Below are 57671 nucleotides of genomic sequence, written 5' to 3' on the forward strand. Positions count from 1 at the left end.
ATTGAAGACACCATACAAATTCTGGATTTTCTATCGGTTGCCTTAGGTAAAACCACCGCTAAAGTGCGCCAGTCCTTTATTCTTTATTATATTGAAGGCTATAGCCAAACTGAGATTGCTGAATTAACAGGAAAATCACTGCGTAGCATACAAGGCTATTTAGCCGATGGACTCAGTCTCTGTTATGAGCTACGCCATAAAATGCACGCAGAATGCGAAGAATGAAAGACGCTCGGCATATTCGTAAAGAAATTGCCCTTTGGGTGATTCGACTCAACTGTGACAACCCAACTGAGCGTGCACAAGTTCAGCAAGAGTTTCAGGCTTGGCAAAAAAATCATCCGCAATATCTGCCCTATTTTGAAGAATTTCGAGACTTTGATCTTGAAATGCAGAACCTATCACGCCAGCAAAACCTACATGGTGAAACTGTCGAACAAACCTTTCAAGCCATTGAGCATGAACAACAAAAAGTTATCTCATTGTTTAATCAGGCTGTTTTCTCACTGATGGCCATCAGTTGTCTTGGTTATTTGAGTTTTACTTATATTCCCTTTTCTTATTATTTTGCAGACTATAAAACTGCAACCAGTGAAGTGAAGAATATTGTACTCGATGATGGCTCAATGCTGACCCTCGCGCCTAAATCAGCGATAAAAGTGGATTACACCACTGGGCAAAGAAGAATCGAATTGATCCAAGGTGATATCTATGTTGATGTCGCTAAGAACCCTGCTCGCCCTTTTATCGTCCATACAAAACAAGCTGACTATCAAGCACTTGGTACACGTTTTATTGTCAACCAATATACCGATACAAGTGCACTGAATATGTTGCATTCACGTGTTCAAGCCCGTGCTAATCTGACTGCTCAGGCTAAGCCTTTAATTGTTTCAGAAGGTCAACGGATACAAGTTGACGCTCATGGCCTTGGAAAAATTGAAGTCTTTGATACACAAATGTTCAAAACTTCATGGCAAATGCAACAAATTCAGGCCAATGAACTGGCTTTACCTGATCTTCTCAATCGCTTAAATGCTTACCATAGTGGCTACATGATTTTTAATGAAAAAGAACTCAGCCAAATTAAAGTGACGGGGATTATTAACCCTCAACAAGACTTGCTTGGAACACTGCAATTGATCCAGTTACAGTACCCTCAGCTTGAGTTTTTTCAAATCGGAAACTATGTGACCTACGTCAAAATGAAAGCCTCTTAATTTAAAATTTGTACTCAAACTTTAAGCTTAAACTTTGCTTATCGTTGCTATATAGCCAGTCTACATTACTTTTATTTTGGTTATAGTTGTAGGTTAAATTGGGGGTCAGACCATATAGTGTGAATTTGGGCATTTGCAGTACCGCTGTATAATTCTGTTCAAAATCATGACGTCGGGTATCAAAGCCAAAACCATTGACATATTGATCGTACTGTCTCCAACGTAAAGAGCTAAACACAGTCAAGTTAACGCCTTCTGTAATTGGTTTACTCAACCCAAAGCGAACACCTTGTTGTTCATAAGCTGCAAAATACTGTTCCTCGGTATTGTGATCGACATAGTCTAATCCTGAAAACAACGTCCACTGCTGTGGTAGAACTTTCCAAAAGGTCAGAAATATCGACTTTTCAATGCCACTCTGTTTTTCATATAAGATATGATCGACATCTTCAATTTCTGCTTCCAGTTTTAAGGCCTTATCCTGTCCGATAAAACGCATCCATTCTGCCCGCATACCATAAGCATTTGACAAAGTATCATTGGCATAGCGCCGATGTTCAAACACTGGTGCAACTAAAATTTGATTACGTGGGTTTTGAAAACTATAGCCTGCATTAAAATTGAGCGTGGTTTCATTATAGTCACTTTGCTTTTGATAACTTTTTCCATAACCCAACGCCTTGAATGCAAATCCATGCTGCCCTACAAGTGACCAGCGTTTACTGATGACTGTTTCATAGTCGAATGCACTTGCATCAATCGGATCTGGAGTACCTTGCTTTAAGTCCCGAATAATATATTCACCATTTGCATCTACCCCGACAATGGTGGGCACCAGTGTATAACGCTCGGAAGAATTATTAATATTGGTTGCATGACGTATCCCCAAAGCTACATTGCCTTGCCATGTATCACGTTGATCTAAAGTTTTTAAATACGCGTCGATGCTGTGATTAATATTGTGACTAATTTGATCATTCGCCCCCGCTAAATGCTGTTTCACCTGTTCAAATAACTGTTTGGCTTCTTTATTTTTTTGTTGTTCTGTCCATAATCTTGCCAATTCCAAACGAATCATCATATTTTCAGGCTGCAATTCTAAGGCCTGCTGAAATAGGTGCTCAGCTTGTTGCGCCTGACCTTGTACTCTTGCCAGTGAGGCTTGCGCAAAATAAGCCAAAGACAGGTCATGATCTTTAAAATTTAAATAGCGATTTAAATAAATCTGAGCAGCCTGCCACTGTTTTTGCATGACTGCAATGTATAAAGCACGTCCAACCTCCTCCACATTTGGCTGAACTTGGACGGCCTCCCCATCAATCACCATCGTCGGTAATGGATGAACATCTATGTTTTGTTGCTGTTTGAACTGTTGTTCTATTTGTAATTGCTGTTGTTGTAATTCTTGGTTCAAACGCAACTGAGTGTCGTCATCTGCTGCATATATATGTTGTTGACTTAAAAAGAATATGCCAATTAACCATTTTTTTTTCATTACTCACACTCAAAAGATAAAACATAGAAATATGAAAGACCTACCGAAGTAAGTCTTTCACGCCTTTCAATTAGGGAGTATATGAAGTCTGAACACCACCAAAGGCCGTATCTAAATTACGGTCATCAAACTGGGCAATACCTGCTAAAGAACCAGTATTGGTCGCTTGGTTACCAAAGAAGTGACCCGATGCATCACCTGCGATTGAACCGTTTGCAGTCGCAGTTCCATAGAAGCTTGCTGAGCTTGCGTCAATATCAGCATTCACTTGTAGGCTGCTTACCGTTCCTGTACCAGTTAATTGACCCGTCAAAGTTGCATTATTGAAGTTTGCTGTAAAGGTATTGGCACCTGTGGCAGTCAAGTTGTTTCCATTGTTAATGCCACTCACGCTATAAGTTGCAGTACCTGCATTCGGTACTGATGCGCCAGTATTGTTGCCAATATAGAAAACTGTACGGGTTGCTGCATCAGCAGCACCTGTATAGTTTCCAGCACTGTCTTTCACCTCTTTGGCCCATTCGCCAAACCAAACATCATTGCTTGCAGCGGGGCTTACATTCTTGAACTTCCAAACACCGAGACCTGTATGTGGAAATGGAATACTGGCCAAATCAATCCCTGCAGCCAACCCATAGATGCCTGTTGCAGGATCATAAGTACCGCCATAATTTGGATTATTAATAAAGCTAACCAGATGATCTTCAAATGATGCTTTTAAGTTCAATAACTGACCTTGGACACCCCCTGCTGCTGTGCCAGAAAGGTTATACGCTGAGCCCAATAACAAATTGGTCGTGTCCGATTGCCCATAAACCAAGGCTGCTTGTGCAGAACCCATTACGCCCAATGAAGCAATCATTGCCAGTGTAAGTTGCTTAAATTTCATTTGTTCATTTCCTTTTATTTAGAATTTAAGATCATCAATAATTAAATGATAATCTTAATGATTATTATTTACATATTTGGATTGTATTTATGCTTGATTCAATTCTCTAGATGTAAAGCATAAAAAAGATCGGGCTATGTAAATTGTCAATTAAACTGTACGAATACAGTTTTGTTATTTTCCGTATATCCACATGTGAATACATGGACTTGCTACTGAAGGTTCAGCCGATATAGAGTGCCCAACCTTCGGTATTACTTTGAATATTTCAAAACATTCAGCTTTAAAATATTCATATATTAATCAAGCTAATAACCTTCTATTTCAAGTTAAAACTTATAGCTCAATGCTAATTTAAAGGCACGACCTGGAGCCGCAACCGCAGAACGGGTTAAAGGATCCAAGTAGTATTGATTGGTTAAGTTGGTACCAATTAGATCCAGACCTAAATGCTCACTGTGTTGGTAGTGTGCATAGGCATCGACGGTTAGCGTGTCATCCCATTGCAAAGGTGCGTTAAACCAAGCCACCAATTCAGTTCCAATATAAGGATGGTCATAGCCTTCAAAATAATTCAGACGTGTGCCTAGCTCTAATTTGTTATCCAATAACCGTGTGCCGAGGGTTAGGTTCGCTTGGTATTCTGGTAAGGCCATATTGACCAAATAACCTGTTGGGAAACCATAATTGATACAGGTTTTTGCTACACCCGACATAGTCATGGCGTCTAGACTTGCAAGCAGACCTGAACTTTCATCGCAGACTTCATTTTTTGAGTTATAAACCAAGGATAAATCGGTAAAGTATTTACCATTGTCAAAACGCCCTGAAAACTCATAGCCTTCGACTGTCTGTTTATCAATATTGCTAAATTTCAGTTGGTTATTACGTTCAATCACATCTTCTGTTTTGTTGTGGAAGTACGCCAGTTTGATGTCTGCATGCCCTTTTTGTAAGTTAAACAAATCCTTCATGTTATATACATAAGCCAGTTCAAAATTGTGGGCATGCTCGGGTTTTAGATCATAACCTGACTGTGATGCCGAAAACCCTAAAGTCGTTTCAAACATGCTCGGCATGCGATAGGCTTCAGTATAGTTAATATAAAAACGGTTGTTCGGATTCAATGTAATGGCTGCCGAAACAGCAGGTGCCCAATTTTTATGGTCTTTTTTCTTTTTCACCACAGTTGAGTTAGTCTCTGTGACTTCAGAAGAACTGACATCAGGCTGACCATTGGTATTGAGCGCCAAGTCTTTTTGACTTAAGTCGACTGTTCCATTTAAGAATGGATTGTTCTCTGCATGAAACTTGCCATCTGCGTCGGCATACCAGTAATGTACCCCTTTAAATTGATAGGCTTTTCCAATGGCACGTTTAGCGCGGTTGCGTAGCGCAAGATTAACGCCCCCCCAATCATAAGCAAAAGCTCCATTTTGATCCATTTCATCAAACATTTCTTGGGTATAGACATCAACGTTTTCCGTATAAGACAGTTTCTGCCCAATGGTCCGTGTGGTTTCCGATAAACCCGCAATGCTGTCTTTATTGCCATTTAAAAAGTCATCAAAAGAACTATACGAAACCGAGCGGGCGCCTGCCGTTAAGTTCAGCCATGACGTCGCCTGCCAATCAAAGTTAAACCAATATTGATTTTCTGAACGATGTCCTGCTCGTGGCAACATACGAAAAGCAGAGGTGCCCTGACTATCGTTGATATATTCATCTTTGGTGGTCAGTTTTTCACGCGTTAAATCCGCTCCAACAGTTAAACTTAAGGCATCCATAAAGTTAAACTTGTTGCTGAGACTCACGCCCTTATGAGTGGTTTTGGCATCGGTAAATGCGGTATCAAGAATGGTAAAACCATCACCCGGGCTACGGTCGCGGACACCATCTCCATCACGGTCAACATTGGCTTCCCAAACATAATCACGTTTTGAAATCCAGTTCACGAAACCACCTGCCGAATAGGTTTGTGATTCCGTATCGGTCTGAAATAGATTTGCACTGAAATCAAGCCAACGGCTATTTTCAGGGTTAAATCTATATTTTAAACTATAAGCTTTTGTACTTACTTCGCTGACAGGCCACTGTGGAACATTATCCTGCGTCTGCCACATAATTCGCGAAGGCATAATTTCGCCATAAATGGTGTTGGTATCTCGATAAGTCAGTTGTAGCGCATGGTCGTCGTTTGGTCGCCAGTTCCCCTTTAACAGCCAAGATTCCATACGATTAGAAGTATTGGTGACTTCATTGCCCGGTTGCCAGACCGTTGCCATATAAGGTACCAGCCCTGTATTGTAATCAATGTTGCTACGGTCGCCCTGCTTAAAAAAGTCACTATTATGCTTTCCTGCAAAGTAGTTGCCACGGTCTCGATAGGCATAAGCTGCAAGCAAATCAAATTGATCTTGTTTGGTCGCCACCGCAATACGCAGTGCCTGATCTTCTAAATGTGTGAGTTTATTGTCACTGCTGGTTTTTGGAGTCACTTGACCCAATGGGTCTTCACCATTATAGCTACCGAGCTTATCCCAACCTTTAGATTCTGCGACATCCCGATAATCTTGCCCATGATAAGAATGCATTTTTTGGGCTTTGGTGGTATTCGTCGCGCCTTCTACTTTAATTTCAGCACCATAGCGCTGTCCTTCACGTACAACATCATCCGCTTCTAAAGTCTTAACCGATACCCCACCCGCAATGCCTGTTTTCACATCACGATCTAAAACTGAACCTTTCACTACTTGAATCGAGCTGAGCAAATTCGGATCAATATAACTTCGACTATTGGCACCGTTGTAGCCACGCCAGACCGTCATCGACTGTTCTGTTCCATCAATCGTGACGGGTACACGTCCCTGCCCTTGCATACCACGGATATTCGGATCTAAAGCCCCACTATTACGAGCATCGCCACTATACACATTCGACATTCCTTTCAGTAAATCTGAAGGCGTCGTCCCTTTAAAACGCTCAATCGCTTCTTTGCCTGCATAGACGGTCGAAATATTTTTATCATAGACATCATCATAGCCTTGCTCATCTCGTTCTTTTTCGCCACTAAAACTGAGGGCTTCGAGCTGTACATGAACAGAGTTTGGGTTTTCCACGTCGAGAGCCTGTGTACTTTGCGACTCAGGCAATGCTTGTGCAATGACCTTATTTTGTGCTGTATCTGACTTTGATGTAGTCGGAGCTTCTTTTAACAAATAACCTGTCGCATTTTTTTGCAAACTAAAAGGCGTATCTTTTAATAAATGCTGGAAAGCTTCATCGGCTGTGTATTTTCCGTTTAAAGCAGGTGCTTGGAACAGATTGGTCTTTTTCGGGTCGAGTAACAAAGTCACATTGGCTTTCTGCGCAACCAAATTCAACGCACTGGTCAAATTACCCTGTGGAATGTGGTAATTCATTTCAGCAACTTGTGGTGCCGCTGAAACAGACTGCATAGCCAATGTCGATGAAATGGCTAGTGATATACAGAGACTTAAATATGTCACCTGCTGTTTAAATTGTTTTGATGAATGCCCCATGCCCCGACCCAAAATAAGTAAATGATAATCATTAACCAAGCAAGCGTATATAAATCCCTTGTTTGTATGTATAGAGACGAGTGGCGGATAAAAAACATGCAAAAAAAATTAATTTAATTTTTCCCAAAAGGAAATAAGCAGAAAAAAATAACGGTTTCTTTCAATCCTCGTAAAAATAAAATAACAAGATTGTGATAGAAAATGAGGTCTTAAGTCTCATGTTCTATATCTGGAAACAGCATGAAATGTAGAATGCAAACGCTCTAGTTTGGGCATTTGTAGTTTTCGTCTTCATTTCACGATGTATAAATAGTCATGTATGGGAAACAAGGCATTTTGATTGGTCAAGTATTCCATCAAAAAAAGAAGCTTTGTCTCAAGCTTCTTAGCATCATGGCGTATCAAATATATGCTGTACAACGCTTCCAGCCCATTCTTAAAAGAAATGTATGGCTATATTTCTCACAAAATATAAGTCCCAAAACATTCGGTTTAACCTGAGATGCGATATTGGAAGGTATTTTTAACATTCGACACACTGGTCGGTTTGCCATCGACGAGACGAGGCTGATATTTAAAAGTGAGAGCAGCCTGAATCGAAGGTCGTACAAACATCGGATGGCAGTCGCCTTGTGCCTTTGGATTTTCTACCCGTCCTTTTTCGTTCACGCTATACACCACCGTACAATCCCCCTCTAGCTTACGATCCAAAGCTTGTTCAGGGTAAGCTGGTGCTATTTTTGTAACAGGTTGATAATTTTTAACATCAAATGATTCAGGATGAGTTTGTGCTTTAGGTTCTACTGATTTCTGGGTCTTCGTCTGAGTTGGTATATCCGCTTGAGACTGCGTATCTACTGTTTTCTGAGATTCCGCTGCTGCCGTTTGCTTTTCCGTCACGACTTGCTGTGTCGGTTTAGCCGCTGTAGGTACAATTTTGTTGCTCTGTGACTCTACAAACTTCTTGGTGGTTTTCGGTTGGACTTCAGTAGGTTTCTCAAGCTGTTTTTTGACAGGCTCATGTAAGGGTTTTTCTTCGACTATCGGCTCAGGCTTTTTAGGTTCAGGTTGTTGTTTGATTGGAGGGGGTATTTGCACAAATTGTAATTGAATGGTTTTCGGCTTGGGTTCCGCCAATGTTTCATGCATCTCAACCGTACATAACCATGCAATTAGCGCAATATGCAATCCAGCCGTGACCGACAGAGCTAGGCCTTGATCACGAAACCTAATTTTGGAAACGGTTGCCATCATGATTGTGGTTCCTCTGTCACTAGCCCCAAGTTCGTTACCCCACTTTTTTGCAAGGATGCTATGGCCTGTGCAACCAGTTGATAATCAGCATCCTGATCGGCACGTACATAAAACTGTAAGCTTTTATCTTTTTGAATAATCGGAACGAGCTTTTGTTGCATAGTGGCTAAATCAATGGCCTGATCCGTAACTTTCTCGGTATTCACTTCTGATCCAATATTCCAGTAATACTGGCCATTGGCTTGAATAGATAAGGTTACAATACGCTGCTGTTGTGACGCGGGCATGACATTGGCATCCACTTTAGGCAAATCAATTTGAATGCCTTGCGTCAACATTGGTGCAGTCACCATAAAAATTACCAACAACACCAACATGACATCAATATAAGGAACCACATTCATTTCAGCATTGGGTTTTAATTTTTGAGGACGCTTAATCATGGTTCTTGCTCCTTAACGCGAAGTGCGCTCAGTGTGCCCCAACAAACGATAAATACGCGTTTGCAACTCATTGGCAAAACCGTAATAACGACTGGAAAGCTTGTCAGCACGTGCCGAAAAGCGGTTATACGCCACGACCGCAGGAATAGCGGCAAATAAACCAATAGCTGTCGCAATCAGCGCTTCTGCAATCCCTGGTGCAACTGTATTGAGGGTTGCCTGTTCAACGGCAGACAGTCCAATAAACGCATTCATAATGCCCCAGACCGTTCCAAATAAGCCTATATAAGGGCTGACTGAACCAACTGTTGCGAGAAAGGTTAGATTCTGCTGAAGCTTTTCTTCTTCTTCACTGATACTACTGAGTAAACGACGTTCTACCCCATCAATCACATCACTTGTGGTGAGTTGCTCATCTTTGATCAATTGATGGTATTCATCCACCCCATGTTGAAAAATGCTGACAACGCCTTTTTGTTGTTCAGGCTGTTGGTAATCTTGCTGTAAAAGATTGAGATCTTTTTGCTGTCTAAAATTCTTTAAAAAACGGTTCCAAAGCTGCTCTTGTCCACGAAGTAACATGCCGTGACGCACGATTAAATACCAACTTACGACTGAGGATAAAACCAAAATCAACATCACTACTTTTACCAACACACTGGCATGGCTAATCAACATCCAAACTGACATTTGATCCATCGTTGCTTGCATAACGCACTCCAATTTTTTTACTGCATGGTGCAGTACATATATATTTTTAAAATGGGCTGTGATTCTTTAGCAGCCCATGTACTCACTCAGGTACTAAACTACTAAAGAGTTATTTAGTCCAAATGCAGCGCTTGGGCGATTTTTTCCCACGGCACATATTTAAAGTTCTGATTGGTTTCAGGCATACGTTTACGTCCGTCTTGCACCACCAACATGCCTCGCTTCCATTTGCCACCAAAATTTAGGGAACTCACATCTAGTCCATCTGTTTCAGACACAGCGTCAATGCCTTTGTCGGTATTGATGCCGATACGAAATGCGCCACGAACCGTGTAAGGTGCAGCGGCATCAAGTACCACAAAGCTGTCATTGCCTTGGCTTGAAACCACCAAATAACTTTGGTTTTTGCCGTGATAAAGTCCCATCCCCTCAATGTCATCATGCATCACCTCTCCTACACCTATCACCTGCTGCATAGGAAGCTGAGTTTTTGGGTTGAGATCTTTTACCCACACCGCGACATCCTCTTCACCCAAGAAAATACGCCCTGTGGCATCGTCTACGACACAGCCTTCAGGTTGAGTTTTCACTGAAAAACGTTGTACTTCTTCAGCTCTTAATTTTTGCTGTGCAGCCGTGATGTGGTATTGAACAAAAGTCCCGTTTTTATCGTTGGGAATGGCATAAATTTCCCCTTGAGCATCGCGGTACATGCAAATGCCATAAATATCATCCAATGTGGTTGCTAACTCGCCAAGCACAGAAACCTTGCCCGTTTTGGGTTGAATCGCAAAGAGATGCAGGCTGTTATGATCTCGGTTTGATGCGACAGCCAAATCGACTGTCTGATTGCCCCATTTAAAACCGTGGCGTACATCGACATTATTCAATCGCCCTACAGGCAAGTACTGTACCGTTTTGCCCTGTAAGTCGTTAACCTGTAGACCACCTTGTTTATCTGTCGCTAAAATACGGGACTGACTCGGCTGTGCAGCGTTATGCCAAATTGCAGGATCATCAGCCGCATCCCCTGTACTTGGCACGCCCTCCGTCTGCACTTCTGCTGGAATAGTGATGATATTTTGGGCTTTGGTCTGGGTCTGCGTTTCCCATTCCACATCTGTCACTTTCACGGTTTTATCATCTAAAATCAGCAAGGATTTATCAGTTAAATTACCTTGAACACTCAAAGTCTCTGCTTCTTTCACCGTGTCTAGTTGTAAAGGCGGCTGTGCTTTCCATTGCTTATCTTGCTTTTGATAACGATAAAGCAAAGGTTTTTCTGCATCGAGTACCGCGACATGATCATCTACAATCGCAATTGCAGAAGGTGAACCTTGAATCGAACCAAAGGGTTGCACGAGATCCACCGCCTGACGCACCATGTCTGCTTCAGAATGAGCTGGATATGCCCAAATGCCAACATTCGCTTCATTAATAAACAACTCTGCTGTGGCATCATTCACTTTGCATACACTACTAGCAGGTGGAAAACTGAGACGGCGTACCAACTGTGGTTGAACCAAAGCCTTCTCATGCTGAGCCACCAACCATTGTTCACCAAGCCCCTCTTCACCTACTAAAAAAGCAAAACTCAGCCCTTGAGCATCGGTATATAGGCAAACATCTTCAGACTTAAATGAACGCTTTGGAATAAAACTAGGCTTGTCCCATGCTTTATTTTTTAAGTTCATGCTCATCAGTTGAATTTGCTGTTGTTGCAAATTCGACGCAGCAATCAATAAACGCTCCGAACCAATCCGATAATCAAAACGCCCAAACTGACCTTGAATTTGATGTAGTACATTTTGTTGATCATCTAAAATTTGTAGCCCTTTATTTTTACTGCTCAACAGTGCGGCAACTTCAGGCCATGCACTCAAGGTTAACCATTGCACATCCTCAGTTTTCGCCCCATTCATGTCGACTTCACGTAATTGCAACTTCGCTGCCATAGGCTGATCTATTGGTATTTCAACCGAGCTTAACGACTGGCTACTTTGCGGAGCTTGAGGCACACTGTGCTGACTGCATGCGCTCAATAACAGCAAGCAACTGCTTAAAGCAGACCATTTAAAAGATGAAAATTTCATAGAGATACTCAAAATTGGGCAAGGAACCTCAGGTCTGCTTCTGTTGAGCAAACCTGAGTACTAAATTTAATTCGACTTAAAAATGGGTATAGGTCAGTGCCAGTTTGTAAGCTGGGCCATACTCTTCATATTGCGCGTTATAAGCCTTAGAACCTGCATAGTTGTAATAATGCTCATCGGTGATGTTTTGTACATCAAACTTGAGCTGTAAGTTTTTAGATAAGTTCACATGACTACTAAAATCAAGGAAGATTTGGTCATCGGTATAAATATCTTTTTCAGGCGTATCAATGTCACCAAGTTCATACAGATAACTCGATTTATAATTTGCTGAAAGTCGTACACCAAAACGTTCATTTTCCCAGCCAAGCATCGCATTCGCCACCACATCCGACTGATTTGGCAAATGAATACGACGATTCAGAAGTTCACCATCTTTCATCGAATCAATATCCGCTTCTGACTTACTAAAGGTGGTATTTAAACCCAACAAGAACCCGTTCCATGGTGCTCCTAAGTGGTCAAATTTTTGTGAATAGGCAAACTCCATTCCATAGAGTTTGGCACTTTGACCATTTTTATAAGTCACAGCTTCATCAAAGTCAGCCCACTGACCTGTCCCTGCAATATTGGTGTTATAGATAAAATTGTCGATATCTTTATAAAAACTATAAAAACTCACCATACTGGCTTTGCCAAAATACTTTTCTACACCCAAATCAAAGTTAGAAGACTCTAAAGGCTTTAACATTGGGTTACCAAACTCAGCTTCATCACCATCTATGTAAACACCTGGCGCACTTTGCGCAAAGTTCGGACGCACGACACTATTGGTCCATGCCGCACGCAGGTAGGTATTGTCCGCCAATTGATAACGCAAATGTAAGCTTGGCAACCAATGATCATAGTCATTTTCATATTTGGTCGCAGTGATCACATCATCATTAAACTCAAAACCACGTGCTTCAAAGTTGGTATTTTCATAACGTAAACCAGCAATCACACGCAATTGATCCAAATCAATCGTATTCATGACATAAGCCGCTTGTATGTCTTCATTTGACTTAAAGTCATTAATGATGGAGCCATCCGCAACCACATAGTCAGCAGCGTTTAGCCCATTTATTTTGTCCTGAATGGCATTTTCATTGATGCTTGGACCAAACTGTCCCAGTTCATAGTGACTGTTTGAATTGAAATCTGAACTTGATGTGCTGAGGTTTTTATATTTCCACTCATCGGTATTATTGGTTTTCTCACGTTGACTGATTTTGCCCCCAAACTTCAATGCAGCAGCATAATTCCCCAACATATAGTCTTTTAAAAAGTCTAATTTACCGTTGTATTCTTTATCGGTGGTTTTAGACTTTTCCCACGACACCGAATCTAGCTCATAGTTGGCAGCATCATAAAAATCTTGATCTGCCGTTACAACTGGCTTTTGGGTACTGCTAAAGCCAACATTGCTAAACTCAGCTTTATATTTCGCCCCTGAAATACCGCCTGGGTTTTCCTCCGATGCTTCGCTATAACCGAGTTGGCCTTCAACAGTCCACGTGCCGAAACCTTGCTTGCCCCCTAAAACAAAGGACTGAATTTCTTGCGTTTCAACACGACTTTTTAATGAGCGAGTGACTTCGGCATCTCCACTTTGCCCTGCAAGTTGTGGATCGGCAAATTCAACTGAAACTTCTTGACGCGATTCGGTATCTTTAAATCGGCTATATAACGTTCTTAAATAGTATTCGCCTGTGTCATTGGGGCGGTAATCAAAATTCAGCCCTGCACCAATGCGCTCACGCTCGATGTCATATTGGCGCATTGCGGTTTCTTCAAGTGCGTCGCCATCCCAAGCCCCACCCGTTTCAACATTGTCCGAGCCAAATTTTCGGTTTTGATAACTCAGTGCCAGCGCTACCCCAAGGTTGTCTTGCCCCTCACCAACACTGAAACGGTTACTGATGGCACCCGATGCTTTAGGGCTATATTTTTCCCGTTTTTCATCATAACCACCTTCAACCGTTCCCGTATAAAACAAACCGTCATGGTCAAAGGCTGATAAACTTTCAACTTGCACCGTACCGCCTAATGAGTTGGCATCCATATCTGGTGTCAGCGTTTTCACCACAGCCAAAGACTGCACCAGCTCTGATGGTAAGACATCCAATGCCACGCCACGGCGATCGCTTTCAGGCGCGGGAACCAAAGTACCATTGATGGTCACTGCATTTAAGTCAGCACCTAAACCACGAACCGAAACAAAACGTCCTTCGCCTTGGTCACGCTCTGTAGATACACCCGGTATCCGTTGCAAAGCTTCTGCGGCATTGTCATCGGGTAATTGTCCAATGCCATCGGCATGTACCACACTGCTGATTTGGTCGGCACGCTTTTGTTCTTTGAGTGCTTTATCCATACTTGCAGCTTGGCCAATGACCTGTACATATTCCACCGTGTTATCTTCGGCATGTAGATGCGTCATGCTCAGCATTGACAGGACCAGTGTACTGAGCTGAAAACCCGCACGCTTATGTTTCATGAAACGGCTCTGATTATTTTGCATTATGTTCTTCCCCTCAAGCCAAAGTGGCGTGGTTTGAACGCACAATAGAAATTGAATGTGAACATGATGTGACAGTGCCTTTTACGATCTGCCCTTTTTATTTATTTTTGGCCATTTTCAGCAAAAAGTGAGCTAATTTGATCTGTATAGAGAAAATACTGAGCATACAGAATGATGCATATTCACCACAAAGATAGGGTTTTTCAGCATTTTTATTCTCAAAAAGCAAAAATACACTGATCTATTTTGACTCTAGCCTTTGCCATCAAACTGTCATCTAAATCTGTTTAGCTTGGGCGAAAATAAATCATTTCAAAAAATGCTATGCCTAAATACTTTGCTTACTACCGCTGGCCTTTGTTATGTGTAGCGACTGCCTGTAGCTTATCCCTGTGGTTGTTTATCTTACTTGGACAGAGCAAGTCGTTTGCTGAATGGAACTGGGTCGATATTTTAGGTGAAGGGGGAGCAACTGTTTTTATTGGTATTTGGATTTTCTTTATTATTAAAAGCCGTCCTTTGGGCCGTGTAACCAACTATATCTTTTATGGACTGTGTTTTATTTTTTTCCATATGTGGATGGACAGCTTAGATGAGTTTATTCGCCTACCTAAAGAAATCATGTGGGATGCATGGCTTGAGTCCATTCCTTTTCCAATTGGACTGTGCCTATTTACCATCGGGATTTATTTTTGGCATCAAGAAGAACTGGCGATTTCTAAACACATGCAAAAACGAGAACGTATTTATCGGGATCATCGTTTATTCGATGCACTCACCCCTTTGGCCGATGCGCATTACTTTAAAACACAGCTCAAAGCTGCAATTGAGCAAAACTTGCATGAACCCAGCGACATGTCCGTCATATTGTTAGATATGCATAATTTTAATCAGATTAATCAAACACATGGTTTTGATGAAGGCACATCTATTTTACAGCATGTTTCACAATTGATTAGCTTAAACTTACGACCACAAGACCTGCTCTGCCGCTTCGCAGGAGATCGTTTTATTATGCTGTTACCAGAGACGAAGCTACAACAGGCTGAAAAAATAGCAGCTCAACTTGAGCGCATGCTTATGGTCAGTGCTTATTATCAACGTGATCTGTCCGCACACATTCCTTTAAAAGCACTCACGACCTGCTGTTCAGTCGGGCAATACCAAACTGCTCAGCAACTTTTGAGTGCCTTAAATCAGCAATTGCTCCAAGTGAAGCAATACTACTCACCAAAGCGAGTCACGGTATGAGCTTTGAATGCGACTACAGCTACATTCCTGCGCATCATCAATTGTCTATTTTAATTGATTTAGCAGTCAGCCATGAGGTCGAACATCACGTCCTACTCAGTGGTAGCGGTATTTTCTTGGAAGATATCTTTTCAGGGCAAAAGCTGATTAGCCAGCAACAGTTACAACAGGTTCTAACAAATGCTGAGCAGTGTTTTCGCAATCAGGACATCAGTTTTTTATTCGGTCAACGCAGCCTAACCACCCCCTTTAATGACGCCATTAAATCCATGCTGTATGCATCGACCTTCGATGAAGCGCTTAGCCGTTATTTAACATTTTCCGCGTCTGTTTCACCGTGGTTATGCCCTCGACTCATGTACAGCCAAAGCCATATTCATATTTATTGGTTAGATGAAAACAAGCTTGAAAATCGCTTTTTAATCGAAAGTGCAATGAGTGCAATACAAGCATTTAGCCGTCAACTGTATCAAACCAAGTTAGCGTGGAAATTCGAATTTAATTTTTCTGAACCGGATTATATTGAACAATATTGGACGCATTTAGGCAGTGCTTTAGAATTTAATCGCCCGATCAACATGATGAGCCTGCCTCGTGACTTGGTCCATGAAAAACTTCCCAATGCCTCTTCGACCTTAGCTGCGATCAGTTATCAACATGCGCTGAAAGAAATGACAGCTCAAAATATTCAACAGAGTTTTTTGCTCAGTTTGCATCAATACTTCATGCAAAATATTCAAAATAATATTCAACTCGAACAAACTGCTGATTATTTTCAAATGAGTTCTGCCACCTTAAAACGTAAACTGAAAAAGCATCAGACCCATTTTCAGGCGCAACTCGATCAAAGTCGTTTGCATACCGCCATCATTTTATATCGTGTACATGGTTTTAAAACTGAACAGATTTCTCAGTATTTACAAATTAACGATGCCACTAATTTTCGACGTGCATTTAAACGTTGGAGTGGTTTAACAGTACAAGCGGCACAGTCCTAACCACTTATTTTCCCCAAAAAAATCACGGATATTGCTATTGTAACGTCGGAATTAAAAGTCAAAAACCCATCGGCTAATCACTAAAGTCCGCATAGTCACGTTCGCTGTATTTTTCTGTTTGCGTCCAAGGTGTAGCAACATGTTGGCCAATTTTGCGCACGGTAAAGGTTTTGGCAGAGCCAGAGGTCGGTTTGAGCAATTCATATTTTTGAACCAGTTGATCCTGTTCATTCCATATAATATTCAACGTTTGCCCAGCACTGCGTATTTGATAATGCGCTAACTTCGGATCACGTTGAATCAATTGTGCTCGCTTTAAAATGTCAGGATGAATCAAACTATATTCACAGCGCCAACAGTTTTTCATCCCTAGCATTTCTTGATCGACATCCTGCAATTGCACCCGCATTTTTTCATCTGGCAAAATATAAAAACGCTGAAACGGACTTTCTACGTTTGCTTGCCCGACTACATCTTTGCGCTGCATCCACTGAATTGCACTGTCAAAACTCGCATGCTCATGGGTGTCTGTTTTGGCAGACACATGAGCGTTGCTATGTGTCTGGGCTTCGTCAGCATGCGTTTGAGTGTTTAAACGTTCAATCCAAATATTTTGCGCATCTCGAATCATTTTCTCACTGTATTTTTGAATGGTCGTGACCCCATTGGCATCCAACCGTTCAATCTGATAATCAATACGATATTCATCGGCCGACCATACCCATGGACTGAGCAAACTGAAAGACAATGCTAAGAACTTCATTTTGAATTTGAACGGCCGTATTAATCTTATATCCATTAGAATCCAAATGCCTTTTTCAATTGCTCAAATACCCATGTATTTTCTTGTGTGCCTTTGAAAAGATTTGAATTCTTTCCTTCAGCAAACAGCATCACATCTCCGCCGCCATGTGTTTCGCTTTTCGCCAGTTGTACCCCGACTTCTTGTTTATAGTCGTCGGCAAAGGCTTGCTCGTTGCTAATACTGTCACGAATATCTAAACGTTTACCCGTACCATTTCCAAAAACGAGCGTCGTTCCTGTTGCCCCATTTACATCGCGGTATGGATTATGTACTTGGCCATCAGCCAGCACTTTGCTGTAAGCATTTTGCTCTTTTGCAATATTATAGTCATAGCTCAGCCCCAAAATACCTGGATTAGTCTCCGTCGTTTGGCCCGTTCGTGCGGCATAACCATTAAAGGTCATCACATGGTCATGGTCTGCCGTCACTACTATCAAGGTATTGCTCAAATCCACTTTATCCAGTGCAGTTTGAATTGCATCATTAAATGCCTTGGTTTCCTGCAATGCCCGTTTGGCATTATTGGCATGTAGCGCATGGTCAATACGCCCACCCTCAACCATCAAGAAATAGCCTTGTCCATGACTCTGTGCTTGCAGTGCATCAATCGCTTTACTGGTCATCGCCGCCAGACTCGGTTCAGTCTTTATATTCTTCTTGAGTCGATCCAAATCAAAATTTAAATGCGACTGTGTGGAGAATACGCCGAAAATTTTCTGAGTATTGACCGTCTGTGCCAAATCACTTTGGCTTAAAACGGTTTGATAACCCTGCTGTTTAAACTCTGCCAATAAATCACGACCATCCAAGCGCCCTTTGGGGTTGGAGACTGCATCATAAGGCGTCCAGTGATTTAAGCCGCCTCCCATAAGGACATTAATGCCATCCAATAAGTTTGGATTATAAGCTTTACCTTTTGGAACAGCTTGAAGCGCAATATCGTATTGCGCATCACGATGACAGATATGTGCATAGGTTGCCGCAGGTGTGGCATGGGTGAGTTCAGTCGTCGTCACTACACCAACCGCTTTTCCCTGCTTTTTTGCCAGTTCTAAAATACTTAACGCAGGCATCCCTGCGACCATACTACGGCCCTGTTCTGGACAACGGTTGATGGCTTTCGCTAAGCTTTTGCCATTCGGCAATTTTCCATCTTCAGGTTCGACCGCAACCGTTCCTGTTGTCATCGCAATCACTTCATTTTTATTTTTCTGCCCAGTCATATAGGCGCCCATAGAGGGAGCGCTATCTGTGGTTTGACCATCCTCAGAATAGGTTTTAATCCGTGCTGCGTGCTTCATGCTGTCCATGGCCAGTTTGCCATTTTCCCCCACAGCATAAATACGACTTGCCGTCACTGTGGTTGGTCCCATGCCATCGCCTAAAAAGAATATAACGCTTTTCGTCGGTGTAACTGTGGTGTCAGCAGCATACAAAGCACTTGAAGAAATCGACGCTGTAAGCAGAAGCATCATGTATGGGATGGTTTTTAAAGTATGTTTCATGTGATATCCCTCTGCTATAAGCCTGTGATCTTACGAATGAGGTGATTGACCTCAATATTTTCAAGGCTACCTGAGAACTGATCGGCTCCCTGACCAATTGCACCTAAAAACACATCTGCACCGCCATGCGTTTCTTTATCTTTATAGCCCGTTTGAATCACAGCTTCTTGTTGGAAATCATCCGCAGCAGTGCCCGTACACCAACCCGTTTCAGCCAAAGGATAGGTGAAACTATATTTTTCACCTTGCGGTGCCTTTGGCCCTTGTACTGGATGACAGACATCAGTGTCTTTTAAGTTCAGTACCAAGTCATCCATACGGTTTTGAGTGGGGCGTTTTTTGCCCGTACCAAAACCGATAATCGGATAAGGTTGACCATGAATATCTTGAGCAAAGCCCGCTTGGTCATAATTTTTTACCAATCCAAGCACGCTGGTTTCCTTACCTTCGACGTATTTTCCTGTACGCTTGGCATAACCATTTAAAACCAAGGTGTGATCATGGTCGGCCGTGATTACAATCAGTGTATTTTTAAGTTCAGGATCACTTTGTTTAAGCTTTTGAATGGTTGCTTCTAAAGCATCATTTAAGGCAATCGTGTCTTGTAAAGCACGTTTGGCATTGGTGTCATGCAGCGCATGATCTATACGCCCGCCCTCCACCATCAGGAAAAAACCTTTTTTATTTTGCGTCAGGATGTCTAAAGCAGACAGCGTCATTTGCTTGAGACTTGGCTCTGCCAAGTTTTTCTTGGTGCGATCCAAGTCGTAATTTAAATGGCTGTGATTAAATAAACCCAATAATTTTTCATTTTTCGCCAGTTGCACTTGGGAGAGTTGGTTTTCATCAAAAACCACGCGGTAGCCTGCCTTTTGCATCTCGGTAATTAGATTGCGCCCATCAGTACGTTCTCCACCTGCATCTTTAGGCAAAAATTGACGCTTACCTCCACCCAAAATTACATCGACTCCATCTTTGAGTTTGAGGTTATAGCGTTGATAATCATCGCCTTTTGAACTCGGCACCAACTGTGATGCAATGTCATTTTCAGCATCACGGTGGCATATATGCGCATAAGTCGATGCAGGCGTGGCATGCGTGATCCGCGTCGTGGTCACAACCCCTGTCCCCCAACCCTTTGCTTTGGCTAATTCGAGTAAAGTCTGTGTGTTTTGCTTATTTTTGTTTTGTGGGTTAGTCGCGCACTGGTTATTTCCTACTGAGTCAGGTTCAACCGCAATTGTCCCTGTCTGCATCGAGATCACCTCGTTTTTCATCTTCACACCGGTCATGTATGCGCCCATCGAAGGTGCGCTGTCCGTGACTTGTGCATCTTCAGAAAAGGTACGAACAAAAGCAGACTCAGGCAGCCGATCAATCGCCAACTGACCATCTTCACCAACAGCATAAATACGTGAAGCGGTAAGCGTGGTAATGCCCATACCATCACCCAAGAAAAAGACCACACGTTTCGGTTGTTGGACTTTTTCTTGTTGGAGCTGTTGCGCTGTATTGGCCTGTTGATTTCGCGTTATCGTCGTACTTTGACAAGCGGTAAGCAATAAAGCGCTGAAACTTATACATGCCACGCTGATTGTTTTTAATTGGAATTTTTCAAGAGAACCGAGCATGGCATCAACCCATCTAAAGATGGCTGAACCATACACCGCAGATATTTAATTAAGATTACAACAGCACACAAACTTTAAATTTTCTTGGTACTTAGATATTTTTATCACGTTTCACAATGATTTTTAGTTGGGTACTTTTACAAAATCGGGCACTATAAAAAAGCCTCGGATACGAACATCCGAGGCTTTTTAATTTTTAAACCTATGCTGAGGCAAGTTATTGCGCGGTATAACCGCCATCCATCACCACGGCTTGACCCGTTACACCACCCGCCTTATCACTGGCAAGGAAGATCGCATAATCCGCAATTTCCTCTACACTGAGTAAGCGTTTTTGTGGCACCATCGCCAAAATTACGTCTTCTAATGCACTTTGTTCGCTGACATTTCGAGTTTTAGCTAAGTCATGAATTTGACCACGTACCAACGGTGTATCGACATAGCCCGGACACAGCGCATTCACCGTAATACCATCACGCGCACACTCTAAAGCCGCAACTTTGGTCAAACCAATCACACCATGCTTAGCACTGTTATAGCCAGCCTTGCCAGCAAAGCCAATCAGACCATTAATCGAAGCCATATTAATCACACGACCAAACTGCTGCGCTTTCATGATAGGAAATGCGTACTTGATACCAATGAACGACCCCACCAACATGACATTAATCAACTTTTGATAGACTGCGGTTGGAAAGTCCTCAATCACTGCAACATGCTGAAAACCTGCATTATTGATGAGAATATCCAAACGACCATAGGTTTGCTGAGTCAGTTCAATCGCAGCTTTATACGCGTCTTCATCAGTCACATCGCAAGGCGCAGACAAAGCCTCAAAACCTTCATTTTGAAGAGCTGTAACCGTTTCAGCACACTTGTCTGCATTCATATCAGAAATGACAACTTTGGCACCTTCACTGGCAAATTTCTTTGCAATTTCATGTCCAATACCGCTGGCTGAACCAGTAATAAATGCAACTTTATCTTTTAACAGTTGACTCATCATGTACTCCGTTGTCTTCTTTTTTCATTCCAAAGTCTTAAACAATACCAAACCAAGTAAAGGCAGCAATGGCAACAAATACCGCGATGGTTTTAATAATGGTGATAGCAAAAATATCTTTATACGATTGTTTATGGGTTAAACCTGTGACTGCAAGTAAGGTAATCACAGCACCGTTATGCGGTAAGGTATCCATACCGCCTGATGCCATCGCAACAATACGGTGCATAACTTCGGGTGGAATTCCCATGGCTAGAATCGCAGCATTGTACTGATCGGCCATCGCACTTAGGGCGATACTCATCCCACCAGAAGCTGAACCTGTCACGCCTGCTAAAACTGTCGTGGTGACTGCACCATTGACCAGCGGATTGGTAAAGGTATTACCCAATGCATGACTAATGATCGCAAAGCCTGGTAAGGCCGCAATGATCGCACCAAAACCATATTCAGATGCAGTATTCATCACTGCAAGTAAAGACCCGCCAATACTGGCATTAACGCCATCTTTGAAGCCCGTATAGACACGGCGGAAGTCAAATGAAATGGCTGTGATAATGCCCACAATCAAAGCCAAGCCCACGGCCCAAATGGCAGAAGTTTTCGCAACATCGACCGTGTAGGCTGCAAGTCCAATCGCATTAAAGTCGAAACCGTTTGGATACCATTCTTTAATCGCGGTTGATAAATACTTATTGGTCACGGCAACTAAAATAAGCGGTACAAAAGCTAACCATTGACGCACGGTAGAACCATTTGATGTGGTATCTAAGTTTTGCTTCAGTTGTTGTTGCTCGGCTTCTGTCAGCTCAATACCTGTGGCATAGCCATCCCCATTTCGAGCGGCTACACGGCGACGCCATTCTAAATAGCTCAAACCTGTAGCAAGAACAAATACACCACCAATCAAACCAAGAAACGGTGCCGCATAAATGTCCGTACCAAAGAATGTGGTTGGAATAACGTTTTGAATTTGTGGGGTTCCTGGCAAGGCATCCATGGTAAAGGTAAATGCACCAAGGGCAATGGTTCCTGGAATCAAACGCTTTGGAATATTGGCTTGTCTAAAGAGTTGATTTGCAAATGGATAAACGGCAAATACCACCACAAAGAGACTGACACCGCTATAGGTTAAAATTGCACCCAACAGCACAACAGTTAACATCGCATTTTTAGAGCCAATCAGATTGACAATGGTTTTGGCAATAGATTCGGCAATTCCTGACATTTCAACCACTTTACCGAAGATGGCACCGAGTAAAAACACCAAGAAATAATCTTTAATGAACCCAACCATTTTGGGCATAAACACGCCTGAATAAAAAGGCAAAACGTTAGCAGGGTTAATCAGTAAAACCGCCAACAAGGCACAAATCGGTGCCATAAGAATTACAGAAAAACCTCTGTAGGCTGTATACATCAGTAGCCCAAGAGACAATAAAATTACACCCAAATCCCACATATTTTTTACTCCATCCTTAAAGAAAATATGTCTTGATGTGCTGTGATATTAATGGCGAATGATGTCAAATGTAGTTGAGTCACAGTACAATCAACCTGTACTGAAAGTACCCTATACGTATCCATAGACCGTCTATTTTCCATCATGACGAGATGTCTATGTGCACTCTGATCTGTGTACTATATTTATTCATCAGAGCATTAATATTTCAGCTTATGGGTCAGACTATAATGCATATAAACCCGCACATTGTTTGAAAATAATCATTGAGTAAGAAGAAAAATTGATTAATATCCATGCCCTAGTAAGACTGATCAAACTAATTGTATCAAGTTAAAGGTAAAATTTCGAAATCACACAAAATAATCAATTTTTATATTTTTCATTTAGTTAAAACATATTTTTACAGACTATCACGCTGTTCGGCTTATACTGCTTTGACCCATCGAATCAAAACCACATTTACTTTCATCACTTGATCTATTTTGACCTCTTGTTGTATTTTTCATGTAAACCATTGGAGAAAAGCACGTTCACTTTCATTCGACATCGTGTTGCATCATTGCTCAGGGAAGCTCATGACACTCAAACAATTAAAAGCCTTTTTAGTCCTTGCACGTACGCTTAATTATGCCAATGCAGCCAATGAACTGTGTCTGAGCCAATCCGCTCTCAGCTTAAGTATTAAAACGCTAGAAGAGGAACTCGGTGGAAAACTGTTTAAACGCAATACACGTCGGGTAGCAATCACCACCGAAGGTCAGTCCCTGATTCCCTATGCCAAAAAGCTTCTGGCTAACTGGGAAGATATGGAAAAAGATGTCAAACAGCGCTTTAAACTCAACCGTGGCACTTTAAATATTGCCTCAATGCCCTTTGCCACCCATGCGGTACTCCCCGCAGTCATGCATGATTTTTCACAATTACACCCCAACATCAGTTTTTCCATCCATGACATTACCAATGAAAAAATTATTGAAAAAGTTCAAGAAGGCATTTTTGAGATTGGCATTTGTTTTGAACCTAAACCGAATGATCAACTGATTTTCCAGCCCTTATTTAATGAAGACTTTTTGGCTCTGTTACCCAAACACCATGCCTTAGCCAAACAAAAAAGCGTGACATGGCTGGAACTCTGCTCTTACCCTTTTGTGACCTTACAAAACCCCTCGATTATTCGACATGTAATTGAGGAACAGTGTGCTGCGCATCAAGTGGTGTTGGATTTGAAAGTCGAATGCCACCAAATCAGTTCCCTATCTCACTTTGTTGCCTATGGCATGGGCGTCAGTGCGATTCCACGGCATTTTCAGAAATTCATTGATCTTGAAAAAAATGTGTTGATTGAAATTGACGACAACCAAACTCAACTGGCGGTGGGCATTATTTATAAAAAAGATTATGAACTGTCCAACATTTCAGCCCAATTTATTGAAACCACACTTTGGCATCATTTTTAAAGCCTCACTTTTATCCTTAAAGATGAATCTCTGTTCCTATTCCTTATGAATCAAATGCTTATAATTATTTAAATATTTAAGGCATTTTGTATTCTTCGCACCTAATTCTCTCTTTTTCCTTCTTTAATATTAATGATTAATGAGTTTTTTTTATTACACATTAGAAAGATTCAATTTCTAAAAAAAGCAGTGCAATGCTAAAAAAATAACAAGCAAGGAAGATCAGGAAATAAAGGATGAATAAAGTTGTCGCAAATGCAGCCGAAGCATTGGCCGATGTGGTTGCCAATAATCAAACTATTGCTGTTGGTGGTTTTGGCCTCTGTGGTATTCCAGAAGCATTAATTGATGCCTTAAAAGAAACAGGTGTCACAGGTTTAACCTGCATTTCAAATAATGCAGGTGTAGATGGCTTTGGTTTAGGCAAACTATTAGAAACCAAACAAATTAAAAAAATGATTGCGTCTTATGTCGGTGAAAACAAAGAGTTTGAGCGCCAATATCTGAATGGTGAACTTGAAGTCGAGCTCACACCACAAGGCACACTCGCAGAAAAACTACGTTCAGGCGGTGCAGGTATTCCTGCATTTTTCACCCAGACAGGTGTAGGCACTCTCATTGCCGAAGGCAAAGAAGTTCGTGACTTTGATGGTCGTCCACATATTTTAGAAATGTCTCTCACTGCGGACATTGCTTTAGTCAAAGCCTACAAAGCCGATAAAGCGGGTAACTTAGTGTTCCGTAAAACCGCGCGTAACTTTAACCCTGACTGTGCTATGGCAGGCAAATTCACCATTGCTGAAGTCGAACAAGTGGTTGAAATTGGTGAAATTGATCCAGATGACATCCATTTACCGGGGATCTACATCAACCGTGTGGTACTGAATGCCACCCCCAAAAAGCAGATCGAACAACTGACCATTAAAGCAGAGGAAGCTTAATCATGGCTTGGACACGTAATGAAATGGCACAGCGTGCTGCCCTTGAACTCGAAGATGGTTTTTATGTCAACTTAGGTATTGGCTTACCGACCTTAGTGGCCAATTATCTACCCGAAGGGATCAATGTTTGGTTGCAGTCAGAAAATGGCTTGCTCGGTATTGATGAATTTCCAACCCGTGATGCAGTCGATGCAGACTTGATTAATGCAGGAAAACAAACTGTCACCGCACGCAAAGGGGCTGCATTTTTCTCAAGCTCAGAATCCTTTGCCATGATTCGTGGTGGTCATGTCAATATTGCTATTTTAGGTGCAATGGAAGTCTCTGAAACGGGCGACTTGGCAAACTGGATGATTCCGGGTAAAAAAGTCAAAGGCATGGGCGGTGCAATGGACTTGGTCTCTGGTGTACAAAAAGTTGTGGTGCTCATGGAACACTGCGCCAAAGATGGCACGCCAAAAATTGTGCCTCAATGTACCCTACCACTCACGGGTAAAGCTGTCGTTAGCCGTATCATTACTGACTTAGGTGTGATGGATATCACTGCTGAAGGGGTGAAACTGGTTGAACTGGCACGCGATGTGAGCCTAGAACAAATCCAAAAGGCGACTGGTTTAACACTGATCATTAATGACTTTAAAGCCGCTTAAGTACAAAAACGACATCATTCAAAGCAGCTTCGGCTGCTTTGTTATTGGGATCAATCAAAAAAATCAGTTAGCAAAAGGCTTCTTTATAGCCTTTAAATCCAACATAAAACCATCATTACCTTGACCAAGTCTATCTCTCGATATTCTCGAATTTACCGAATGATGACTCCTGCGCACATTTTTTAACTCAAATACCTGATGAAAAACTAATCCGCTCGGCTACTATATTTGCATTCCACATCCAGAGGTTCCCATGTCACAACAAGATTATGAAAATGGTTTAAAAGTTCGCACAGAAGTCATGGGCGAATCTTTTGTTAAACGTGCTCAAGACAATACTGTACCTTTCACCCAACCTTTGCAGGACTGGATTAATGAACATGCTTGGGGCTCAACATGGCAACGTGAAGGTGTTTTACCACGTAAATATCGCTCGTTAATTACCATTGCATTTTTGACGGCACAAAAGAGTCCAACAGAACTCAAAGGCCATGTTCGTGGTGCGCTAAATAACGGTGCAACGGTTGAAGAAATTCAAGAAGTCCTTCTGCACAGTTTGCCTTATTGCGGCGCACCTGCAACTCAAGAGGCGTTCCGCGCTGCACTGGAAGTGATTCAGGAATATCAAAGCAATTCATAAATAGACTAAGTGCCCATACAAAAGCGTTATATTGCAGTCGTATGGCGCAATTCATCTGGTTTGGCTATGCCGTATTTTTTGCCTAGCCAAACCATTTTCATTAAAAGGCTTTAGTCACACTCATGCCAACGCTAAAGTTTCGACCATCGGCCGGTTCAAAGAAACGACTATTGCTGTCATTCACAATCACTGAACCAACATAGTTACGGTCAAACAGGTTATCGACTCGAGCATAGCTGTTTACTTTCCAGTCACGGTTTACCCATAAGTAGCCGACATTTGCAGCCACAACGGTATAACTTGGTGCCGTATCTGAGTTGAGATCATCGACATAAATTTTATCCATATAACGTGCTTCTAAGCCTGCTTGAAAGCCTTGCTCAGGTTGCCATGCAATACGGGTAAACACTTGGTTTTTGGCAATTCCGGGAATATATGTCCCTTTTTCAATCAAAGGTTTGGTGCTAGTTGCTGCAATATCGGCATCAAAAGTGGCATCTAAATAACTATAGCTTGCACTAAGTTTTAAATCCTGCCAAAGCTGATGTTGCCAAGCCAGCTCAGCGCCTTGTCGTAAGGTTTGTTCTGCATTACGAAATGTATTGCGTCCCGCATTGGCATCATCAGGCACAATGTCATTTTTAGTGACAGTATTGAAAACAGCCAATGTAAACAGACCAAATGCATTTTGAGACTTTAACCCAAGCTCATAGGTATCACTACTTGCAGGTTTTAAATCGAAATTAATTCCCGATGTGGCCAATGTAGGATAAGCCATTTCGGTAAAGCTTGGGGTTTCAAAGCCTTTGCCATAACTGGCATAAGCATAGAGTTCAGGTAAAATTTCCCAGCCTAAAGCCACAGATGGCAATAGTTTTTGATAATCCGTTGAACCACTGTCATCACCATTGCCAGCTACAATGTAATGGTCTTCCGACTCATAATGTACATTGCTATAGCGTAAGCCTGTATCAAGATGCCATGTGGGTAAGAACTGCCATGAGGCCTGCACATACGGATCTAAATTCCATAAGGTATTATTTTCATTACGGCGTAAATCACCTTTCACGCCAAATTTCCCTTGATTATTATAATTGTTATAGCCTTTACGGTCTTCCGTCATTCGGTCTAAAGCCACACCGGCAACCAAAGTTGTATTCGGTAAAAGTGCTTTCCCAGTCCAACGGAAATCTGCGCCATAATAATCTCGGTCAAAATCAATCACACCACCTGCATGGCGAGCATTGGCTTGTGGCCCCTTTGGAATCGACTGATATTGTACGACTTGTCGGTTGCCCAAATAGAACATGCTATATAGCTCTTGCTGGTCATTTAATGGCTTCGTCCAGGTCAGTCCTGTTTGGGTTTGTTCAATTTCTTTACGGACATTATAAGTATTTGTACGGTCATTCACTTGTTTCGGATTGGTTTTCCACTGCTCACGACTGAGGCCTTGTGGGTCGTCAGCATCAATATCGACACGATTCATCACCCAGTTGATTTTACTGCCATCCTCTAAGTTCCATGTCAGTTTGGCATTATTCAGTACTTTTTGTGCTGCACTATGGTCTCGAAAACCATCGGTATCAAAATAAGAAGAACTAATCACATAAGCGGGCTGATTGGCCTGTTCGGAACCCCCTTGTAATTGGATATTGGCTTGTTGCTTATGGTGGCTGCCTGCATTGAGTCCCACTTGAATTGAGTCTTTCCCTTGTCCTTCTTTGCTCTCAGCTAAGATGGTTCCCCCTGATGAGTTGCCATATAAAGATGAAAATGGCCCTGTCAGTACTTCGATGTGATCTAAACTATTGAGGTCAATATTAGAACTTTGCCCTTGGCCATCAGGCATGGTCGCAGGAATACCATCGACATACATTCGAATGCCACGCACGCCAAAAGTCGAACGAGCGCCAAAGCCACGCATCGAAATCTGTAAGTCTTGCGCATAGTTTTCACGGTTATTGATTTGTAAGCCTGCAACCCCTTGTAAAACTTCGGATAGATTCACATTGGTATTGTTTTGTACTGTAACCGCTTGGACTTTTTGAATAGATGCAGAAGTCGATAACAACTCGCTATCGGTATGTACCGCTTGGACAGTGATAATAGGAAGTTGATATTCTGTCGTTTCTGCATAGGCATGCATCGTTTGTAAAATAACTGCAGTCAATAAGGCTTGTTTAAAAGGCGCAGGCATCAAATAAGTTAATCGCACAATATTTCCTTGCTTGTTATTACCATAAAAACGGGAAGCCTATCATCTCGACAGGCTTCCCATACAATAAAACGTTTTAATCGGCTAAGCTATACGCAACCACATAATCGCCATGATCAGGCGACTGACGTGCTCCACCTGCGGAAATGACCACATATTGCTTGCCTGTTTTTGGAGAAATGTAGCTCATCGGGGTACCTTGGCTACCCACGGGTAAACGCGCTTTCCATAACTCTTCACCATTCGATGAATTGAAAGCACGTAAGTAGAAGTCTTGTGTTGCAGCAAAGAACACTAAACCACCTTGCGTCGCCATTGGGCCACCAATCGTTGGCATACCAATCGGCGCTTTTAAGCCCATTTTAATGCCCATTGGACCAGTATCTTCAACCGTACCCAAAGGCACCTGCCAAGCCACTTGACGGGTTTTCATATCAATCGCCGTCATGGTTCCGAAAGGTGGTTTTTGGCATGGAATGCCCAGTACTGACATAAAGCGGTTTTTATTCACTTTATACGGTGTACCTTTCATTGGCACTGCGCCCATACCAGTGTTGACCTTCTCTCCGCCACTGGCTTCAAGTTTTAAGTCTTCAGGCGTTTGTTTAATCAGCTGAATCCACAGACCTAGGCGCATGTCGTTGACAAACATATAACGGTGCGTTGGGTCAAATGCGATACTGCCCCAGTTCATCCCACCCAGCGAACCCGGAAAACTTAAAGATACATCTGAACCTGGTGCTGTAAAGAGACCGTCATAGCGCATTGATTTAAAGTTAATACGACACATCAACTGGTCAAATGGCGTTGCGCCCCACATGTCCGATTCAGTCAAAGTTTGATTGCCAATCTGTGGCATTTCAACTGAACGCGGCTGAGTTGCACTATATTGCTCATCAGGGATATCTGCAGCTTTTACAGGTTGCTCAACCACTTTGGTTAAAGGCTTGCCTGTCACACGGTCAAGTACAAAGAACTGACCTGACTTGGTGCCAATGACAACAGCAGGTTTGGTTTGCCCATTTTGCATTGGAAAGTCGACCAAGCTTGGCTGCATGGGTAAATCAAAGTCCCAAAGGTCATTGTGAACAGTTTGATAAACCCACTTCTCTTGGCCTGTGGTTGCATCTAAAGCCAAAACGGAAGAATTGTACTTATGATCTACAGGTTGACGGTTTCCGCCCCAAACATCGACCGATGAACTCCCCATCGGTAAGAACACCGTGTTCATTTGCGGGTCGTAGGACATTGCCGCCCAAGAGTTAGCCGAACTACGTTTATAGATTTCACCCGGTTTCAGAACATAGTTTGGATTTGGGTTACGTGGATCAAAAGCCCAACGCAGTTGCCCAGTAATCACATCATAAGCACGAATCACACCACCCGGCATATCCGCTGCAAAGTTATCAGCAATACGACTCCCGACAATGATGCTGGTGCCTGCAATAGTTGGCGCCGAGGTCACTTCAAAACGAGGCGCTTGCGTGCCCGCACCTAGACCTTCCAGTAAGTTCACCGTTCCATCGACACCAAAGTCTTTGCAGCGTTCGCCTGTATCGGCATTGACTGCAATTAAACGACCATCAGGTGTATTGGTATAAACACGACGTGGACATGCGGTATTATTTGCCACCGCTGTCACCGCACTTGCACCTGCTAAAGTCGGTTGTACCAAGGCTTGAGTCGAGTCAAAGTAACCCACACCCCGGCAACGCTCCCAAGCATCCGCTTTAGAGTTCACTTCAGCCTTCCAGATTTGTTTACCTGTGTCTGCATCTAAAGCAATAATGTTGTTATGCGGTGTACATAAAAAGACTTTATCACCGACCTGCAAAGGCGTGAGCTGGTCTTCTGCGCCATTACCCGTACCTGTAGTCATATCGCCTGTTTGAAAGCGCCATGCTTCTTTTAACTTAGACACATTATTACGGTTAATCTGATCCAGTGCGGCAAAACGACTTCCACCAGCATCATTACCATAGTGCGACCAATTCACTTGTTGGGTTTGAGCCGTTACAGGCACTAGAGGGAGCTCTTCACCACTGGCTTTTACCGTTGGATGTGGAATAAACATGCCATATAAACCACCCAGCATACCTAACACCGTCAAACCACCTAAGGCATAAGCAGGTGCTGAAGGCGCAATTTGAAATTGGTACTTACGAATAGCAGGTAAAGTAAAACACAGTGCGGCAAATAAACCCGCAGGAAACATTAACCGTGAATGGAGTGCCCAAAAATCCCAACCTGCATCAAACAGTGCCCAGACCACGGTTCCAAGAAAAACCAAGGCAAAGATCCAAACACCCAAAGCTTTTTTTCTAAAAATAAAGATTGCGGAAATGGTGGTTAATACGCCTGCAATCAGGAAGTACCATGAACCCCCTAGACTAATCAGTTTTCCACCACCGATTAAATAAAATAAGCCAGTCAGCAATAAAGCCAAGCCTAATATAAAGCACCATATTTTAAATATGGGTTGAGATTGCGCTTCGGACATACGTTTTACTCCAAATGCTGTGTTTTAAATGACCACTCCTACTTTGTTCTGAGCATCATTCACACCACATCCAAACTTTTGAGCATCCACAATTAGTTTGCTTCAGCAACGAAAAAAAGAGCATTTAAATTCAGCAATCACATCACTGATATTTTAAACACTCTTCCACTTCAAATACGATTAAAAATTCACCTTAACGCTAAGACCCGCCACCCATGCGTCATCCACTTCTTTCACCCCAGAAGGTTGATAGATATATTGCAAGTTGGGTCTGAGCATCACCGCAGGAGACCATTGGTAGGTATAGTTCAACTCAACATTGAGTTCGTCATGTTGAATTGGGACATAATCGCTGGCGAGCGCGTCATAACTGTAATAACCACGGCCTTCGTTGGTGGCGATTTGTTTATCCGTCACACGGCTATTCACCACATAGTTGGCCAAACCAAAGCCAATCGAGTCATTAGGGCGACTGTCAAAAGGACCTTTATACCAAAGTGCCAACTGCTGCGTACTTTCTACGGCGGTGGTATCTCGGTCATTGATGACCCCATTGAAACTGATATATAAACCACGTTTAGGGTCAGCCCCATGTTGGGTTAGTTGTTGTTGAGCATTTAACCAGAAACTATATTTGCCATCGTGGATTTCTCCTGATGTCCCCACATCTTTAGCTTCTGCTGTGGAATACAGTGCGCCGAGTTTATATTCGCCCGGTAAACCATTAAATGTGGCAAGTTTTGGTTTCCATGCCAGTTCAACTGGAATGGTGGCCCCTTCGACATTGTCCATATCGAGGTTAAAACCATCACTGTCCGAATCTGTTTTGACATTGTCAGGATTAACTTCATAGACCCCAACACCAAGTGACCAGTCTGGTGCAAATTGGTATTTCACATTGGTACCCCATAAGCTGACAGGCCAGTTATACCAAATCGAACCGATAGATTTGCCTAACTGTCCACCACACAAAAGTAAGTTCTGAAACTCACATTGCGAGCTGTTAAAATCATCGGACATGCCCATACGACCAATCTTAAATTGGACATGGTTATCATCAAATCCTGTTTTAATCCATGCTTGGGTGAGGCGCCAGATCTTGCCACGTCCATAAATTTCTTGAGTATTCCCCAAGGTGCTGGCACGTGGATCTTTAATTCGCGCTAAAGTTAATGAATTACCATCACGTTTGGTAATCATTAAGCCTGCTGTGGTATTTTCCCAACCTGCAATTTTGTTTAAATCAAAATTGGCACCTAAAGTCAGTTGTCCCGCATTTTCCAAAGTGTTGTCATCGTTATAACCACCAGCCAAATTGGTCGCTGCTTGGCTCATAATCGAAGCTGTAAATTTATAACCTTGATCTTCCAGTTGCTTCCGTTCACCGTTCCAATCGCCGAATAACCATTGACGGTCTGCCGAGTAAAATTCATTGGCTGACGCCAATTGGCAAGTTAAAAGCGCCAAAGATAATGTGCCTAGTTTTAAGAGTTGTTGCATAACCAAACATCCTTTTTTGTGAGGAAAGCTCAACCGAACTTTCCATGCGGTTTTTATTATTTAATGCGAACAGCTGGACTCAATTCAGAGGTCGCCCCTAAGTGATCTGTGACATTGGCGGTGACATTCGCCACACCACTTGCCACTTTCCATGTTGCTTGACCCTGACCTTGTGCATCGGTTGTCACCACTTGAGTACCTAAATACTGCTCTGCTTCTTGACTCTTCGCTTGACGATTGGCAAAGAATTCAACCTGATAGCGTTGATTTGGTTGTGCTTGTACTTCAGCCGTGACTTGACCTTTGCTATAGCTTAAACGTGGCGCTTGGATATTTTGGTTGGGTATCGCATTACAACCCTGTTCATTTGGCTGGGTACAGGTTTTTTGCAGTTTCGCTGCTTCAATGACCACACCACCCCCACGAGAACCGACGAAGCCAGCATGTTCTAGCGCAGGCACAGCAAACACAATGGCACCTAAACGTTGATTGGGTACACACGAACCACCCGCTTCACAGCGCTTAATATCTTTGCCATTGTCCCAAATTAAGTTTTTGGTCAAGGTTGTGCGGGCATTGGCATCTTTTTCTGAACGAATGGCTATCCCTAAACGGTTAGCATGAACTTTATTGCTGTCAAAAATGTTGCCATCACCCGTGAGGTTAAAGCCAATTGAGTTGTTGGTCAGTTCGTTATAAGCGATGTAATTGCGCTTACCCCAGTTGATTTGCAAACCATCAGAGTAATTTTCAAATTTGTTACCGACCACCGCATTATCATTGCCCCACAGGATTTCAATTCCTTGTGACGGTTCTGGATTGGCTTTGGTTGAAGTAAATAGGTTATTAGCGACAAGGTTAAATGCCGCGCCACGAGTGAGTTCAAGACCATCGCCATTATCTACAAATAAGTTATTTAAAACTTTGTTGTTATTGGTGGTGGTCGAGGTTGGATTGCCCTTACCATCATCACCCGTCAACATCACGCCTGAACCACCGTAGTTATTACTGATACGGTTATGTTGAATCAAGTTATTGCTTGAACGGTTCACCAAAACGCCAATACAGAAACGGTGAATATCGAGACCTTTTAAGGTCACACCATTAACATCTTGCAGAACCAGACCCGGTAAAGTCATGGTACGGACATTGGTGCCATACTGTTCAGGGTTTGCCCCTGGGCAGGCTTTAGCGCCCTCACCTTTAATATAGTTTGAACCATCAATCACAATAAACTCGCCTGTTTTGTCCCATTGCATCCCGATGATCTTCACTGAAGACTTAATTGGCGGTAAAGGCTGATTTAGTTTAATGGTATAAGGTGCTTTGCCCACAGCTTGGATGTGAATTTCATTTTCTTGCGCCGTATTGGCATTCGATTGTTCAATTGCCCAACGCAGTGAACCTTTTGCACTATCATCCTGATAACGATCCACAATATAAGTTTCTGCACTGGCCAAACCTGATGCCGCTAAACTCAAAACCAATGTGGTCAAACGTAAAGTTGATGGTTTCATATTTTAAATCCTTTTCTATCCTTGAACATGAATAACGCAGTGCATTAAGGGGTTGGTTGTACAGTTTTCAGCAACTGTTTGAGTTGAGTCACATCAATTTGACCTGGTGCAGAAGCTTCACCAATCATGCCGAAACTTAGGCTGCCACCCATGTTGGCAGTCGCCACACGTGAAATGGTGCCCAACTGTCCCATCGACATGGTCAGTAGTGGTTTTTGAGTTTTTTGACTGACCGCCAAGGTGGCATTCATGAGGGTAAAGACATCTTGTTTTGACTTTGGCATTACCGCAATTTTCAAAATGTCGGCACCCATCTGATCTTGTTTTAGCAGACGGTTTTCAATGTCTTGTTGCTCAGGTGTTTTTGCAAAATCATGATTCGACATGATCACCAACACCTTCTTGTCATGCGCCAATTTGGTTAATTTCGCCACACTGCCTGCATCACGGAACATTTCAATATCCAGCAATTGCATAAATGGCTTTTTCAGGTATTCACGATAAATTTTTTCATAGTTTTGGTCAGACACCGTCATTTTTCCGCCTTCGTTATGGGTACGAATAGTGGCGATTAACGGTTTGTCTTTTAAAATTTGATTCAACTGCTGACCCAATGCCATCACTTTTTTAGTGTCGGCAGAAAATTCCAATAAGTCGATACGAAACTCAGCCACATCTGCGTTTGGATTACTGGCAATCACTTTTGCTTGGGCAATCGCTTGTTCAGCCGTTTTTGCGGTAATCGGCACAATGGTTTTGACAGGTAAGTCACCAATATTGAGGTTTTTCACCACATAGTGTTGTACGCTTGATTGAGCTACTTCCGCTGCAAATGCTGGCATTGCTGCTAAAACAGCACTGCTTAAGCAAAGTTGCATCGCAATTTTTTTGATTTTCATCATTACATTTCCTTGTATTTACAAACTATTGCCTGACTTCTGTCATCAATGGCAAATATACGTGGGATGAACGAAATGGGTTATGCCATCACCACGCATAAACTTTTATCTTTAGAATTAGTTCAAGATGTCTCGCACTAAATCTTGGAAAATTTAGATATCCAAAAAGACCGTTTCGTCTTCTCCTTGAATACGAATGTCAAAGCGATACACCACTTCACCATCACGCTGTTCACGTTTTGCAATGAGGGTTTGACGACGAGGTGCCCACTCAATGCCTTTCAGCACAGGATCTTGTGCATTGGCTTCCACTTCATCTTCAAAATAGACACGGGTGTTCAAACCGATGTTGATACCACGTGCAAAAATAATCAGTGCAATATGCGGGGCTTGAGTTGCGCCTTTACGTCCCGGAACAGCACCCGGTTTAATGGTATTGAAACTCCAAAAACCAGTTTCAAAGTCTGCCCCTGTACGTCCCCAGCCGAGGAAGTTCGGATCGACTGCTTTGCCTTGAATATCCGCTGCACTTGGATACACGCCGTTGGCATCTGCCTGCCAAATTTCAATCAATACATCGCGTAACGGCAAACCTAGACCGTCGAATACTTGACCCTCTAAGCGAATACGTTCGCCTAAGGTTTTTTCTTGAACCAACTGATTGTTAAAGTTGTTTTCAAAGACTTCAATGTTGGCTTGTTGGGGCAACAAACCAATGTGTACGTATGGCCCACCTGTTTGAGATGGCGTTTCATGCAATTCTTGAAAGTTCCAATGGTTCATGTTGCTCTCCCTGAATTAAGTCAAATCATTTTCGAAATATGTCGCACGACGACCACGTAAAGTGATGTCAAAGCGGTAACAACGGCTGTCTGCTTCAATGAAGTTGCTCTTATCCTCAAGAGCAATCAGCGCGCGACGTTGTTCTTCCGAAGGAATGGTTTTAATAATCGGACACGAATCAATCAGCGTATCGCCTTCAAAATAGAACTGAGAAATAAGACGCTGCGCCCAACCATCGGCAAGCAAAGAGAAATGGATATGAGCAGGACGCCATTCATTAATACGGTTACGCCAAGGATAAGGACCCGGTTTAATGGTACGGAACACAAAATAGCCATTGGCATCCGTCATCATGCGGCCACAGCCTCCAAAGTTCGGGTCCATTGCACCAATAAACTGATCATTTGGATGACGATAACGACCAGAAGCGTTGGCTTGCCACACTTCAAGCAAGGCATTTTTAACTGGACGCCCAAACTGATCACGGACATAACCATGCACAATAATGCGCTCACCAATCGGCAAACCTTCTTTGGCATAGTTCAAAATCAAATCGTTATCTTTAGGCCCAAACTGCTCCGCACTAAACTGTGGTGAAGTCACTTCAGTTAATGTTTCTGCAATCGAAATCAACGCATTTTTGGGCGAGCGTAATACACTGGTTTTATAGCCGGGTGCGTATGCTGGCGGGTGATCTTCGGTATTGCGTTGTGCATAAGCACCTAAAATAAGTTGCGACATGTGACGTCCCTCTTAATCTTGTTCCATTACTCTTGATTCATTTGTTCTTGGCTAAGCTGCTGTTCGCTCAGCTTTTGCGGGGCAATGCCCAAATCTGCAAAAACTTCTTCTGCCATGTGCATGGCTGCATTGGCTGCGGGCAAACCGGCATACAGTGAACAGTGCAAAATCAACTCTTTTAAGTCGTCCTTGGTCACACCATTGTTAAAACAAGCACGTAAATGCATACGTAGTTCGTCTTCACGGCCCAGTGCCAATAACACCGCAATGGTGACTAAGCTACGGGTATGGCGTGGCATGCCCGGTCTAGACCAGACTTCGCCCCACGCAAAACGACTGATAAAGTTTTGAAAGTCAGCATTGAAATCATTCAAGTTCTCAAGTGAACGACCGACATGCTTTTCACCCAGCACTTCAGTGCGTACAGTGATTCCTTGTTCATAACGTTGTTCATCATTCATGGGAGAAACCTCAATTAGGTCGCATCGGTATGTGCGACCAGTGATTTAACAAAAATAGCGACTGCTGCTGCTGTTGCTGGAATTAACAGCAGACTTAAAATGGCAGTAAACGACCAGTCATTGCCCAGTAGAACTGCGCCGATCCATGCACCAAATACCGCACCGAAGCGCCCAATCCCAGACATCCACGCCACACCTGTTGCACGGCATTGGGTTGGATAAAAACGCGCACTCAGTGCTGGCATAGCCGACTGCGCACCATTAATTGCAACACCTGCGCAAAGTACTAAAATGGCAAGTAAGGTTGGATTTGCTAAGCTCTGACCTACGGCAAAGGCAAAGATTCCAGCGACAAAGTAGAAGCCTGCAATAATGCGGTTCGGGTTGAAACGGTCCATTGCCCAGCCAATAAATAAAGCACTGAGGACACCACCAAACTGGAATAAACCACCAATAAATGCAGCACGTTCCATCGTTGCGCCAGTTTCACGCATTAAGGTTGGTAACCAACTGGTGAGCAGATAAATCATCACCAAACCCATAAAATAGGTCAGCCACAATAAAACCGTGCCTTTGACATATTTCTGAGAGAACAGCATGCCAAACACACCTTTCTTCTCTCCACCTTCCGTTTTTTCTTCAGGTACATGAAACTCAGTAACACCCTGTACTTGCGTCGGTGCAATACGCGTTAGAATTTTGCGGACTTTTTCGCTGTCACGGCCTTTCACAATCAAGAAACGATAGGATTCTGGCAGGAAGAAAATCACCAAGATCATCAAGATCAGTGGCGACCAACCGCCCAGTAAAAATAAGCTGTGCCAACCAAAGGTTGGGATCAACCAACTGCTAATAAAACCACCTGTTGCCATACCCAAGTTGTAACCACAGAACATACAGGTCACGAGTAGCGAGCGAGAGCGTTGTGGGCAATATTCAGAAAATAGTGTGGTTGCATTCGGCATCGCAGCACCCAAACCAATACCGGTTAAAAAGCGAAGGACCACCAAGGTATTTAAGTCAGCTGCATATGCCGATGCCAAAGTAAAGCCACCAAATATCAGCATCGAAACACTTAAAACAATCTTTCGCCCAAAGCGGTCAGCGGTTGGACCAGACACCAAAGCACCAATAATCATACCGCCTAAAGCCGCACTCATGACTGGACCCAGTTGCGAGCGGTCTATCCCCCAGTCTTGTGCCAAGGCTGGAGCAATAAAACCCATTGCCGCAGTATCAATACCATCAACAAAAACAATGAGAAAACATACAATTGCGATCAACCACTGATATTTGCTAATCGGTGCATCATTAATCAGTGCTTGTGCGTCTATACTCGTTTTTTGAGTAGCGTATTCCTGAGACGCCATACCTGCCTCCTTGGGCTGAAAGTCCTTTTAAAAATCCTTAAACTATTGAATCGATCCAATGAACTGACGGAGCGTTTGGTTAAACAGCTCAGGTTGCTCAATATTGGAAAGATGCGATGCATCAATCACCGCGAGTTCACTCTTTTGAATCTGTTGTTGCATAAAGACGCCATCTGCTACTGTGGTAACTGGGTCAAGTGCGCCTGCAATCACTAAAGTTGGAATCTGAATCTGTTGAATTTGAGTAGATAGATCTGCTTGCGCGAGCGCTCGGCAAGATTCTGCATAACCCAATGCTGGCGTAGTCGCTAAAGACTGAATGGTACGCTGAGCCAAAGCATCGTGTTGATAATCAAACTGCTCGCTGAACCAGCGTGTATGCGTAGTCGCAACCAAATCTGCTAAGCCATTGGCTATCACAGCATCTGCACGAGCATTCCAACCTTCTTCAGTCCAAATTTTGGCTGCTGAGTTCGCCACAGTGATACTATGAAAACGATCTGCATGGTGAATACCGAGCCACAAAGCCGTCATACCGCCCATTGAAATCCCGCAAAAATGCGCTTTTTCAATGTTTAAACCATCAAGAATATCAATCACATCTTCTGCAAGGTTTTGTACAGTAGTCTGCTCAATCACATCACTTTGCCCATGACCACGCGTGTCATAAGTCACCACTTTGAACTGCTGTTCGAAGGCAGCAACTTGTGGCTGCCACATGCCTTTATCGGTACCCAATGAGTTTGAAAATACGATCACAGGTGCATGATCTTGCCCACTGATTGCCACTGATAAAGTCTTGCCTTGACGATTGGTCATCGTGATATTCACTTTGCCTCTCCTTTTGCTTCTTGCAACACCGCATCAATCTGGTCTTGAATATTGCCGAGATATGACGCGGGTTTAAAAATTTCTGAAATCTGTGCTGCACTAAAATAGGCTTTGACTTGATCGAGTTCAGTAATGACCTCCTTTAAGTGAACACCTTTTGCAACAGCTGTTTTACATGCGTCCTCTACCAGATGATGAGCTTGTAAACGTCCGATGTGTGGTGCCAAAGCCATCATCACCGCTTCCGCCATAATTAAGCCTTGCGTACATTCCAAATTGCGTTGCATATTTTCAACATTGACTTGCATCCCCTGTAACACATCCAAAGTCCGCTCTAAAGCACCAGCACAGAGTTGGAAAATTTCAGGCAATGCCAGCCATTCCGCATGCCATCCACCTAAACTACGCTCATGTTCCTGCACCATGCTTTGGTACAAACTCGACATCAGCACAGGCACACGATTGGCTGCTGCCAATACGGATGCCGCAGCAACAGGATTACGCTTATGTGGCATGGTTGATGAGCCACCACGCCCTTTCGCTGCTGGCTCAAATACTTCTGCAATTTCAGTTTGCATCATCAAAGACCAGTCACGTGCCATTTTGCCCAGACTACCTGTCGCTATTGCGAGAACACTCGCCACTTCGACAATACGGTCGCGCTCACCATGCCAAGTACAGCTTGGAACAGAAAGTTGTAACTGTGCTGCAAATGCTTGCACAACTGCTGTGCCTTGATTTTGCAAAGATGCCAATGAACCCACTGCACCGCCTAATTGCGCAGTGAACACACGTGATTTCATGGCTTCAATACGGGTCAAATCACGATGAAAAGCCGAAGCCCAACGTGCGAATTTATGACCCAACGTAATGGGTAGACCCTGCTGCAACCACGTGCGTCCAATCATCACTTGTGAACGATATTGTTCAGCTTGGGTCAATGCAGTGCGGTAACATTGTTGAATTAAAGATTCCACCTGTTGTAGCGCAGCACGACATTGCAAAAGACAAGCAGTATCTAAAATGTCTTGACTGGTTGCGCCCCAATGCACATAACGTGCAGCATCTTCATCGCTTTGTTTCACAATCGCGGTTAATTGCTTCACAAAAGGAATCGCGATATTGCCTGCCAAGCCTGTTGCAACAGCCAAAGCATTAAAATCAATCTGATCGAGTGCAGTTGCTGCAATGTTTGAAATTGCTGTTGCTGCAGATTCTGGAATAACACCAACCTGAGCCTGCGCTTGTGCCAAGGCAACTTCAGCCTCAATCATGTATGACACCAACGCGCGATCACTGAAAATTTCAGTCACCTCGTTTTGGTAAAATAAGCTGGCATATAACTGGCTCATGATCGCTATCCTTAAATATGCTTTAAACGCGCTGAATAATCATTGCAATGCCTTGACCGACACCAATACACATCGAACATAGGGCATAGGTTCCACCGGTTTGTTCTAACTGGTTCAAAGCCGTGGTGACTAAACGCGCACCCGATGCACCGAGTGGATGACCGATCGCAATCGCACCACCATTTGGATTCACTTGAGTGGTGTCATCTGCTAAACCAAGATCACGCGTGACCGCTAGTGCTTGTGCTGCAAAGGCTTCATTCAGTTCAATTACATCCATCTGTTCTAATGTCAGATTGGCTTGTTTGAGGAGCTTCTTGATGGCAGGCGCAGGTGCAAAGCCCATGATACGTGGTTCTACACCCACTGCTGTTGAAGCAATGATTTTGGCACGTGGTTTAAGTTGGTACTGCTCAACCGCTTGTTCCGAAGCGATCAGTACAGCAGCCGCACCGTCATTGATGCCTGATGCATTCCCCGCAGTGACGGTGCCTTCTGCTGTCACGACTGGCTTGAGTTTTGCCAAAGCTGCTAAGGTGGTCGAGGCACGTGGATGTTCATCCGTGTCGACCACAATTGGATCACCCTTACGCTGTGCAATATTCACAGGGATGATCTCATGTTTAAAAAAGCCTTGAGCTTGCGCGGTTGCGGTGCGCTGTTGACTCGTCAAGGCAAACTGGTCTTGATCTGCGCGATCAATATTAAATTGTTGTGCCACGTTCTCCGCAGTTTGTGGCATGGTGTCTACACCATACATCGCTTTCAGCTTAGGATTGATAAAACGCCAGCCCATAGTAGTGTCTTCAATCTTTTGGCTACGACCATACGCGGTTTCTGATTTGCCCATGACAAAGGGTGCGCGTGACATACTTTCCACACCACCCGCAATGATCAGGTTGGCTTCACCCGCTTTAATCGCACGGGCTGCCATCGCAATGGCATCGAGTGATGAGCCACATAAGCGATTCACAGTCGTGGCAGGAACTTCAACAGGTAAGCCAGCAAGTAATGCCGACATACGACCCACATTACGGTTGTCTTCACCCGCTTGGTTGGCACAGCCGTAGATCACGTCATCGACTTGAGTCCAATCTACTGTTGGATTGCGTTGCATCAAGGCTTGAATTGGCACTGCACCCAAGTCATCGGCACGCACTGGAGCGAGTCCACCTGCATAACGGCCGAATGGGGTACGAATAGCGTCAATAATGTAAGCGTTTTTCATATTTCATTTTCCCTTTATCTAAAATCCCTCCCAACCTCCCTTTATTAAAGGGAGGAGTTCCCCTATTTTTTAAATAGGGGGAACTTCCCAAAATTAGAAAGATGGAAGTCCCCCTTTATCAAAGGGGGATTTAGGGGGATTCAAATCATTAATTCTGTTGAGTCGCATCCACTAAAGTTGCACCCGTCATGGCCTGCAATTCTGCAAAGCTTAAACCGTCGACTTTCTCAATCACTTTTAAACCCTCTGCGGTGACATCAATCACACACAGGTCGGTGTAAATACGGTCTACACACTTCAAACCTGTCGCTGGATAGCTCAGTTCAGCCACGACCTTCGGTTCACCTTGTTTGGTCACATGGTCGGTGGTGATAAAGACTTTCTTGGCACCGACAGCTAAGTCCATTGCACCGCCAACCGCAGGAATCGCATCAGGTGCACCGGTATGCCAATTGGCCAAGTCACCATTGGCTGCCACTTGAAAGGCACCGAGGACTGCAATATCTAAGTGACCACCACGCATCATGGCAAAAGAATCCCCATGATGGAAAAAGGCACCGCCTTGCAGCATGGTCACATATTCTTTACCCGCGTTGATCAGTTCAGGGTCTTCTTCACCTTTTTCAGGTGGCGGGCCAAAAGCCAACAGTCCATTTTCAGAATGTAAGAACACGTCTTTGTCTGACGGTAGATAACTGGCAATCTTGGTCGGTAAGCCAATCCCAAGATTCACATAAGCCCCATCGGGAATGTCTTGTGCCACACGTTCTGCAATTTGGTTACGGCTGAGTTTTTGATAGCTCATGATGTTCTCCCGATTACACAGCAACAGGTTCTGGTTGAACCTGCACCACGTGTTGAACAAAAATACCTGCGGTGATGATGTGTTCAGGGTCTAAAGCCCCTAAGTCCACCACTTCAGAGACTTGTGCAATGGTCACACTGGCAGCCATTGCCATAATCGGGCCGAAGTTACGTGCCGATTTGCGGTAAACCAAATTGCCCCAACGGTCGCCTTGTTGGGCTTTAATCAGAGCAAAATCGGCTTTGATTGGATATTCCAGTACATAATCTTTACCGTCGATGTGACGGGTTTCTTTGCCTTCGGCCAATAAGGTACCGTAACCAGTTGGGGTAAACACTGCACCAAGTCCCATGCCTGCGGCTTGGATACGACAGGCCAAGTTACCTTGAGGCACCAGTTCCAATTCGATTTTGCCTGCACGATAGAGTTCATCAAAGACCCAAGAGTCGGACTGACGCGGGAACGAACAAATGACTTTTTTCACAGCACCCGCTTTCAGCAGCTTGGCTAACCCATAGTCGCCATTGCCAGCATTGTTACTGACGATGGTGAGGTCTTTAATGCCGAGTTGAATCAAGCCATCAATCAGTTCAGCAGGTTGTCCTGCTGTGCCAAAACCACCAATCATGATGGTTGAGCCGTCGGTGATTTGGGAGAGCACTTCCGCGAGGGATGCCGCACTTTTATCTATCATTAGATAACTCCATTGTGCATCATGCAAATTTGAAAAGGCGCGGAAAACTAACCTATACTCATGGGCTACTTTGTTTTCGACAAGATTCCCTAGTCTTTTAGTTAGATTTCCTTATCTGCTCATTTTTTATAATTTAGTGATTTTCGACTAGATAGTGAGCACAGGTTTTGTTCGATCATCGAACAATTTATATGTATATCGAACAAAACCTGATTATTTCACTCTGATTTCACGCTATAGTAAAAATAGACAAAGGATAAAAATGGATAGGGATACCGAAATGCATGAAGAAAAAGAACGAATAGAAAAGCGAATACATAATCACAATAATAAGAAAACCATTCGACATGAAGACTTTGTTGCAGGGATCAGTAAAGGTATGGCTATTCTCGATAGCTTTGGTACTGACCGACATCGTTTAAATATCACTATGGCAGCGGAACGTACAGGCATGACCCGTGCCGCAGCACGACGCCATTTACTCACTCTTGAATATTTAGGCTATTTAGAATCTGATGGTCATTATTTTTATTTAACCCCTAAAATTCTCAAATTTTCAGGCGCTTATTTAGGTGGAGCACAACTTCCCAAAATTTCTCAACCTCTACTGAACCTGCTGACCAATCAAACCTCACTCATTTTTTCCGTGATGGTTTTAGACGGCTATGAAGCGATTACTATTGCACGTAGCGCCGCACATCAACAAACAGATCGTGTCAATCCTTATGGCCTACATTTGGGCAATCGTCTACCTGCACATGCCACATCAGCAGGTAAAATTTTATTGGCCTATCTCGACGATCAGGAACAGTGTGAATGGCTGAATCAATATCCGCTACAACGCCTCACCAAATACACCCATACCAATAATGAAACGTTTCTGGCCTTATTGCATGAAATTCGAGAGCAAGGTTGGTGTTATTCATGTGAAGAACATGAATTGGGCGTACATGCACTTGCCGTTCCGATTTATGGGCAACAGTTAAAAGTCGTTGCAGCCTTAAATATTGTTTCCCCTACCATGCGAACAACCAAAGAATATTTGATTCAACACATACTGCCTTTGCTACAAGAAACTGCGCGCGAACTACGTAATATTCTTTAATGCTCAAAAAAAATAGCGGCACTTGTCACTCACAGACCTGTGATTCAGTTGAGATGAACTCGAACAGATTTCAGTAAATGACCTCTTTAGCCTTAGCTTACATTTAAGGATTTACGTATAAACTCAAAATCGTTCTATAGGTCTGAGCATTCGGTCGAAACTTTTCAGACTGTTCAGGTGAGGTCATAGTCACAAGGTATTGCCCGACCGCTGGAAAAAGCAAAGTAACCTCACCTGAACCATTGGTCTGCAACTGAGTCACTTTTTCAGCCTCTCCCAATGTGGTGATTTGCTTTTCTAGTGTTACCTGAAAACCTGACGCAGGTTTATTTCCCAAGTTTAATTTTATTGTGAATGGTTTTTTTAATGAAATTTGATTTGGATGACTTGAAAATACCAAACTTAAACCTTGTTGGGTATACTCTTGCTTCAGCTCACTCTGCTGTTGCTTAGAAAAATAACTCAGCAACTGATCAAAACGTTGCACAGTAAACTGCTGGCTTTTCGCTTGTACTTCACTTGGGGTAACAAAATGACGTTCAGTCAGTGGTGATAAACCTTCAGTTTTTGCATCTAATACCCGCAACCAACGTTGGCCAACTTTTGCATATTTAAGCTCACCTGTTCGGAGCCCTGTAACTGTATAAGTTCCTGCTTGAGCCGTTTTCACATCAGCCAAACTTAAAACTTGACTATGACTCAATGTTAATTCTTGAGTTTCACCCTTTGGTGTAAGCACTTTAAAATTAAAGCCTTTAATGGCTACTTCCGAGTCAAAAGCTTGCTCTGCAAATCCTGCCAAAACTGCAGTGTTGCCACCTTCTACCACATAACTGCTTGGCGCAACAAAAGGTGCATGTGCCCAACTATTTACGACCAAGATACTCAGTAAGCAAGTCAAACCTATTTTTTTCATCGTTGAATATTCCATTGATGTATCTTTGTCCATCGTCAACCTAATTAGTTTTACCTTTAAGCCACTCATACATGACTTAAAGGTATGGCTGGTTTATTGGGCTGAGGCTTGCCCTACTTTTTTCGCATACTGTTTAATATCGTTTGCTTGAATGGTGGTTTTACCTTTTGCAATCGCTTTGAATTGCTGTCCAGCAATCTCCTGCATTTGAGTCGTACCCGTCGCTAAATTACGGTCAAAACGCTGCATAAACTCATCGACATATTCTTGTTCAGTCACGATCAAATCTTGATTGCTGTCCGTCTCAAAAAATTGTTTATCGCGTGCGGTTAGATAGTCGCCTAAAGTTACATAATTTTTACCCTGTCCATATTGCGCGATAAACTCAGCCACATTGCTTGGCATCGGCATCGAAATAGGTAACTTGGCACGAAAACCATCATGTGTTCCTATACTTCCTCCTGCCAACTGAGCATCTTCTGCATTAATCAAACCGTCTTGATTCAGATCAAAGCCATCAAAAGTCTTTTCACCAGAGGCTTGGAACTCTTTTAACGTTAACTTTTGATCTTTGCTTTTATCTAAAATACCGTAACGAACATGTGCCTGTTTTAAAGACATTTCACGGCGTTGCTTGAGTACCGGGTCTAAGCGTGTCTGTTCAAATTGGGCAAACTGTTCAGCTGTCACCTTTTTATTATTGCTAAAAAGTGCAGCATAATCTTGTATATATTGTTGTGTCACTACGGAAACATTGGGTTGCTTATTTTCTGGATGATAGAGCGCATGAATAGCATAAGCTTGTTGATATACATCTGTTTGCGCTGTTTTATCTGCTGCTAAAATACTCGTTGAAGCGCTGAGCATCGTGATACCCATTACCCATGTAGACATGATTTTCATGATGATTTCATTTCCTGAAAGTTAAGTTTGCTGGATGGAATACCTGTTCTATCTAGCTTTGAAATTTAGTATTTAAATTCAACACTTGCGACAATATTTCGACCTGATTCGGCTGCGCGATCTATTAAACTGGCTTGATTCGTTCCTGTGATGGTGCCAACTGCGGAGTAATCCCAATAGGTCTTATCAAAGATGTTGTTAAAAGCTACATTCACTTTGGTGAACTTATTGATATTCCAGTAAGCAGATAAGTCAAAAATGGTGTAGCCAGCAACACGTTGGTACGCAACATCATCTTGATAAGTCGTGACATCTTTGGACGCAATTTTGTCCCCGACTGCTGTTGCAGTTAGACCTAAACCAAAGACTTTATTGGGGTTATCATAAGCAAAAGTTAAACTTCCCTTTTCAGGTTGAACCGAGTTCACACCAGTTTTCAAACCATCTTTATTTTTTGCAGTTCCCTTCGTTTTTCCGGCTACTAATGCCAAACTAAATCCATCTGAGTTTGAAATAAATTGGCCTAGATCTATGCGCGTAGACAGCTCACCACCCCAAATTGTGGCATTGGCTAAGTTTTCTGCACGGTAATAACCATTAGTATACTGTGCTGTATAGCCATAATTATAATAATCAATAAAGTCGCTATACTTCGTATAAAAGCCTGTGATATCAAACTTTATACCGTCAATTGAAGTATTTCTCAGTCCAATTTCAAACGCATCACTGGTTTCTTTATCTAAGTTTGAATTACCAATCACGATATAGCTTGGATTAGCTGCCGTGGTTTGATAAATCCCGCCCATCTCTGTTGGCGAAGGAATACGTGTACCGCGGGTGTATTTAAAATAGCTATAGTTTTCTGGATTAAACTGATAACCTGCTGAAAAACCAGGTGAAACATAACTAAAATCACGATCTTGCACATCACTATATGCAGAAGAGTCCGGGCGATACTCTTGTCGTTCAAGGCGAACTGATGGTGTTAAAGTTAAATCACGCCCTAAGAGGTCTAAACGGATCTCATCAGAGAGGTAAGCAGAATAACGTTTGAGCTCAGAATCAAGTAAATAACCGTTTTGATAGAGTGTTGACAATTTCGAGCCATTACGTAAGTCCACTTTAGTACTCGAATAATCTTTCTGGTCTGCCGCCAATCCATATTTTAGAGTTTGATTGCTCAAACGCTTCAGTGCATCAAACTTAATCCCTGTATTTTTTTCTTTATATGTCGTTGAAAAGTCACGTGCGACTGTCGCACTGTTCATGAATGATGTATCAGTTTCATTATTTGACTCTTGATACCACATTTTACTTTTCAACTGATCAAACAAAGCAAAGTTTGCAGGTTTGTAAATGTGTTCTAAGCTAAATTGGGTACGGTCAATATCTTGCTGTTGGGTGGCATCACTTTTATAGTTGCTAAATAAACTTGCACTAATACCTGTAGTATCGGCAGTTTTGCGGTAAAAGTCCCCAGTCAAATTAAATTGATGCTGATCGGATAACGTCCACAGTACTCGTCCCAATACAGCATCAGACTTCCAATCGGTCGGAAATGCTTTGGTTTTAGAGTTAGGTTTTGTTTCATGCCCATCACGATGTGCATAAGCCACTAAGGCTTTAAGCTCGTCATTACCTACCGCGCCCGTCACAGAGCTTAACCACGCTTCATCCGCAGAGCTATACCCTACTTTGGCAGTCCCCGCGATAGTTTTACCATCCACCAAATAATCTTCTGGAGACTTATTTTTAAATGAGACTCGCCCACCAATACCGTCGGTTGATGCATCTGTTGTTCCTGAAACGATATCTACTGATGTAAACATTTCAGGTTCAATATAGTCACGACCAGCGCCACGTTGACTCATACTATTAGGTGGAATATAAGAGCTAACCGTTGCTTCAGCTATATCTACACCATCAATATCTAAACCAATACGATTGGCATCAATACCACGAATGTTATAACTACTTGTACCAGACCCATCAAAAAAAGTTCCACTGCCTGCAACCGAAAATGGAGCGTGAACGAGAGGCAAGTATTTCACGATACTTGCCATATCGGTTACCCCCGTCTTGTCGAGGTTGTCTCTATTGATTGAGGTTTTTGAAACAGGCGCCTGATCTTCATGTTCAGCATATACTGTGATCTTAGGGAGAGAGGTTGAAACAGAGACATTCTCTTGTGCAAAGCTGTTTGAGCTGAAACCTGTAGTTATTAAAACAGCTAAACATAGTGATAAATAGCAAGGTCGTAAGTTCAAAATTTTAGCTTCGTCGCCCGAAAATTGCGACTGGTATTGATTCATACTCATGCGGTTAAACCCACTTATTAAATGATATTGATAATCATTACTCTTAATTCAATTTATTTTTCCAGAGCCTCAATGCCTGAGACCTATAAAGATAATTGAGATAGGAAGACTATGTGGATGCGAATAATAATCAATTAGATTATTATTTACAAATAGTATTTGCTTTTATTTTTGGAATGGAGAAGGTTGTTCAAAAAATCGTTTTTTGCTTTTTGTCGTTCAGTGCAGATTTCATCACTACATTCGTGTTGTAAATGTAAAATCAACAACGTTCAGACGATCTAAAACATTTAAAATCAGAAGAATTACACTATTTTAAAATTGATTGAGAGCAGGCCAACATCCCTCAAGGCTTCAGCTTCTCTAACCAAAAATCATCAAATACAGCCATGAAAAAAGACAGCACATCATTCAATATGTACTGCCTTCAATTGACTCATTCACTCTGTATAAACAACCAGACGCTCCTTTAAAAAGGCGATGAATAGTCGCTCAACTCAAACTATCGGTAGGTTTAAGTTATCTCCAAGCATACCGAACAATGGTCGTTTATTAATCGTGCCGTACCAGAACCTTAGGGTTAGAATTACCCCACATGGTATAAACATCTGCTAGTAAGGCACCATTGTATTCTTCTAAATCGCTTTGCTTGACACTTTCAGCACCTTGCTGACCAAAGAGCACCACTTCATCATTGGCACGAATATCAGGAAAGTCCGTGACATCTACCATGGTGGTATTCATAGAAGTTCGTCCAACTACAGGCACTTTATGGCCTCGAATCAGCACATAGGCTTTATTACTAAAGGCACGTCGATAACCATCTGAGTAGCCAAGTGGTAAGTTCGCCAACAGCGAATCACGCTTCAAGGTATAGGTTTGGTCATAGCCGACTGTTGTGCCTTTTAAATAGGCATTAACTGTTGCCACTTGGGTTTTAAAGGCCATCAGCTTTTTATATTCGACCCGATCTGGAAGGCTGTCACCATAAATCACGCCACCCGCACGAACCATATCTAAATGTGACTCTGGAACAGTTAAGGTCGCAAAAGAATTTGCGGTATGTAAAGTCAGCGCTTCACGTTTTAATTTGGCTTTTTTAATCAACCAGTCCGTTTGCTGGTTAAACACCGCCAGATGGTCACGCACATATTGCTCATCCTCTACTGCGTAGTGGGTCATAATCCCCACCAGTTTTAGATTGGCTAATTTAGTCATACGTAGCGCTTGCTGTTTGCCCATTTCACTATTCAGCTCTAAACCATTTCGGTCCATACCACCTGCATTTAAACCTAAATGGTATTTAATGGTTAGACCCTGTTGTTTTGCCCACTGCGACATACGTTGTGCTTGCTCATAATTGCCCAACAACTCTTCCATATTTAAAGAAGCCGCATTTTGAATCTCTTGGTCTGTGGCTGCACGTAGTCTTAATAGGCGTCCCTGATAACCAGACTGACGTACCATTGCCGCTTCGGCATTACTAGTAATCCCCACACAAGGTACATTCAGCTTCATAATACTCGGCATCAACAGTTCAATCCCGTGACCATACGCATCAGCTTTCATGACCGCACAAATTTGACTTTTGTCTTGTAATTGCTGCTGCAAAGTCTGAATATTTTGCTCAAAGGCCTGCACATTAATTTCAACCCAAGCATTGGCCTGAGGCGCGGCTGATTGGCTGGCTGAAATATGCGTGGTTAATAAAGGCGCTGCAAAACTGCTATTGATGTTCAACAGCCCTGCACCTAACATACAAGCAAATAATGTCGACTTTTTCAAAATAAAACCCTCTTCATCGTTATAACAAAAGAGAGGGTAAATACCCTCTCTCACTTTTCACTAATTATTTTCTTGCATATCATCATGCTCAATGCGGCGACCATGGGTCAAAATCCAACTGCGCTCTGCATATTTTTTCGTTTTATAGTAATAAGCAATACCTAAGCCAATAAACCAAAGTGGGGAGAATGCCAATGAAATCATGGTGTCATGATCTAGTGCTAAAATCGCCACCACAAAGATCAAGAATAACAAGGTAAACCATGCCATAAATCGACCACCTGGCATTTTATACGCCGACTGCTCATGTAATTCAGGGTCTTTTTTACGATAAGCCAGATACGACAAAATAATCATGGCAAAAGTAAAAATACATAGAATAGAAGTAAAGGCTGAAATGATAATGAATGCTGTCATGACATTCGGCACAATAAACAGAATCGACGTTCCTACCACTACACAGAACATTGAAAATATAAGGCTCAGCACAGGCACTTTACTTTTCGACAGTTTGGCAAAACTTTTCGGTGCATCTTTTTCTACAGCCAAACCAAACAACATACGGCTGGTCGCAAACACACCACTATTCGCAGAAGACATGGCAGAGGTTGCCACCACAAAGTTGACAATACTGGCTGCCGCAGGCAAACCAATTAAGGTAAACATTTCAACAAATGGACTTTTATCTGGAGAAATTTGTGACCAAGAAGTGACTGCAATAATACAAACCAAAGCACCGATATAGAACAATAAAATACGTAATGGAATCGAGTTAATCGCACGTGGTAAAGCATAATGCGGATCTTTGGTTTCTGCCGCAGTAGTACCCACCAATTCAATGCCGACAAAGGCAAATACTGCAATTTGGAACCCTGCTAAAAAGCCAGTTAAACCGTATGGGAACAAAGACTCTTTCTCAACCACATGAGCTAACGACGCTTTGACACCATCTGGAGAGACAAATCCAATGGTAATGAGATATATACCAACACATAGGAATAAAATAATTGCGATAATCTTGATTAAAGCAAACCAGAACTCGACTTCACCAAATAACTTTACAGCAACGAAATTCAACAAAGTCAAAATGGCAATTGAGGTGAAAGCGGGTATCCATGCGGGGAGATCAGGATACCAAAACTGTGCATAGCCCCCAATAACAATCACATCGGCAATTGCAGTGACAATCCAGCTAAGCCAGTACGACCACCCTAAAAAGAAGCCTGCCCATGGACCCAAATATGCCGTTGCAAAATCAGCAAAAGATTTATAGTTGGTATTGGAAAGCAGTAACTCCCCCATCGCACGCATGACGAAGAAGAAGAAGAAACCAATAATTAAATAGGTCAGAATAATGGATGTACCTGACACAGCCAACGTCTTACCCGATCCCATAAAGAGACCTGTACCAATCGCACCACCAATCGCAATCATCTGAATGTGACGATTGGTTAGTGAGCGTTGCAGTTGTTCTTCCTCAACTGACTCGTAATGATGTCCACCCAATAAATCACCTTCTAAAGGTTCTTTTTGTTGATGGGCTTGTTTTCCATTCATCATATTTTTACTCCAATTTACAGCCCAACGGGTGTAAATATGGGACTTTGTTAAAATAATTTCTTATTTCATTTCAGTCCAAATTAAGCTACATATTATCTTTCAATAACATTAATTTTTACTATTCAGAGCCAGTAGAGTTAATCCTTTATCAGCCACTAAATAATGTTTACACGACTTGCAAAACCTATGCCAAATTCAAATATTTTTTATTAAAAAACAATAACTTAATAAATAATAAACGCAAAAAAATCCACCAACCATAAGTTACCTTATAATCAGTAGATAAAAATATTGAATTAATATTTTTAACAATATCCATATATTCAATTCCATTGAAAATTAATTTAACGACTTAAGTTCGATAAACCACCATCAGCACATTTAATAAATTGACTAAAATCATCCTGAATAAACCTCAGTTAAGATCAGCCCTGCTCTTAATCCCTTTTTCACTTGAGTATTCGGAAACAAAATCCGAACCTGCTCTGGTGCAGTCACATACGGTTTGCCCTGTTGTAAGGCAATGACAGCACCAGTTTCAAACACAGAAAAATTAGGCGCAGCATCTGCCAAATTCAGTTGGAAGTCTTCTTCAGTTTTGATGATCGAATCAACGACTCGAAAAGTTTGAATTGCTTGTTTTTGGCGTACAGGTAAGGACTGCTCACTCACCACGGCGCGAAGCACATAATTAATCGCAGCGAATGCTGTCAAATCATTTTGTCCAAAGGGTTTAGCATGACCAAGTTCTAGCGTCGAACTGGCCGCTTGAAACTGAGAGCTGCTAAAGTGTGTAAAAGTACGACCTACAGCATTGTGATACACTAAGGCATCCAATTCCGCAGCGTTTAGGCTGTCTAACATCGCAGCATCATAGTCATGGGTTTGATAAGGAAATAAGGCAAAAGTCGGCAACAAAGATGGGCGAATCGCGGTATGCAAATCGTAATGATAGCGTCGTACTTGAGCTGGACTATCATTAAAAAAAGCGGTGACGATCTGTTCTAAGACCGCCACCCGCTGCGCTTCAACTGTGTCGGTAAATTGTTGATAGGCCCCGCAGAACATGCGGTTCATATCATTTTCAACATAGCGTTGCCCCGAGCGAATCGCGATAGGATTCCCTAAAATCAGCAATAACTTAACCTTGAGCTCTAATGCCCCTGCAAACAAATCGTGACTCAGCTGCGCCAACAACTCGATTGGCGCAGTTTCATTGCCATGCACACCCGCGGAAAGCACGACTGCTTTTTCATAAGCCTGTTGTGGCGTAAAAGATAAAACACCTTCAGCCAACCATTCCCAACGAAAATCATGCTGTACGCCATGTGCTACAGTCGGGACACGTTGTTTTAAAACATCACCTAGAAAATCTATCATCTGCTTTCCCTGCACGATTGCTTAACGTTGGAAGTGATACACCGAACCTAAGTTCAAAATTTGCGTCAATTCATCTAACGCAGTACGGCTTTCAATCAGTAATTGCGGGTCAGCCAAATCTTGTTGCGCCAACTGGTCACGGTAGTACTTGTCGACCCACGTGTTTAAACGGGTAAACAAGGCATCATTCATGAACAGGTTTGGGTTGATTGCATTCAGCTCTGCTTCATTCACCGCCACACGTAAACGTAAACATGCAGGGCCACCGCCATTGCGCATACTTTCACGTAGGTCAAACACCTTGATGTCGTCAATCGGCGTACCCATTTGGATCATGTCGTTTAAATAACCCCACACTGCTGGGTTTTGACGTGATTCTTCAGGCACCACAATGCTCATCCCGCCATCGGCACGGGTGAGTAATTGGCTATTGAACAAATACGTATTGACCGCATCTTTCACAGAAACACGCTGATCAGGCACTTCAATGGAGACGAATTCTTGACCCAAGCGCGCCATTTTTTCGCGAATTTCTGACAATGCTTCAGACTGATTCAAAAATGCATGCTGATGGTGGAACAAGACGTTTTGGTTACTCACCGCAATCACGTCGTTGTGGAAGACACCTTGGTCAATCACATCGGGATGCTGCTGTATAAATACCGTTTGTTCCGCTTTGAGCTGGTGTAAACGTGCTACGGCTTCACTCGCCTCTAAGGATTGACGTGCAGGATAGCGTTTCGGGCCAATACCACCACCGAGGAACTGCTGACCATAAACGAACACTTGCACGCTGGCCTGATCATAAGCACCGCCTAAACGGTTATGATTCGCCGCGCCTTCATCACCAAACAATGCCACAGGTGGCAGCGCTTCGTGATGGGCAAAGTGACGTTCATCGTTAAACATCGCTGCCATAACACGCGATGTGGTGTCATGTTCAATCGAACGGTGGAATTTATTGTTTAAATTCGCCGCAGTAAAATGCACACGACCATCTGCACTGTCCGCCGACGGTGAAACCGTTGCCGCATTGGCAGTCCACATACAGGATGCTGAACTTAACGCGGATAATAATGCAGGTGAGGTACGCATCGCTTGTTCAATCACGCTGTGATCATCCCCACGGAAGCCCAATTTGCGCAAAGTCGGGACATGAGGGCGTTCTTGCGGTGCAAATACACCCTGCTTTAAGCCCATGTCGGCCAAAGCTTTCATCTTTAACAGACCTTGCTTGGCAGCCAACTTCGGGTTGGAAAGATTATTTTGGTTTTTGGTAGATGCCTCGTTTCCGAATGACAATCCTGCATAGTGGTGTGTTGGACCGACTAAACCATCAAAATTAATTTCATAGCCTGACATTTCTAAACTCCCTTATTCTGTCGACTTACAGCACAATGCCTGGCGATAATTTTTCAGGTAGGCTTACCTGCTGACTTTCCAGTGATGCCATTGGCCATGCACAGTAATCTGCGGCGTAGAAAGCACTGGCACGATGGTTTCCTGATGCACCTACACCACCAAAGGGTGCAGCACTTGATGCGCCTGTTAATGGTTTGTTCCAGTTCACAATGCCTGCACGTGCTTCAATCAATAAACGATCAAACAGCGCACGGTCAGGTGAAACTAGACCCACCGACAATCCAAAACGAGTACCATTTGCTAGTGCCAAAGCCTCATCAAAGTGGTCATAACGATAGATACAGCTCAATGGACCAAAATATTCTTCGTCGGGTACATCACTCACATGGGTCACATCTAAAAGACCTGGACTTAACAAGCTACTGTTGGCATCCGCTTGAGTCACAGGGAGCAGAACTTGCGCTCCTAAATCAATCAGGCGTTGTTGTGCTTGTAAAATTTGCTGTGCAGCATGCAATGAAATCACACCACCCATAAACGGTTGTGGCTGAGCATCCCACTGACCCACCACCAAGTTACGGCTGACTTCAGCCAAACGTTGAATGAAGGCATCGCCTACAGCACCATTTTTAATAATTAAACGGCGTGCACAGGTACAACGCTGACCCGCTGAAATAAAGGCAGATTGGACGGTTAAATTCACCACCGCATCAATATCGGTAATCTCGTCGATAATTAATGCGTTATTACCGCCCATTTCTAAAGCGAGAATTTTTTCTGGAGCACCAGCCAATTGTTTATGCAGGTGATAACCTGTATTGGCACTGCCTGTGAATAACAAACCATCAATTTCATGTGACTGTGCAAGTGCCTCGCCTGTGCTACGACCACCTTGCACCAAGTTCAACACACCCGCAGGTAAACCCGCTTCTTGCCATAACTTGACCGTTTCTTCCGCAGTCCACGGCGTCAATTCACTTGGTTTAAAGACCAAAGTGTTGCCTGCAATCAGCGCAGGGACGATGTGACCATTGGGTAAGTGACCTGGGAAGTTATACGGGCCAAATACAGCCAACACACCATGCGGACGGTGACGTAAAGACGCTGCACCATCTGGCATTTCCGTCAGACTTTCACCTGTACGTTCGTGATAAGCACGCACTGAAATCGCTACCTTACCAATCATCGACTGAACCTCAGTCAACGTTTCCCAAATCGGCTTACTGGTTTCACGACTAATAATCGTTGCAAGCTGTTGTTTGTTTTGTTCTAACAAGCTGGCAAATCGTTGAATAATTTCAAGACGCTCAGCTAAAGGGCGACGTGCCCAAGCAGCAAAGGCAGCACGTGCAGACTGACAAGCTTGTTCAACTTGCTCAGCTGTCGCTTCTGCACCGTGCCAAATTGTTTCTTGCGTAACAGGATCGAGTTTGTCCCATGCCGCACCTTGCGCTGGAGACCATGTCCCGTTTATATATAGATTCCCTTGTGACATTATTTTTGCTCCATCTTATCTAAAGGCAACATACGAATGCTTTGCCCTGCTTGCACACCAAGGGCATGCGCTTGTTCTACCGTTAAACTTAAACTGTCCGACTCAGCCGCGTGCTGAATCAAAATCGCGCGATAGTCTTGATAGCGATCATTTGCCACCAAATAACGCCCTGCATCATCTGGAACGCTATCGACGATTTTCACTGCACAAGTGTGACTGTCTTTGACAGCACGCAGGCTACTGACTTCGGCTTCAAGTGTCGGGCCTGCATCAAAAATATCGACATAACCTTGGTAACACAGCCCTTCTGACTCCAACACACGAGAGGCTGGAACCGTCTGCGGATGAACCTGTGCAATCACTTGTTGCGCAGCCATCGGCAGCAAGTCGATATACACAGGAAAACGTGGCATCAACTCCGCAATAAAGACTTTTTGCCCTATCCCACTGAGGTAATCCGCAGTCGAGAAATCCATATTGAAAAAGTGATGGCCTAAAGCATCCCAAAATGGCGAACGACCATTTTCATCGGAATAACCACGCATTTCCGCAATCAGCTTATTTTGAAAAGCCTGTTTAAAAGCAGCGATAAACAGAAAACGAATCTTCGACAGCAGTTTTCCATTTTGGTCTTTGCGATACTCTGGGTCTAAAAACAGCGTGCAGAGTTCGCTACAACCGGTATGGTCATTGCTTAAAAACAGCGTGTTTAAGGTTTTATAAACATTCAGAGTTTGTGAGGCATGGACTTGTTTGCCCACATGGTAGTTATAGAAAGGCTCAGTTAAACCCACTGAAACTTCAATTGCACTAACGCCAACCACACGCTGTAACAAGGTATCTTCTAAAACAAATAAATAGCCCTGTTCACTCGGTGTTGCCTGACCCGCTAAGGTCTTTTGCGTGCGTGCAATACGAGCCGATAAGATCTCTTTATTTTGGGGTAAAGAAGTCAGGCCAATGCCAGACTTCCCCGCCAGAATGTAGATATCATCTAAATCTCGATGCTCTGCATGTCTAACAATCATCATAACCAGTGGCCTATCACGCGCCAACAAAGCGCGCGAGCGCACGTTCAAAGCGTTGTAAACCGGCTTCGATATCTGCTTCTGGAATAATTAATGATGGTGTAAAACGAACAACATTTGGACCTGCAACCAGCGCCAATAAGCCTTCTTCGCCCGCCAAAGTCACGATGTCTTTAGCTTTGCCTGCATATTCAGCTTTCAGTACACAGCCAATTAATAAACCTTGACCACGGACTTCTTCAAATAAGCCATAGCGTGCATTTAACTGGTTTAAGCCGTCAGCAAAAATTTGCGCACGTGTACGTACACCATTCAACACTTCTGGGGTATTGATCAAACCAAATACCGCATTTGCTACGGCAGA

The 57671-nt window shown here is 43.0% G+C and carries 46 protein-coding genes (2 of these 46 only partly in view); 9 read left to right on the forward strand and 37 right to left on the reverse strand.

Going from position 1 to position 57671, the window contains the following annotated elements:
- Both B9T36_RS06060 and B9T36_RS06065 read left to right on the forward strand, forming a co-directional pair.
- A protein-coding gene (locus tag B9T36_RS06060; RefSeq protein WP_086208621.1) for an RNA polymerase sigma factor crosses the window boundary here: on the forward strand, positions 1-225 show its 3' portion. The gene continues 321 nt to the left of window position 1, outside the view; 225 of the gene's 546 nt are visible here — the last part of the coding sequence; the start codon falls outside the window, past its left edge; the stop codon is at positions 223-225.
- Complete coding sequence (locus B9T36_RS06065) at positions 222-1220, forward strand: FecR family protein (RefSeq protein ID WP_162622335.1); 999 nt, start codon at positions 222-224, stop codon at positions 1218-1220. The genes B9T36_RS06060 and B9T36_RS06065 overlap by 4 nt, the downstream gene beginning before the upstream one ends.
- Before the next feature lies 1 nt (position 1221).
- On the opposite strand, the gene B9T36_RS06070 is transcribed toward B9T36_RS06065, so the two are convergent.
- The 8 genes from B9T36_RS06070 to B9T36_RS06110 form a co-directional block, all read right to left on the reverse strand.
- The gene (locus B9T36_RS06070; protein ID WP_086208623.1) at positions 1222-2715 is read right to left on the reverse strand and encodes a porin family protein; all 1494 of its coding nucleotides are present in this window, start codon (positions 2713-2715) and stop codon (positions 1222-1224) included.
- Between the two features lie 70 nt (positions 2716-2785).
- A complete protein-coding gene (locus B9T36_RS06075; protein ID WP_086208624.1) occupies positions 2786-3604 on the reverse strand; it encodes a Slam-dependent surface lipoprotein in 819 nt (272 codons plus the stop codon).
- Positions 3605-3933: 329 nt separating this feature from the next.
- Positions 3934-7146 carry a TonB-dependent receptor domain-containing protein gene (locus B9T36_RS06080; protein ID WP_086208625.1) on the reverse strand — a complete coding sequence of 1071 codons (3213 nt, stop codon included), beginning with the start codon at positions 7144-7146 and terminating at the stop codon, positions 3934-3936.
- Positions 7147-7638: 492 nt separating this feature from the next.
- Positions 7639-8400 carry an energy transducer TonB gene (locus B9T36_RS06090; RefSeq protein ID WP_228146972.1) on the reverse strand — a complete coding sequence of 254 codons (762 nt, stop codon included), beginning with the start codon at positions 8398-8400 and terminating at the stop codon, positions 7639-7641.
- A complete protein-coding gene (gene tolR, locus B9T36_RS06095) occupies positions 8397-8843 on the reverse strand; it encodes a protein TolR (protein ID WP_086208627.1) in 447 nt (148 codons plus the stop codon). Before tolR ends, B9T36_RS06090 begins: the two co-directional genes overlap by 4 nt.
- Positions 8844-8855: 12 nt before the next feature.
- A complete protein-coding gene (gene tolQ / locus B9T36_RS06100) occupies positions 8856-9554 on the reverse strand; it encodes a protein TolQ (RefSeq protein ID WP_049590884.1) in 699 nt (232 codons plus the stop codon).
- A 113-nt stretch (positions 9555-9667) separates the two neighbouring features.
- Positions 9668-11647, reverse strand: coding sequence for a phytase (locus B9T36_RS06105; RefSeq protein ID WP_086208628.1), 1980 nt, complete (start codon positions 11645-11647; stop codon positions 9668-9670).
- Positions 11648-11723: 76 nt separating this feature from the next.
- Positions 11724-14210, reverse strand: coding sequence for a TonB-dependent receptor (locus tag B9T36_RS06110; protein WP_086208629.1), 2487 nt, complete (start codon positions 14208-14210; stop codon positions 11724-11726).
- Positions 14211-14534: 324 nt separating this feature from the next.
- Between B9T36_RS06110 and B9T36_RS06115 the strand changes: the two genes are divergently transcribed.
- Both B9T36_RS06115 and B9T36_RS06120 read left to right on the forward strand, forming a co-directional pair.
- The gene (locus B9T36_RS06115) at positions 14535-15461 is read left to right on the forward strand and encodes a diguanylate cyclase domain-containing protein (RefSeq protein ID WP_086208630.1); all 927 of its coding nucleotides are present in this window, start codon (positions 14535-14537) and stop codon (positions 15459-15461) included.
- Positions 15458-16459: a helix-turn-helix transcriptional regulator gene (locus tag B9T36_RS06120; RefSeq protein WP_005234808.1), complete on the forward strand. Its 1002-nt coding sequence runs from the start codon at positions 15458-15460 to the stop codon at positions 16457-16459. Before B9T36_RS06115 ends, B9T36_RS06120 begins: the two co-directional genes overlap by 4 nt.
- Before the next feature lie 73 nt (positions 16460-16532).
- Here the strand turns inward: B9T36_RS06120 and B9T36_RS06125 are convergent, their stop codons facing one another.
- From B9T36_RS06125 to B9T36_RS06145, 5 genes are all read right to left on the reverse strand, one after another.
- Positions 16533-17222, reverse strand: coding sequence for a hypothetical protein (locus tag B9T36_RS06125; protein ID WP_228146973.1), 690 nt, complete (start codon positions 17220-17222; stop codon positions 16533-16535).
- A 35-nt stretch (positions 17223-17257) separates the two neighbouring features.
- A complete protein-coding gene (locus B9T36_RS06130) occupies positions 17258-18769 on the reverse strand; it encodes an alkaline phosphatase (protein WP_086208632.1) in 1512 nt (503 codons plus the stop codon).
- 14 nt (positions 18770-18783) lie between these two features.
- Complete coding sequence (locus B9T36_RS06135) at positions 18784-20400, reverse strand: alkaline phosphatase (protein WP_086208633.1); 1617 nt, start codon at positions 20398-20400, stop codon at positions 18784-18786.
- Between the two features lie 217 nt (positions 20401-20617).
- Positions 20618-21403 carry a 3-hydroxybutyrate dehydrogenase gene (locus B9T36_RS06140; RefSeq protein WP_086208634.1) on the reverse strand — a complete coding sequence of 262 codons (786 nt, stop codon included), beginning with the start codon at positions 21401-21403 and terminating at the stop codon, positions 20618-20620.
- A gap of 37 nt (positions 21404-21440) precedes the next feature.
- The gene (locus B9T36_RS06145) at positions 21441-22865 is read right to left on the reverse strand and encodes a GntP family permease (protein WP_086208635.1); all 1425 of its coding nucleotides are present in this window, start codon (positions 22863-22865) and stop codon (positions 21441-21443) included.
- Positions 22866-23443: 578 nt separating this feature from the next.
- On the opposite strand from B9T36_RS06145, the gene B9T36_RS06150 reads away from it, so the two are divergent.
- From B9T36_RS06150 to B9T36_RS06165, 4 genes are all read left to right on the forward strand, one after another.
- Complete coding sequence (locus B9T36_RS06150) at positions 23444-24325, forward strand: LysR family transcriptional regulator (RefSeq protein WP_086208636.1); 882 nt, start codon at positions 23444-23446, stop codon at positions 24323-24325.
- A gap of 236 nt (positions 24326-24561) precedes the next feature.
- The gene (locus tag B9T36_RS06155) at positions 24562-25266 is read left to right on the forward strand and encodes a CoA transferase subunit A (RefSeq protein ID WP_086208637.1); all 705 of its coding nucleotides are present in this window, start codon (positions 24562-24564) and stop codon (positions 25264-25266) included.
- Positions 25267-25268: 2 nt separating this feature from the next.
- Positions 25269-25916 carry a CoA transferase subunit B gene (locus B9T36_RS06160; protein ID WP_086208638.1) on the forward strand — a complete coding sequence of 216 codons (648 nt, stop codon included), beginning with the start codon at positions 25269-25271 and terminating at the stop codon, positions 25914-25916.
- Between the two features lie 253 nt (positions 25917-26169).
- Positions 26170-26556 (forward strand): carboxymuconolactone decarboxylase family protein, encoded by a 387-nt coding sequence (locus tag B9T36_RS06165; protein ID WP_004981378.1) that lies wholly within the window; start codon positions 26170-26172, stop codon positions 26554-26556.
- Between the two features lie 100 nt (positions 26557-26656).
- Here B9T36_RS06165 and B9T36_RS06170 read toward each other — a convergent pair whose 3' ends face one another.
- The 14 genes from B9T36_RS06170 to B9T36_RS06235 form a co-directional block, all read right to left on the reverse strand.
- Entirely contained in the window at positions 26657-28756 is a 2100-nt protein-coding gene (locus tag B9T36_RS06170) for a TonB-dependent receptor (RefSeq protein WP_086208639.1), read from the reverse strand.
- Between the two features lie 94 nt (positions 28757-28850).
- The gene (locus B9T36_RS06175; protein ID WP_086208640.1) at positions 28851-31274 is read right to left on the reverse strand and encodes a glucose/quinate/shikimate family membrane-bound PQQ-dependent dehydrogenase; all 2424 of its coding nucleotides are present in this window, start codon (positions 31272-31274) and stop codon (positions 28851-28853) included.
- 180 nt (positions 31275-31454) lie between these two features.
- Entirely contained in the window at positions 31455-32774 is a 1320-nt protein-coding gene (locus B9T36_RS06180; protein ID WP_086208641.1) for a carbohydrate porin, read from the reverse strand.
- Between the two features lie 56 nt (positions 32775-32830).
- Positions 32831-34291, reverse strand: coding sequence for a NosD domain-containing protein (locus tag B9T36_RS06185; RefSeq protein ID WP_086208642.1), 1461 nt, complete (start codon positions 34289-34291; stop codon positions 32831-32833).
- A 44-nt stretch (positions 34292-34335) separates the two neighbouring features.
- Positions 34336-35193, reverse strand: a complete 858-nt coding sequence (aroD, locus tag B9T36_RS06190; protein WP_086208643.1) for a type I 3-dehydroquinate dehydratase — start codon at positions 35191-35193, stop codon at positions 34336-34338.
- 150 nt (positions 35194-35343) lie between these two features.
- Entirely contained in the window at positions 35344-35973 is a 630-nt protein-coding gene (gene pcaG / locus B9T36_RS06195; protein ID WP_086208644.1) for a protocatechuate 3,4-dioxygenase subunit alpha, read from the reverse strand.
- 15 nt (positions 35974-35988) lie between these two features.
- A complete protein-coding gene (gene pcaH, locus B9T36_RS06200) occupies positions 35989-36714 on the reverse strand; it encodes a protocatechuate 3,4-dioxygenase subunit beta (protein ID WP_004981392.1) in 726 nt (241 codons plus the stop codon).
- Positions 36715-36740: 26 nt separating this feature from the next.
- Entirely contained in the window at positions 36741-37175 is a 435-nt protein-coding gene (gene pcaC, locus B9T36_RS06205; RefSeq protein WP_086208645.1) for a 4-carboxymuconolactone decarboxylase, read from the reverse strand.
- Positions 37176-37189: 14 nt separating this feature from the next.
- Positions 37190-38545, reverse strand: a complete 1356-nt coding sequence (locus B9T36_RS06210; protein ID WP_086208646.1) for an MFS transporter — start codon at positions 38543-38545, stop codon at positions 37190-37192.
- Between the two features lie 42 nt (positions 38546-38587).
- Positions 38588-39364, reverse strand: coding sequence for a 3-oxoadipate enol-lactonase (gene pcaD / locus B9T36_RS06215; RefSeq protein WP_171264435.1), 777 nt, complete (start codon positions 39362-39364; stop codon positions 38588-38590).
- Between the two features lie 8 nt (positions 39365-39372).
- Positions 39373-40728: a 3-carboxy-cis,cis-muconate cycloisomerase gene (gene pcaB / locus B9T36_RS06220; protein ID WP_086208648.1), complete on the reverse strand. Its 1356-nt coding sequence runs from the start codon at positions 40726-40728 to the stop codon at positions 39373-39375.
- Between the two features lie 22 nt (positions 40729-40750).
- Positions 40751-41956: a 3-oxoadipyl-CoA thiolase gene (pcaF, locus tag B9T36_RS06225; RefSeq protein ID WP_086208649.1), complete on the reverse strand. Its 1206-nt coding sequence runs from the start codon at positions 41954-41956 to the stop codon at positions 40751-40753.
- A 148-nt stretch (positions 41957-42104) separates the two neighbouring features.
- Complete coding sequence (locus B9T36_RS06230; RefSeq protein WP_086208650.1) at positions 42105-42761, reverse strand: 3-oxoacid CoA-transferase subunit B; 657 nt, start codon at positions 42759-42761, stop codon at positions 42105-42107.
- A 13-nt stretch (positions 42762-42774) separates the two neighbouring features.
- Positions 42775-43455: a 3-oxoacid CoA-transferase subunit A gene (locus tag B9T36_RS06235; RefSeq protein WP_086208651.1), complete on the reverse strand. Its 681-nt coding sequence runs from the start codon at positions 43453-43455 to the stop codon at positions 42775-42777.
- A gap of 280 nt (positions 43456-43735) precedes the next feature.
- Between B9T36_RS06235 and pcaU the strand changes: the two genes are divergently transcribed.
- Positions 43736-44560, forward strand: a complete 825-nt coding sequence (gene pcaU / locus B9T36_RS06240; protein ID WP_086208652.1) for an IclR family transcriptional regulator PcaU — start codon at positions 43736-43738, stop codon at positions 44558-44560.
- A gap of 103 nt (positions 44561-44663) precedes the next feature.
- Here the strand turns inward: pcaU and B9T36_RS06245 are convergent, their stop codons facing one another.
- The 10 genes from B9T36_RS06245 to B9T36_RS06290 all read right to left on the reverse strand — a co-directional run.
- Positions 44664-45476 (reverse strand): DUF4198 domain-containing protein, encoded by an 813-nt coding sequence (locus B9T36_RS06245; protein ID WP_171264417.1) that lies wholly within the window; start codon positions 45474-45476, stop codon positions 44664-44666.
- Positions 45477-45569: 93 nt separating this feature from the next.
- Entirely contained in the window at positions 45570-46379 is an 810-nt protein-coding gene (locus B9T36_RS06250; RefSeq protein WP_086208654.1) for a hypothetical protein, read from the reverse strand.
- A 65-nt stretch (positions 46380-46444) separates the two neighbouring features.
- Positions 46445-48691: a TonB-dependent hemoglobin/transferrin/lactoferrin family receptor gene (locus B9T36_RS06255; protein ID WP_416202555.1), complete on the reverse strand. Its 2247-nt coding sequence runs from the start codon at positions 48689-48691 to the stop codon at positions 46445-46447.
- A 558-nt stretch (positions 48692-49249) separates the two neighbouring features.
- Positions 49250-50482 carry an alanine racemase gene (gene alr, locus B9T36_RS06260; RefSeq protein ID WP_086208894.1) on the reverse strand — a complete coding sequence of 411 codons (1233 nt, stop codon included), beginning with the start codon at positions 50480-50482 and terminating at the stop codon, positions 49250-49252.
- A gap of 60 nt (positions 50483-50542) precedes the next feature.
- Positions 50543-52042 carry an amino acid permease gene (locus B9T36_RS06265; RefSeq protein WP_086208656.1) on the reverse strand — a complete coding sequence of 500 codons (1500 nt, stop codon included), beginning with the start codon at positions 52040-52042 and terminating at the stop codon, positions 50543-50545.
- 399 nt (positions 52043-52441) lie between these two features.
- Positions 52442-53422: a succinylglutamate desuccinylase gene (gene astE, locus B9T36_RS06270; protein WP_086208657.1), complete on the reverse strand. Its 981-nt coding sequence runs from the start codon at positions 53420-53422 to the stop codon at positions 52442-52444.
- Positions 53423-53443: 21 nt separating this feature from the next.
- Complete coding sequence (astB, locus tag B9T36_RS06275) at positions 53444-54784, reverse strand: N-succinylarginine dihydrolase (protein WP_086208658.1); 1341 nt, start codon at positions 54782-54784, stop codon at positions 53444-53446.
- Positions 54785-54809: 25 nt separating this feature from the next.
- Positions 54810-56279, reverse strand: a complete 1470-nt coding sequence (gene astD, locus B9T36_RS06280; protein WP_086208659.1) for a succinylglutamate-semialdehyde dehydrogenase — start codon at positions 56277-56279, stop codon at positions 54810-54812.
- Positions 56279-57310 carry an arginine N-succinyltransferase gene (gene astA / locus B9T36_RS06285; RefSeq protein ID WP_034171394.1) on the reverse strand — a complete coding sequence of 344 codons (1032 nt, stop codon included), beginning with the start codon at positions 57308-57310 and terminating at the stop codon, positions 56279-56281. Before astA ends, astD begins: the two co-directional genes overlap by 1 nt.
- 13 nt (positions 57311-57323) lie before the next feature.
- A protein-coding gene (locus B9T36_RS06290; protein ID WP_086208660.1) for an aspartate aminotransferase family protein crosses the window boundary here: on the reverse strand, positions 57324-57671 show its 3' portion. 870 nt of this gene lie beyond the right edge of the window; 348 of the gene's 1218 nt are visible here — the last part of the coding sequence; its start codon lies off the right edge, out of view; the stop codon is at positions 57324-57326.

Origin of the sequence: Acinetobacter sp. ANC 4204 (assembly GCF_002135205.1) — a bacterium.
Taxonomy (GTDB): Bacteria; Pseudomonadota; Gammaproteobacteria; order Pseudomonadales; family Moraxellaceae; genus Acinetobacter.

Bases quoted from the DNA above. Each gene is read 5' to 3' on its own strand.
- B9T36_RS06065 (WP_162622335.1), top strand. From the start codon at position 222: ATGAAAGACGCTCGGCATATTCGTAAAGAAATTGCCCTTTGGGTGATT.
- B9T36_RS06070 (WP_086208623.1), bottom strand. From the start codon at position 2,715: ATGAAAAAAAAATGGTTAATTGGCATATTCTTTTTAAGTCAACAACAT.
- B9T36_RS06075 (WP_086208624.1), bottom strand. From the start codon at position 3,604: ATGAAATTTAAGCAACTTACACTGGCAATGATTGCTTCATTGGGCGTA.
- B9T36_RS06080 (WP_086208625.1), bottom strand. From the start codon at position 7,146: ATGGGGCATTCATCAAAACAATTTAAACAGCAGGTGACATATTTAAGT.
- B9T36_RS06090 (WP_228146972.1), bottom strand. From the start codon at position 8,400: ATGATGGCAACCGTTTCCAAAATTAGGTTTCGTGATCAAGGCCTAGCT.
- tolR (WP_086208627.1), bottom strand. From the start codon at position 8,843: ATGATTAAGCGTCCTCAAAAATTAAAACCCAATGCTGAAATGAATGTG.
- tolQ (WP_049590884.1), bottom strand. From the start codon at position 9,554: ATGCAAGCAACGATGGATCAAATGTCAGTTTGGATGTTGATTAGCCAT.
- B9T36_RS06105 (WP_086208628.1), bottom strand. From the start codon at position 11,647: ATGAAATTTTCATCTTTTAAATGGTCTGCTTTAAGCAGTTGCTTGCTG.
- B9T36_RS06110 (WP_086208629.1), bottom strand. From the start codon at position 14,210: ATGCAAAATAATCAGAGCCGTTTCATGAAACATAAGCGTGCGGGTTTT.
- B9T36_RS06115 (WP_086208630.1), top strand. From the start codon at position 14,535: ATGCCTAAATACTTTGCTTACTACCGCTGGCCTTTGTTATGTGTAGCG.
- B9T36_RS06120 (WP_005234808.1), top strand. From the start codon at position 15,458: ATGAGCTTTGAATGCGACTACAGCTACATTCCTGCGCATCATCAATTG.
- B9T36_RS06125 (WP_228146973.1), bottom strand. From the start codon at position 17,222: ATGAAGTTCTTAGCATTGTCTTTCAGTTTGCTCAGTCCATGGGTATGG.
- B9T36_RS06130 (WP_086208632.1), bottom strand. From the start codon at position 18,769: ATGAAACATACTTTAAAAACCATCCCATACATGATGCTTCTGCTTACA.
- B9T36_RS06135 (WP_086208633.1), bottom strand. From the start codon at position 20,400: ATGCTCGGTTCTCTTGAAAAATTCCAATTAAAAACAATCAGCGTGGCA.
- B9T36_RS06140 (WP_086208634.1), bottom strand. From the start codon at position 21,403: ATGAGTCAACTGTTAAAAGATAAAGTTGCATTTATTACTGGTTCAGCC.
- B9T36_RS06145 (WP_086208635.1), bottom strand. From the start codon at position 22,865: ATGTGGGATTTGGGTGTAATTTTATTGTCTCTTGGGCTACTGATGTAT.
- B9T36_RS06150 (WP_086208636.1), top strand. From the start codon at position 23,444: ATGACACTCAAACAATTAAAAGCCTTTTTAGTCCTTGCACGTACGCTT.
- B9T36_RS06155 (WP_086208637.1), top strand. From the start codon at position 24,562: ATGAATAAAGTTGTCGCAAATGCAGCCGAAGCATTGGCCGATGTGGTT.
- B9T36_RS06160 (WP_086208638.1), top strand. From the start codon at position 25,269: ATGGCTTGGACACGTAATGAAATGGCACAGCGTGCTGCCCTTGAACTC.
- B9T36_RS06165 (WP_004981378.1), top strand. From the start codon at position 26,170: ATGTCACAACAAGATTATGAAAATGGTTTAAAAGTTCGCACAGAAGTC.
- B9T36_RS06170 (WP_086208639.1), bottom strand. From the start codon at position 28,756: ATGCCTGCGCCTTTTAAACAAGCCTTATTGACTGCAGTTATTTTACAA.
- B9T36_RS06175 (WP_086208640.1), bottom strand. From the start codon at position 31,274: ATGTCCGAAGCGCAATCTCAACCCATATTTAAAATATGGTGCTTTATA.
- B9T36_RS06180 (WP_086208641.1), bottom strand. From the start codon at position 32,774: ATGCAACAACTCTTAAAACTAGGCACATTATCTTTGGCGCTTTTAACT.
- B9T36_RS06185 (WP_086208642.1), bottom strand. From the start codon at position 34,291: ATGAAACCATCAACTTTACGTTTGACCACATTGGTTTTGAGTTTAGCG.
- aroD (WP_086208643.1), bottom strand. From the start codon at position 35,193: ATGATGAAAATCAAAAAAATTGCGATGCAACTTTGCTTAAGCAGTGCT.
- pcaG (WP_086208644.1), bottom strand. From the start codon at position 35,973: ATGAACCATTGGAACTTTCAAGAATTGCATGAAACGCCATCTCAAACA.
- pcaH (WP_004981392.1), bottom strand. From the start codon at position 36,714: ATGTCGCAACTTATTTTAGGTGCTTATGCACAACGCAATACCGAAGAT.
- pcaC (WP_086208645.1), bottom strand. From the start codon at position 37,175: ATGAATGATGAACAACGTTATGAACAAGGAATCACTGTACGCACTGAA.
- B9T36_RS06210 (WP_086208646.1), bottom strand. From the start codon at position 38,545: ATGGCGTCTCAGGAATACGCTACTCAAAAAACGAGTATAGACGCACAA.
- pcaD (WP_171264435.1), bottom strand. From the start codon at position 39,364: ATGACCAATCGTCAAGGCAAGACTTTATCAGTGGCAATCAGTGGGCAA.
- pcaB (WP_086208648.1), bottom strand. From the start codon at position 40,728: ATGAGCCAGTTATATGCCAGCTTATTTTACCAAAACGAGGTGACTGAA.
- pcaF (WP_086208649.1), bottom strand. From the start codon at position 41,956: ATGAAAAACGCTTACATTATTGACGCTATTCGTACCCCATTCGGCCGT.
- B9T36_RS06230 (WP_086208650.1), bottom strand. From the start codon at position 42,761: ATGAGCTATCAAAAACTCAGCCGTAACCAAATTGCAGAACGTGTGGCA.
- B9T36_RS06235 (WP_086208651.1), bottom strand. From the start codon at position 43,455: ATGATAGATAAAAGTGCGGCATCCCTCGCGGAAGTGCTCTCCCAAATC.
- pcaU (WP_086208652.1), top strand. From the start codon at position 43,736: ATGCATGAAGAAAAAGAACGAATAGAAAAGCGAATACATAATCACAAT.
- B9T36_RS06245 (WP_171264417.1), bottom strand. From the start codon at position 45,476: ATGAAAAAAATAGGTTTGACTTGCTTACTGAGTATCTTGGTCGTAAAT.
- B9T36_RS06250 (WP_086208654.1), bottom strand. From the start codon at position 46,379: ATGAAAATCATGTCTACATGGGTAATGGGTATCACGATGCTCAGCGCT.
- B9T36_RS06255 (WP_416202555.1), bottom strand. From the start codon at position 48,691: ATGAATCAATACCAGTCGCAATTTTCGGGCGACGAAGCTAAAATTTTG.
- B9T36_RS06265 (WP_086208656.1), bottom strand. From the start codon at position 52,042: ATGATGAATGGAAAACAAGCCCATCAACAAAAAGAACCTTTAGAAGGT.
- astE (WP_086208657.1), bottom strand. From the start codon at position 53,422: ATGATAGATTTTCTAGGTGATGTTTTAAAACAACGTGTCCCGACTGTA.
- astB (WP_086208658.1), bottom strand. From the start codon at position 54,784: ATGTCAGGCTATGAAATTAATTTTGATGGTTTAGTCGGTCCAACACAC.
- astD (WP_086208659.1), bottom strand. From the start codon at position 56,279: ATGTCACAAGGGAATCTATATATAAACGGGACATGGTCTCCAGCGCAA.
- astA (WP_034171394.1), bottom strand. From the start codon at position 57,310: ATGATGATTGTTAGACATGCAGAGCATCGAGATTTAGATGATATCTAC.